The sequence below is a fragment of the Bacillus sp. SIMBA_026 genome, from assembly GCF_046535335.1.
In the GTDB taxonomy this organism is placed as follows: domain Bacteria; phylum Bacillota; class Bacilli; order Bacillales; family Bacillaceae; genus Bacillus; species Bacillus velezensis.
Window position 1 is genome coordinate 1 of the sequence record NZ_JAWRWX010000001.1, and the last position, 57,671, is coordinate 57,671.

General features: G+C 47.2%; 57 protein-coding genes, 17 tRNA genes, 1 rRNA gene and 1 riboswitch (1 of these 76 running past the window's edge). Of the genes, 65 read left to right on the forward strand and 10 right to left on the reverse strand.

Annotation, left to right across the window (positions count from 1 at the left end):
- Positions 1-163: 163 nt before the first annotated feature.
- The 20 genes from rrf to thiC all read left to right on the forward strand — a co-directional run bounded on the left by rrf (position 164) and on the right by thiC (position 6,533).
- A 5S ribosomal RNA gene (gene rrf / locus SB847_RS00005) occupies positions 164-279 on the forward strand.
- A 9-nt stretch (positions 280-288) separates the two neighbouring features.
- Positions 289-363 (forward strand) — tRNA-Asn (locus SB847_RS00010).
- A gap of 5 nt (positions 364-368) precedes the next feature.
- Positions 369-459 (forward strand) — tRNA-Ser (locus SB847_RS00015).
- Between the two features lie 36 nt (positions 460-495).
- Positions 496-567: transfer RNA gene (locus SB847_RS00020), tRNA-Glu, on the forward strand.
- Positions 568-577: 10 nt separating this feature from the next.
- Positions 578-653 (forward strand) — tRNA-Val (locus tag SB847_RS00025).
- A 7-nt stretch (positions 654-660) separates the two neighbouring features.
- A tRNA-Met gene (locus tag SB847_RS00030) sits at positions 661-737 on the forward strand.
- Positions 738-744: 7 nt separating this feature from the next.
- Positions 745-821: transfer RNA gene (locus SB847_RS00035), tRNA-Asp, on the forward strand.
- 10 nt (positions 822-831) lie between these two features.
- A tRNA-Phe gene (locus SB847_RS00040) sits at positions 832-907 on the forward strand.
- Between the two features lie 3 nt (positions 908-910).
- A tRNA-Thr gene (locus SB847_RS00045) sits at positions 911-983 on the forward strand.
- Between the two features lie 11 nt (positions 984-994).
- Positions 995-1,079: transfer RNA gene (locus SB847_RS00050), tRNA-Tyr, on the forward strand.
- Positions 1,080-1,089: 10 nt separating this feature from the next.
- Positions 1,090-1,163, forward strand: a tRNA-Trp gene (locus tag SB847_RS00055).
- Positions 1,164-1,192: 29 nt separating this feature from the next.
- Positions 1,193-1,268: transfer RNA gene (locus SB847_RS00060), tRNA-His, on the forward strand.
- Between the two features lie 9 nt (positions 1,269-1,277).
- Positions 1,278-1,349, forward strand: a tRNA-Gln gene (locus SB847_RS00065).
- Positions 1,350-1,402: 53 nt separating this feature from the next.
- A tRNA-Gly gene (locus SB847_RS00070) sits at positions 1,403-1,477 on the forward strand.
- Positions 1,478-1,483: 6 nt separating this feature from the next.
- Positions 1,484-1,554: transfer RNA gene (locus SB847_RS00075), tRNA-Cys, on the forward strand.
- A 7-nt stretch (positions 1,555-1,561) separates the two neighbouring features.
- Positions 1,562-1,650: transfer RNA gene (locus SB847_RS00080), tRNA-Leu, on the forward strand.
- A gap of 245 nt (positions 1,651-1,895) precedes the next feature.
- Positions 1,896-1,977, forward strand: a tRNA-Leu gene (locus SB847_RS00085).
- A gap of 147 nt (positions 1,978-2,124) precedes the next feature.
- The gene (locus SB847_RS00090) at positions 2,125-3,696 is read left to right on the forward strand and encodes a Na+/H+ antiporter NhaC family protein (RefSeq protein WP_410563119.1); all 1,572 of its coding nucleotides are present in this window, start codon (positions 2,125-2,127) and stop codon (positions 3,694-3,696) included.
- Positions 3,697-3,780: 84 nt separating this feature from the next.
- Complete coding sequence (locus tag SB847_RS00095; protein WP_101670207.1) at positions 3,781-4,479, forward strand: Type 1 glutamine amidotransferase-like domain-containing protein; 699 nt, start codon at positions 3,781-3,783, stop codon at positions 4,477-4,479.
- Between the two features lie 49 nt (positions 4,480-4,528).
- A riboswitch (TPP riboswitch) is annotated at positions 4,529-4,639 on the forward strand.
- Between the two features lie 121 nt (positions 4,640-4,760).
- Positions 4,761-6,533: a phosphomethylpyrimidine synthase ThiC gene (gene thiC, locus SB847_RS00100; protein WP_101670206.1), complete on the forward strand. Its 1,773-nt coding sequence runs from the start codon at positions 4,761-4,763 to the stop codon at positions 6,531-6,533.
- Between the two features lie 40 nt (positions 6,534-6,573).
- Here thiC and SB847_RS00105 read toward each other — a convergent pair whose 3' ends face one another.
- Positions 6,574-7,929: an FAD-binding oxidoreductase gene (locus SB847_RS00105; protein ID WP_038460670.1), complete on the reverse strand. Its 1,356-nt coding sequence runs from the start codon at positions 7,927-7,929 to the stop codon at positions 6,574-6,576.
- 259 nt (positions 7,930-8,188) lie between these two features.
- Here SB847_RS00105 and SB847_RS00110 point away from each other — a divergent pair, with 259 nt between their 5' ends.
- The 6 genes from SB847_RS00110 to SB847_RS00135 all read left to right on the forward strand — a co-directional run bounded on the left by SB847_RS00110 (position 8,189) and on the right by SB847_RS00135 (position 13,975).
- Positions 8,189-8,368 (forward strand): FbpB family small basic protein, encoded by a 180-nt coding sequence (locus tag SB847_RS00110; protein WP_007610206.1) that lies wholly within the window; start codon positions 8,189-8,191, stop codon positions 8,366-8,368.
- Positions 8,369-8,370: 2 nt separating this feature from the next.
- Complete coding sequence (locus SB847_RS00115) at positions 8,371-10,092, forward strand: ABC transporter substrate-binding protein (protein WP_410563114.1); 1,722 nt, start codon at positions 8,371-8,373, stop codon at positions 10,090-10,092.
- Positions 10,093-10,160: 68 nt separating this feature from the next.
- On the forward strand, positions 10,161-11,117 hold the full coding sequence (locus SB847_RS00120; RefSeq protein ID WP_007610211.1) for an ABC transporter permease: 957 nt from the start codon (positions 10,161-10,163) through the stop codon (positions 11,115-11,117).
- Positions 11,114-12,034, forward strand: coding sequence for an oligopeptide ABC transporter permease (gene opp4C / locus SB847_RS00125; protein ID WP_410577672.1), 921 nt, complete (start codon positions 11,114-11,116; stop codon positions 12,032-12,034). Before SB847_RS00120 ends, opp4C begins: the two co-directional genes overlap by 4 nt.
- On the forward strand, positions 12,031-13,017 hold the full coding sequence (locus SB847_RS00130) for an ABC transporter ATP-binding protein (RefSeq protein ID WP_410563108.1): 987 nt from the start codon (positions 12,031-12,033) through the stop codon (positions 13,015-13,017). The genes opp4C and SB847_RS00130 overlap by 4 nt, the downstream gene beginning before the upstream one ends.
- On the forward strand, positions 13,010-13,975 hold the full coding sequence (locus tag SB847_RS00135; RefSeq protein WP_130571239.1) for an ABC transporter ATP-binding protein: 966 nt from the start codon (positions 13,010-13,012) through the stop codon (positions 13,973-13,975). Before SB847_RS00130 ends, SB847_RS00135 begins: the two co-directional genes overlap by 8 nt.
- A 71-nt stretch (positions 13,976-14,046) precedes the next feature.
- Here the strand turns inward: SB847_RS00135 and katA are convergent, their stop codons facing one another.
- Positions 14,047-15,492 carry a catalase KatA gene (gene katA / locus SB847_RS00140; RefSeq protein ID WP_410563104.1) on the reverse strand — a complete coding sequence of 482 codons (1,446 nt, stop codon included), beginning with the start codon at positions 15,490-15,492 and terminating at the stop codon, positions 14,047-14,049.
- Positions 15,493-15,747: 255 nt separating this feature from the next.
- On the opposite strand from katA, the gene SB847_RS00145 reads away from it, so the two are divergent.
- The 6 genes from SB847_RS00145 (at position 15,748) to rpsN (ending at position 21,117) form a co-directional block, all read left to right on the forward strand.
- Positions 15,748-16,683, forward strand: coding sequence for an amidohydrolase family protein (locus SB847_RS00145; protein ID WP_410563101.1), 936 nt, complete (start codon positions 15,748-15,750; stop codon positions 16,681-16,683).
- Positions 16,684-16,906: 223 nt separating this feature from the next.
- Positions 16,907-17,674, forward strand: coding sequence for an ABC transporter ATP-binding protein (locus SB847_RS00150; RefSeq protein WP_043021596.1), 768 nt, complete (start codon positions 16,907-16,909; stop codon positions 17,672-17,674).
- A gap of 15 nt (positions 17,675-17,689) precedes the next feature.
- Positions 17,690-18,679, forward strand: a complete 990-nt coding sequence (locus SB847_RS00155; RefSeq protein WP_015239446.1) for an aliphatic sulfonate ABC transporter substrate-binding protein — start codon at positions 17,690-17,692, stop codon at positions 18,677-18,679.
- On the forward strand, positions 18,679-19,512 hold the full coding sequence (locus SB847_RS00160; RefSeq protein ID WP_410563098.1) for an ABC transporter permease: 834 nt from the start codon (positions 18,679-18,681) through the stop codon (positions 19,510-19,512). Before SB847_RS00155 ends, SB847_RS00160 begins: the two co-directional genes overlap by 1 nt.
- A gap of 24 nt (positions 19,513-19,536) precedes the next feature.
- Positions 19,537-20,673, forward strand: coding sequence for an FMNH2-dependent alkanesulfonate monooxygenase (gene ssuD / locus SB847_RS00165; protein WP_410563095.1), 1,137 nt, complete (start codon positions 19,537-19,539; stop codon positions 20,671-20,673).
- Between the two features lie 174 nt (positions 20,674-20,847).
- The gene (gene rpsN, locus SB847_RS00170) at positions 20,848-21,117 is read left to right on the forward strand and encodes a 30S ribosomal protein S14 (protein ID WP_014417259.1); all 270 of its coding nucleotides are present in this window, start codon (positions 20,848-20,850) and stop codon (positions 21,115-21,117) included.
- Positions 21,118-21,137: 20 nt separating this feature from the next.
- On the opposite strand, the gene SB847_RS00175 is transcribed toward rpsN, so the two are convergent.
- Together SB847_RS00175 and SB847_RS00180 are read right to left on the reverse strand one after the other, a co-directional pair.
- Entirely contained in the window at positions 21,138-21,605 is a 468-nt protein-coding gene (locus SB847_RS00175) for a hypothetical protein (RefSeq protein WP_082997751.1), read from the reverse strand.
- Positions 21,602-21,805 (reverse strand): helix-turn-helix transcriptional regulator, encoded by a 204-nt coding sequence (locus SB847_RS00180; protein WP_003155407.1) that lies wholly within the window; start codon positions 21,803-21,805, stop codon positions 21,602-21,604. Before SB847_RS00180 ends, SB847_RS00175 begins: the two co-directional genes overlap by 4 nt.
- 190 nt (positions 21,806-21,995) lie before the next feature.
- On the opposite strand from SB847_RS00180, the gene SB847_RS00185 reads away from it, so the two are divergent.
- Positions 21,996-22,069 (forward strand) — tRNA-Gly (locus SB847_RS00185).
- 90 nt (positions 22,070-22,159) lie between these two features.
- On the opposite strand, the gene SB847_RS00190 is transcribed toward SB847_RS00185, so the two are convergent.
- On the reverse strand, positions 22,160-22,783 hold the full coding sequence (locus tag SB847_RS00190) for a hypothetical protein (RefSeq protein WP_045207027.1): 624 nt from the start codon (positions 22,781-22,783) through the stop codon (positions 22,160-22,162).
- Between the two features lie 84 nt (positions 22,784-22,867).
- Between SB847_RS00190 and queG the strand changes: the two genes are divergently transcribed.
- From queG to SB847_RS00280, 18 genes are all read left to right on the forward strand, one after another.
- Positions 22,868-24,028: a tRNA epoxyqueuosine(34) reductase QueG gene (gene queG / locus SB847_RS00195; RefSeq protein WP_015239452.1), complete on the forward strand. Its 1,161-nt coding sequence runs from the start codon at positions 22,868-22,870 to the stop codon at positions 24,026-24,028.
- A 76-nt stretch (positions 24,029-24,104) separates the two neighbouring features.
- Positions 24,105-25,016 carry an amidase domain-containing protein gene (locus SB847_RS00200; protein WP_410577206.1) on the forward strand — a complete coding sequence of 304 codons (912 nt, stop codon included), beginning with the start codon at positions 24,105-24,107 and terminating at the stop codon, positions 25,014-25,016.
- A gap of 36 nt (positions 25,017-25,052) precedes the next feature.
- Entirely contained in the window at positions 25,053-25,535 is a 483-nt protein-coding gene (trmL, locus tag SB847_RS00205) for a tRNA (uridine(34)/cytosine(34)/5-carboxymethylaminomethyluridine(34)-2'-O)-methyltransferase TrmL (protein WP_410563087.1), read from the forward strand.
- 139 nt (positions 25,536-25,674) lie between these two features.
- A complete protein-coding gene (locus SB847_RS00210) occupies positions 25,675-26,307 on the forward strand; it encodes a YhbD family protein (protein WP_015417094.1) in 633 nt (210 codons plus the stop codon).
- Positions 26,298-27,011 (forward strand): polymer-forming cytoskeletal protein, encoded by a 714-nt coding sequence (locus SB847_RS00215; protein WP_410563085.1) that lies wholly within the window; start codon positions 26,298-26,300, stop codon positions 27,009-27,011. Before SB847_RS00210 ends, SB847_RS00215 begins: the two co-directional genes overlap by 10 nt.
- 11 nt (positions 27,012-27,022) lie before the next feature.
- Positions 27,023-27,733, forward strand: coding sequence for a hypothetical protein (locus SB847_RS00220; protein ID WP_375005112.1), 711 nt, complete (start codon positions 27,023-27,025; stop codon positions 27,731-27,733).
- A gap of 358 nt (positions 27,734-28,091) precedes the next feature.
- Positions 28,092-29,987, forward strand: coding sequence for a serine/threonine protein kinase PrkA (prkA, locus tag SB847_RS00225; protein ID WP_003155391.1), 1,896 nt, complete (start codon positions 28,092-28,094; stop codon positions 29,985-29,987).
- Between the two features lie 190 nt (positions 29,988-30,177).
- Positions 30,178-31,356, forward strand: coding sequence for a sporulation protein YhbH (yhbH, locus tag SB847_RS00230; RefSeq protein WP_017417325.1), 1,179 nt, complete (start codon positions 30,178-30,180; stop codon positions 31,354-31,356).
- 186 nt (positions 31,357-31,542) lie between these two features.
- Positions 31,543-32,007: a MarR family transcriptional regulator gene (locus SB847_RS00235; protein WP_003155389.1), complete on the forward strand. Its 465-nt coding sequence runs from the start codon at positions 31,543-31,545 to the stop codon at positions 32,005-32,007.
- Between the two features lie 36 nt (positions 32,008-32,043).
- The gene (locus tag SB847_RS00240) at positions 32,044-32,709 is read left to right on the forward strand and encodes an HlyD family secretion protein (RefSeq protein WP_007610259.1); all 666 of its coding nucleotides are present in this window, start codon (positions 32,044-32,046) and stop codon (positions 32,707-32,709) included.
- A gap of 40 nt (positions 32,710-32,749) precedes the next feature.
- On the forward strand, positions 32,750-34,345 hold the full coding sequence (locus SB847_RS00245; protein WP_003155387.1) for an MFS transporter: 1,596 nt from the start codon (positions 32,750-32,752) through the stop codon (positions 34,343-34,345).
- Between the two features lie 24 nt (positions 34,346-34,369).
- Complete coding sequence (locus SB847_RS00250) at positions 34,370-34,903, forward strand: NAD(P)H-dependent oxidoreductase (RefSeq protein WP_003155386.1); 534 nt, start codon at positions 34,370-34,372, stop codon at positions 34,901-34,903.
- A 12-nt stretch (positions 34,904-34,915) separates the two neighbouring features.
- Positions 34,916-35,287, forward strand: coding sequence for a hypothetical protein (locus SB847_RS00255; protein ID WP_025284468.1), 372 nt, complete (start codon positions 34,916-34,918; stop codon positions 35,285-35,287).
- Positions 35,288-35,406: 119 nt separating this feature from the next.
- Complete coding sequence (locus SB847_RS00260; RefSeq protein ID WP_088462369.1) at positions 35,407-36,174, forward strand: hypothetical protein; 768 nt, start codon at positions 35,407-35,409, stop codon at positions 36,172-36,174.
- Positions 36,175-36,176: 2 nt separating this feature from the next.
- Positions 36,177-36,554: a GntR family transcriptional regulator gene (locus tag SB847_RS00265; protein ID WP_044801699.1), complete on the forward strand. Its 378-nt coding sequence runs from the start codon at positions 36,177-36,179 to the stop codon at positions 36,552-36,554.
- Positions 36,544-37,260, forward strand: coding sequence for an ATP-binding cassette domain-containing protein (locus tag SB847_RS00270; RefSeq protein WP_044801698.1), 717 nt, complete (start codon positions 36,544-36,546; stop codon positions 37,258-37,260). The genes SB847_RS00265 and SB847_RS00270 overlap by 11 nt, the downstream gene beginning before the upstream one ends.
- Positions 37,261-38,178, forward strand: coding sequence for an ABC transporter ATP-binding protein (locus SB847_RS00275; RefSeq protein ID WP_044801697.1), 918 nt, complete (start codon positions 37,261-37,263; stop codon positions 38,176-38,178). It abuts the gene before it with no gap.
- Positions 38,171-39,118 carry an ABC transporter permease gene (locus SB847_RS00280; protein ID WP_410563075.1) on the forward strand — a complete coding sequence of 316 codons (948 nt, stop codon included), beginning with the start codon at positions 38,171-38,173 and terminating at the stop codon, positions 39,116-39,118. The genes SB847_RS00275 and SB847_RS00280 overlap by 8 nt, the downstream gene beginning before the upstream one ends.
- A 91-nt stretch (positions 39,119-39,209) precedes the next feature.
- On the opposite strand, the gene cspB is transcribed toward SB847_RS00280, so the two are convergent.
- The gene (gene cspB / locus SB847_RS00285) at positions 39,210-39,410 is read right to left on the reverse strand and encodes a cold shock-like protein CspB (protein ID WP_003155376.1); all 201 of its coding nucleotides are present in this window, start codon (positions 39,408-39,410) and stop codon (positions 39,210-39,212) included.
- Positions 39,411-39,792: 382 nt separating this feature from the next.
- Here cspB and SB847_RS00290 point away from each other — a divergent pair, with 382 nt between their 5' ends.
- The gene (locus SB847_RS00290) at positions 39,793-40,623 is read left to right on the forward strand and encodes a MetQ/NlpA family ABC transporter substrate-binding protein (RefSeq protein ID WP_410577207.1); all 831 of its coding nucleotides are present in this window, start codon (positions 39,793-39,795) and stop codon (positions 40,621-40,623) included.
- A 16-nt stretch (positions 40,624-40,639) separates the two neighbouring features.
- Here the strand turns inward: SB847_RS00290 and SB847_RS00295 are convergent, their stop codons facing one another.
- Positions 40,640-41,719: a GGDEF domain-containing protein gene (locus SB847_RS00295; RefSeq protein ID WP_038457408.1), complete on the reverse strand. Its 1,080-nt coding sequence runs from the start codon at positions 41,717-41,719 to the stop codon at positions 40,640-40,642.
- Between the two features lie 151 nt (positions 41,720-41,870).
- Between SB847_RS00295 and SB847_RS00300 the strand changes: the two genes are divergently transcribed.
- The gene (locus tag SB847_RS00300) at positions 41,871-43,262 is read left to right on the forward strand and encodes an L-cystine transporter (RefSeq protein ID WP_017417330.1); all 1,392 of its coding nucleotides are present in this window, start codon (positions 41,871-41,873) and stop codon (positions 43,260-43,262) included.
- Positions 43,263-43,366: 104 nt separating this feature from the next.
- Here the strand turns inward: SB847_RS00300 and SB847_RS00305 are convergent, their stop codons facing one another.
- Positions 43,367-43,852: a hypothetical protein gene (locus tag SB847_RS00305; protein ID WP_088462364.1), complete on the reverse strand. Its 486-nt coding sequence runs from the start codon at positions 43,850-43,852 to the stop codon at positions 43,367-43,369.
- A 144-nt stretch (positions 43,853-43,996) separates the two neighbouring features.
- Here SB847_RS00305 and SB847_RS00310 point away from each other — a divergent pair, with 144 nt between their 5' ends.
- Both SB847_RS00310 and SB847_RS00315 read left to right on the forward strand, forming a co-directional pair.
- Positions 43,997-44,536 carry a YhcN/YlaJ family sporulation lipoprotein gene (locus SB847_RS00310; protein WP_003155362.1) on the forward strand — a complete coding sequence of 180 codons (540 nt, stop codon included), beginning with the start codon at positions 43,997-43,999 and terminating at the stop codon, positions 44,534-44,536.
- Between the two features lie 120 nt (positions 44,537-44,656).
- Positions 44,657-45,559: a hypothetical protein gene (locus SB847_RS00315; protein WP_410563064.1), complete on the forward strand. Its 903-nt coding sequence runs from the start codon at positions 44,657-44,659 to the stop codon at positions 45,557-45,559.
- Here the strand turns inward: SB847_RS00315 and SB847_RS00320 are convergent, their stop codons facing one another.
- Entirely contained in the window at positions 45,560-46,225 is a 666-nt protein-coding gene (locus SB847_RS00320; protein WP_224181924.1) for a spore coat protein, read from the reverse strand.
- Between the two features lie 192 nt (positions 46,226-46,417).
- On the opposite strand from SB847_RS00320, the gene SB847_RS00325 reads away from it, so the two are divergent.
- Positions 46,418-48,472: a bifunctional metallophosphatase/5'-nucleotidase gene (locus SB847_RS00325; protein ID WP_410563060.1), complete on the forward strand. Its 2,055-nt coding sequence runs from the start codon at positions 46,418-46,420 to the stop codon at positions 48,470-48,472.
- On the forward strand, positions 48,469-49,065 hold the full coding sequence (locus tag SB847_RS00330) for a class D sortase (protein ID WP_032874231.1): 597 nt from the start codon (positions 48,469-48,471) through the stop codon (positions 49,063-49,065). The genes SB847_RS00325 and SB847_RS00330 overlap by 4 nt, the downstream gene beginning before the upstream one ends.
- Here the strand turns inward: SB847_RS00330 and SB847_RS00335 are convergent.
- The gene (locus SB847_RS00335; protein ID WP_038457420.1) at positions 49,062-49,970 is read right to left on the reverse strand and encodes an RluA family pseudouridine synthase; all 909 of its coding nucleotides are present in this window, start codon (positions 49,968-49,970) and stop codon (positions 49,062-49,064) included. The genes SB847_RS00330 and SB847_RS00335 overlap by 4 nt on opposite strands.
- Before the next feature lie 109 nt (positions 49,971-50,079).
- Here SB847_RS00335 and SB847_RS00340 point away from each other — a divergent pair, with 109 nt between their 5' ends.
- The 8 genes from SB847_RS00340 to glpK all read left to right on the forward strand — a co-directional run.
- Positions 50,080-50,475, forward strand: coding sequence for a DUF5365 family protein (locus SB847_RS00340; RefSeq protein WP_038457422.1), 396 nt, complete (start codon positions 50,080-50,082; stop codon positions 50,473-50,475).
- A 130-nt stretch (positions 50,476-50,605) separates the two neighbouring features.
- Positions 50,606-51,028 (forward strand): CBS domain-containing protein, encoded by a 423-nt coding sequence (locus SB847_RS00345; RefSeq protein ID WP_007408449.1) that lies wholly within the window; start codon positions 50,606-50,608, stop codon positions 51,026-51,028.
- A 127-nt stretch (positions 51,029-51,155) separates the two neighbouring features.
- On the forward strand, positions 51,156-51,845 hold the full coding sequence (locus SB847_RS00350; protein ID WP_003155347.1) for an HAD family hydrolase: 690 nt from the start codon (positions 51,156-51,158) through the stop codon (positions 51,843-51,845).
- Positions 51,838-53,376, forward strand: a complete 1,539-nt coding sequence (locus SB847_RS00355; protein WP_003155346.1) for a bifunctional GNAT family N-acetyltransferase/carbon-nitrogen hydrolase family protein — start codon at positions 51,838-51,840, stop codon at positions 53,374-53,376. Before SB847_RS00350 ends, SB847_RS00355 begins: the two co-directional genes overlap by 8 nt.
- A gap of 243 nt (positions 53,377-53,619) precedes the next feature.
- Positions 53,620-54,972, forward strand: a complete 1,353-nt coding sequence (locus tag SB847_RS00360) for an aspartate aminotransferase family protein (RefSeq protein ID WP_410577209.1) — start codon at positions 53,620-53,622, stop codon at positions 54,970-54,972.
- A 16-nt stretch (positions 54,973-54,988) separates the two neighbouring features.
- A complete protein-coding gene (locus SB847_RS00365) occupies positions 54,989-55,564 on the forward strand; it encodes a glycerol-3-phosphate responsive antiterminator (RefSeq protein WP_007610287.1) in 576 nt (191 codons plus the stop codon).
- Between the two features lie 172 nt (positions 55,565-55,736).
- Positions 55,737-56,564, forward strand: coding sequence for an MIP/aquaporin family protein (locus SB847_RS00370; protein ID WP_032874243.1), 828 nt, complete (start codon positions 55,737-55,739; stop codon positions 56,562-56,564).
- A 16-nt stretch (positions 56,565-56,580) separates the two neighbouring features.
- Positions 56,581-57,671: the 5' portion of a glycerol kinase GlpK gene (glpK, locus tag SB847_RS00375; protein WP_410563044.1), read on the forward strand. Its footprint extends 400 nt past the window's final position; only the first 1,091 of its 1,491 coding nucleotides appear in the window; the start codon lies at positions 56,581-56,583; its stop codon lies beyond the right edge, outside the window.

The following is a 57,671-nucleotide window of genomic DNA, read 5'->3' on the forward strand; positions in this document are numbered from 1 at the left end:
GAGGTGGAAGTGTGGCGACACATGGAGCTGACAGATACTAATCGATCGAGGACTTAACCAATTTGAATGTATGCTTATTGTTATCTAGTTTTGAGAGAATTTTTTCAAAAAAACTCTTGCTTTTTCTGAAATACATAGTATAATAATACATGTCACTAAAACGTCTGGTGATGATGGCGAAGAGGTCACACCCGTTCCCATGCCGAACACGGAAGTTAAGCTCTTCAGCGCCGATGGTAGTCGGGGGTTTCCCCCTGTGAGAGTAGGACATCGCCAGGCAGACTTCATTCCGCAGTAGCTCAGTGGTAGAGCTATCGGCTGTTAACCGATCGGTCGTAGGTTCGAATCCTACCTGCGGAGCCATTTATGGAGAGCTGTCCGAGTGGCCGAAGGAGCACGATTGGAAATCGTGTAGGCGGTAACCCCGTCTCAAGGGTTCGAATCCCTTGCTCTCCGCCACTAATTATCAATACATAACAAACGAAAAAATACCAGGGCCCGTTGGTCAAGCGGTTAAGACACCGCCCTTTCACGGCGGTAACACGGGTTCGAATCCCGTACGGGTCACTTATATGATGGAGGATTAGCTCAGCTGGGAGAGCATCTGCCTTACAAGCAGAGGGTCGGCGGTTCGAGCCCGTCATCCTCCACCATTATCATCGCGGGGTGGAGCAGTTCGGTAGCTCGTCGGGCTCATAACCCGAAGGTCGCAGGTTCAAATCCTGCCCCCGCAACCAAAAAAATGGTCCGGTAGTTCAGTTGGTTAGAATGCCTGCCTGTCACGCAGGAGGTCGCGGGTTCGAGTCCCGTCCGGACCGCCATTTATAAAAAGGCTCGGTAGCTCAGTTGGTAGAGCAACGGACTGAAAATCCGTGTGTCGGCGGTTCGATTCCGTCCCGAGCCACCATTTGCCGGTCTAGCTCAATTGGTAGAGCAACTGACTTGTAATCAGTAGGTTGGGGGTTCAAGTCCTCTGGCCGGCACTCTAAATGATGGAGGGGTAGCGAAGTGGCTAAACGCGGCGGACTGTAAATCCGCTCCCTCAGGGTTCGGCAGTTCGAATCTGCCCCCCTCCACCATTTTATAAATAGGGGCATAGTTTAACGGTAGAACAGAGGTCTCCAAAACCTCCGGTGTGGGTTCGATTCCTACTGCCCCTGCCACTATTTTATTTATTCATCTTCAGATTATGGCGGTTGTGGCGAAGTGGTTAACGCACCAGATTGTGGCTCTGGCACTCGTGGGTTCGATTCCCATCAATCGCCCCATTTTATCATTGGGCTATAGCCAAGCGGTAAGGCAACGGACTTTGACTCCGTCATGCGTTGGTTCGAATCCAGCTAGCCCAGTTGCATTTTTTTAAAAACAACAGCATAAGATGTATTAAGTTCTTTTACATGTTGCGGAAGTAGTTCAGTGGTAGAACATCACCTTGCCAAGGTGGGGGTCGCGGGTTCGAATCCCGTCTTCCGCTCCAAATTACGGCGGCATAGCCAAGTGGTAAGGCAGAGGTCTGCAAAACCTTTATCCCCGGTTCGAATCCGGGTGTCGCCTTTCTATTGCCGGGGTGGTGGAATTGGCAGACACACAGGACTTAAAATCCTGCGGTAGGTGACTACCGTGCCGGTTCAAGTCCGGCCCTCGGCACCAATTTAACTTTGAACGAACTATGTTAAATTGGTCATCAGTTTTCACATTATAAAACATATATGAGAGTGATTTGCATATTGCAGATCACTTTTTTTATATAATAAAAACGTAATGACTATCAATATAAGTTTCTTGCTTGTATCGTATATACTGCATTATCATTTAAAAAACTTTGCTAAAACCGTTGACGTTTTATGAAATACATGTTATATTTATATACGTCGGTTGAACACGACGCATTACATGCCGGTGTGGCGGAATTGGCAGACGCGCACGACTCAAAATCGTGTTCCTTCTGGAGTGCCGGTTCGACCCCGGCCACCGGTATACAAAGGCTTCTACAATATGTAGAAGCCTTTTTTGTTGTATGAAAATATCCTCCAAAGCTTGTGAAAACATGATACGCGTGCAGATTGTATAAATCCGCTTTTTTCAAAGATACTAACAGCAAGTTCTTTGAAAGAGGTGTTTTTTATGGAAGGGACTTGGGCTTGTCTTATCCCATTTATTCTGGTCATTCCCATTTCAATCATTACAAAGCAAGTGCAATCCGGTCTGTTTGTCGGTTTGCTGGTCGGAAGCTATCTTTTGCATCCCAGCTTACTTGGCGGGATTGAACATATGGTTCAATATATAATCAGTAATATTGTCGTCACCAATAATATTAGAATCATTGTGTTTCTATATTCATTTGCCGGTCTTGTAGGGATTATAAAGCTGACCGGCGGGATAAAAGGATTCGTCCATTTGATCAGTAAAAAAGTTAAAACCAAAAAAGGTGCGATGCTGCTTGCATGGCTGTCGACATTTGGCACGTTCAGTGAACCGGACTTTCGCATCGTCACAATTGCACCGATCATGAAAGCTTTAAGCAAGCGTCTGGACCTGTCGAAACAGAAAATTGCGTATGCCATTGAGTTTACGGCAAACCCTGTCATTGCCTTGATTCCGATAGCAACGGCATTTGTCGGCTACATGGTTTCTATTATCGGACAGGCCCTCAAAACGTCAGGAATAGATCAGCCGGCTTACACGGTGTATGTGAAAAGTATTCCCTTCAATTTTTTCTCCTTTGTGATTATAGTAGTCGGAATTTATTACTGCTTTTTTAAGAAACAAAAAGCGGACGAAAGCTTAGAAAAAACAGAAAAGAGCGGACAAACTTCTGCTCGCAAACATAACAAAAATACGGAACCGATTCCGCGGAACAGCGGTGTTTTGCTTTCAAAAGGCTCAGGTTCATTCAACATGGAAACAGGGACGATCTCAGATATTCACGATGAACATACGGGAATGTTCGAAAGGGATGAGCATGCTGACCAGCAGGAGGAGCTGGATTCGGCGCACCGTGCTTATATTAAGGAAACACCGATTCGGCCGTGGAATTTAATCATTCCGATCGGGCTGTTTTTGCTATTAACACTCTTTCTCAGCTGGTGGGACGGCCATTCAAAAGCACAAGGGTTTTTGAATGCTTTTATCAAAAGCGATATGCTTGGCGTCATGTTAACCGCATTATTGGCAGCGGTTATTGCAGCATTTGCTCTTTTTATGTTTCAGCGTTTTCATGCAGGCGAGCTTGTTACCCATTTTATTAAGGGCGGAAACGAATTGGTCAACGTTATTATTATGTTATCGCTGATTTGGGCCGTAACAGCAGTATCTGAAGACCTTGGATTCTCGAAATATGTTACTTCTCATTTAACGTCATGGATCCCTCATATGTTTATTGCGCCGTCTCTTTTTATACTGGGGGCTGTTATATCCTATTTTATCGGGTCATCCTGGGGGACTTGGGGGCTATTAATGCCGCTCGGCGTAACGCTGGCGGTTCAGTCACATACCAGCTTATTATTAGCGATCGGGGCTGTGTTTGCGAGCGGAACATTTGGAGCGTTTGCTTCTCCTCTCAGTGATAATACGGTGACAACCTGTACGGTGTTGGGGATCGATGTTGTGAAGTATGCCCGTTCGAAGCTTGTTCCGGCGCTTATTGCCGCAGGGATCTCCGTTGTGTTATACGGTGCGTTTTCATTTTTCAGATAACAAATACTTTTTGAAGGCGTTATCCGAAATTGGGATAACGCCTTTTTATGAGCTGTTATACTAGAGAAAAAAAGAGGTGATGACGTGAAGCAGATTATTGCAATGGGCGGCGGGGGGTTTTCCATGGAGCCGGATCATCTTGTGCTGGATCAGTATATTTTAGAGCAGTCGGCGCGGTCAACGCCGAAAGTTTGTTTTTTGCCGACGGCAAGCGGAGATTCGGAGAATTATATCGGCAGGTTTTATCAGGCCTTTCAAAAGCTGCGGTGTGAGCCGGATCACTTGTCGTTGTTTAAACCGCCGGGTTCTGATCTCAGATCCTTTCTCATGAAGAAAGATATTATATATGTCGGAGGCGGAAATACGCGCAATATGCTTGTCTTATGGAAAGAGTGGGGGCTTGACCTTATTCTTCGTGAGGCTTGGGAAAACGGCATCATGTTGGCGGGTCTCAGCGCCGGGGCGATTTGCTGGTATGAAGAAGGGTTGACGGATTCAGCTGGAGATTTGAGAGAGTTAAGAGCTTTAGGATTTTTGCCGGGCAGCTTTTGTCCGCACTATGACGGAGAAGCGGAGCGCCGGCCGGTGTATCACCGTCTGATTTCAGAAAAGAAACTCAGGGAGGGCTATGCCGCTGATGACGGCGTTGCGCTTCATTATAAAGACGGTCAGCTGTTCCGGGCTGTCTCTTCCCGGGAAACCGCAAAGGGTTATCGGGTTTTTAATACCGAAGAAGGCGTTCGGGAAACAGAGCTTATGACTGTCCCGTTATCTGAATTTTGATAATATGCTTTTTTTTGTACACAACTTGTGTTACGATGAGAGCGAAATCAATAGTTACTGGGGGTGCCCGTCTGAGCGGGCTGAGAGAGAAGCGGCGGCTTCTTAACCCTTTGGACCTGATCTGGTTCGTACCAGCGTGGGGAAGTAGAGGTTTTATTATTGTTGAGGACAATAATAATAGTTTCTTTCTGACTGCAAAACCGGGTTCTTCTTTGAACCCGGTTTTTTTGTGCTGGTGCTGAGCTTGGTTCTGTTATTCAAATGATAAAGGAGAGATTTGTATGCAAAATCAATCAGTACAGCAAGCGAACATTTCCATTATGTCGAGTTTTTCCGGCAGTAAAAAGGTTTATGCAGAAGGTTCTTCGCCCGATATACGAGTGCCGATGCGGGAAATCAGTCTGAGTGCGACTACGGGGGCATTCGGGGAAGAGGAGAATGCGCCGGTCCGTGTTTATGATACGAGCGGGCCGTATACAGACCCGGATGTACAGATTGATATTCTTAAAGGGCTGGGGGCGCTCCGCACAAAGTGGATTACCGGGCGCGGCGATGTAGAAGAATATAACGGACGGACCGTGAAGCCTGAAGACAACGGTTATAAAAAAGAAGATCATGCTGCCGAATACCCCGGCCTACAGCGGAAACCGCTTCGGGCCAAGCCGGGGAAAAATGTAACACAATTGCATTATGCGAGAAAAGGCATCATTACGCCGGAAATGGAGTTTATCGCAATACGTGAGCATGTGTCTCCCGAATTTGTCAGGGAAGAGGTGGCGAGCGGACGGGCGATTATTCCTTCTAACGTCAACCACCCGGAAAGCGAGCCGATGATTATCGGCCGGAATTTTCATGTGAAAATCAATGCAAATATCGGCAACTCGGCTGTTACATCTTCTATCGAAGAAGAAGTCGAAAAAATGACGTGGGCGATTCGCTGGGGCGCCGATACGATGATGGACTTATCCACGGGAAAAGACATTCATACGACGCGTGAATGGATTATCCGCAACTGCCCCGTGCCTGTGGGGACGGTGCCGATTTATCAGGCGCTTGAAAAAGTGAATGGCATTGCCGAGGATTTAACGTGGGACATTTATCGTGACACATTGATTGAGCAGGCGGAGCAGGGCGTGGATTATTTCACCATCCATGCCGGCGTATTGCTTCGTTATGTCCCGTTAACGGCCAAACGCACGACGGGAATCGTATCCCGCGGCGGGGCGATTATGGCGCAATGGTGCCTGGCTCATCATCAGGAAAGCTTTCTGTACACGCATTTTGAAGAAATTTGTGAAATCATGAAGACCTATGATATCGCTTTTTCACTTGGTGACGGGCTTCGCCCCGGTTCGATTGCGGATGCCAATGATGAAGCGCAGTTTGCGGAATTGGAGACTCTCGGAGAATTGACGGAGATTGCGTGGAAGCACGATGTGCAAGTGATGATCGAAGGACCGGGTCATGTGCCGATGCATAAAATTAAGGAAAACATGGACAAGCAGCTGGAAATTTGTAAAGAGGCGCCTTTTTACACGCTCGGGCCATTAACGACGGATATCGCTCCGGGTTATGACCACATTACTTCAGCAATCGGCGCGGCGATGATCGGCTGGTACGGGACGGCGATGCTTTGCTATGTCACGCCGAAGGAGCATTTGGGGCTGCCGAATCGTGATGATGTAAGAGAAGGCGTCATTACGTACAAAATCGCGGCACATGCCGCAGACCTTGCTAAAGGGCATCCGGGTGCACAGATCCGTGACGATGCTCTGTCTAAGGCGCGGTTTGAATTCCGATGGCGTGATCAATTTCATTTGTCGCTTGATCCTGAAAGAGCAATGGAATATCATGATGAAACGCTGCCGGCTGAAGGCGCAAAAACGGCTCACTTCTGTTCGATGTGCGGTCCGAAGTTCTGCAGCATGAGAATTTCTCAGGATATTCGTGATTATGCGAAGGAAAACGGACTTACTGAAGACGAGGCCGTCAACGAAGGGCTGAAAGAAAAAGCAAAAGAGTTTGCAGAAAAGGGAAACCGTTTATATCAATAAAAGAAAAGATGAAGATGGAGTTTGCCCATCTTCATCTTTTTTAGAAAAACGGTGAACGGCGAAGCGGCGGAATGCTCTGCTCAAAGCGGAATATATTTTCGGGATCATATTTCGTTTTGACTTGACGGAGGCGGTGAACATTTTCTCCGTAATATGTTTGCAGCCAGTTTCTGATTTCTCTATCAGGCCAATTCACGTAATCTCCCATCGTTTCTCTTGATAGGGACGTTCTCAATCCTTCGATCCAGCGGACATTTTGTCTTTCTTCTTCAGCAGATGTCCAAGTTGTAATATATTCTTGGGCAATGATTGCGTTACGATAGTAGAATGCCGTTTGGTCCGGAGCGATCCGTCCGGCCGCCCCGCCGAGAGATTGCTGCCAGACACTGGCGTTTTCGTTCGGAGCGTGCTCTAAATAGCGCTTTAAAGTGGAAATCGCGCGTGTTGATAATGGTTTTTCAATAAAGGATCCTGACCGCTTCATCTTTTGCGGCTGATTGCCTCCCGGGCTGTTAAAAAAGGCTGCCGCTTTAATAAATGGCACTGTCTTGACCATGCCGCTTGTCGGTTTTCCCGCTTTCATTAACGGAGCCAGCAGTTCTTTCAGCTCATCCTTTGTCCCGGTAAATTGACCGAGCGCTTCTATGCGGTTTACTTCTTTAGGCCAGAACTGAATTGATGAGGTAAGCCGGTTGTCTGTAAATGGAGCCCATCGCTGCCATGTGTTAAATACTTCCTCAAAATCATCCCAGCCCCAAGTGACAGAAAAAACAGACACGCACGAGATCGGCACGGCTTTAAACATCATGGATGTGACAATGCCGAAGTTGCCTCCCCCTCCTCCCTGAGACGCCCAAAATAGATCAGAGTGCTTTGAACGGTTGACTGTGATCAAGTCAGCACCCGCTTTTTCGTCTGCTATGATCATTTCGAGCTGGAGAAGACGATCGCAAGTAAGTCCGGCTGTCCTTGTTAAATATCCGATTCCTCCCCCGAGCGTCAGCCCCGTGATTCCCACATTCGCAATGGTTCCCGCAGGAAGGGTCAAGCCGTACCGCCAGAGTGTCCGGTAGACTTCCCCCAATTCGGCTCCCGCTTCAATCGAGACCAGCCGCTTATCCTCATTTACTCTTATTTTCTTCATTTCACTGAGATCAATGACTAGTCCGTCATTTAACAGGGAAAAATTTTCGTAGCTGTGTCTTCCGCCTCTGATACGGAAAGGCACATTGTTCTCACGTGCCCATCTCAGCGCATTGAGGGCGTCATGTTTATTTTGACAAAACACAATGATGTCTGGATATCTTTGCAGGCTTAAATTGATATTGGTTCTCGCAGCATTATAGTCCGGGTCATCTTTTTTGACGATGCGACCGGTCAATGTTGTCTTTTCCACATTCTCACTCACTTTCACTTGTAATCTGCTATGTTTTCTAGCATATGCGGAAAAATGAGAGAGTGTATGAGGAAAACCCCCGGAAGGAAACGATATTTTAAATTATAGTTGACAGGTAGGGATTATATGAATTAACATAATCATTACATATTTCCAAACGATGGCTGATCGGATCACCGAAGGCTCTTATCTTTTAAACAGATAAGGGCCTTTTTTGCGTGAAAGTCATTGAATGAAATGAAAAGCGGAGGGATGAAAAGTGGCGTTAAAAAAGGTATCACATGTGCGCAAAAAGAGCAAAAAACGAAAAAAGTACAGAAAACGCACATTGAATTTCGAACTGCTTGTAGAGAAAAACAAACGGGAGATTATGAGAAATGAGAAACAGATGGAGCAGATTTATATAAAGATAGATGAAAAGCATGCGGGGGTTCGATAAAGATGAAGGAGAGAAAATGGAGGGTAAAAACAACGGTACTCGCGCTGTCGGTATCCATCATGTTATCAGGGTGCGCGTTAGGGAGTGCCGGAGAAGAACCGTCATCTGCGGCGGATAAAAAGGAAGAAACACGTATCGCCCATGTCAAGACAAAGGAATTTAAAGCTTCTCATCCGGCGGCGATTCCCGCTAAATCGAAAGCCAGAACTGACACTTTTGTTGCTGGGATTTCCGCGCCGGGCGGCGTTTTTCTGCCGTACTTTTACGAAAACGGCTGGGACGGAAATGCGACAGAACCTATTTTTGAACCGTTAGTCAAACTGGATAAAACGGGGAAGCCTGCCCCGGCTCTTGCGGAAAGCTGGAAAATTTCCAAAGATCAGCTTACCTACACGTTCCGTTTAAGAAAAAATCTCGTTTTCAGCGACGGTTCACCGCTGACCGCAAAGGATGCCGCATTCACTTTAACATTGCTGCATGATCCTGCATACGCGGGCTATGAAGATATCACCACGGCCTATATTAAAGGCGGCAAGGCTTACAAAGAACGAAAGGCAAAGACGATAGAAGGCATTCGCGTCCTTGATGACAGAACCATTCAAATCACGACTGAGAAAGTCAGTGCGAAGTCGCTGCTTCTTTTAGGCGGGCAGGTGCTGTCAGAAGCTTACTACGGAAAGAATTATCGATTCGGCAAACTGGACTATTTAAAAGAGCTTTATGCCAAACCGCTCGGAGCGGGGCCTTACCAATTTACAGAATATCTTCCGGGACAGGAAATACGCTATCAGGCTAATGAACACTATTATGCCGGAAAACCGAAAACGGAAAAGCTGATTTATAAAATTATCGATCCGTCAACTTCCCTTCAGCTGTTTGAAACGGGTGACCTTGATTACGCTTCTTTCTCACCTGATGATGATACGGTTCAGCACTTAAAAAGTCTCGGTTTTGCCAATATAAGCGTATCTGTCGTGAATGATTACGGGCTTGTGTACGTCAATCACAAGCGTCCGCCTTTTCAAGATAAGAAAGTGTCCCAGGCGCTTATTTACGGACTTGACCGTCAAAAAATCGTCGATGTCCGCTTTAAACGCTACGGAGAGGTCGCGAATGTGCCGGTGTCTCCGGTTTCGTGGGCTTATGATGACAAAGGTGTCAATCGGTACGCGTTTAACCCTGAAAAAGCCAAAAAGCTTCTCGATGAAGCAGGCTGGAAAACGGGCAAAGACGGTGTACGTGAAAAAAACGGCAAAAAGCTTGAAATCAGCTATTACACGTCTAAAGCGGATGATGATTTCATCCCGATCGCGAAAGAAAATTACGCGGACATCGGAATCGCATTAAAACCGGAAGTGATGGATTTTAATACGGAAGTAGCGAAAATAAATGACAAACAATATGACCTTGCCGCCGTTTCCACCTCGCAGATTCTTGATCCGAATGACACGGTGGAAAAGCTGGCTTCCGGCCATCCCAATAATGTAACGGGATATTCCAATCCGAAAGCGGACCGGCTGATAGAGAAAGGAGCCGGCACGCTTGATATCAGCAAAAGAAAAGAGATTTATCACCAGCTGTACCGGGAGCTCGGGGAAAACCCGCCTTACATTCTGATTCATTACCGTCAGAGCGCAAGGGCGGTCAGCGGAAAAATAAAAGGGCTTGAGCCTGACAATTATTCTGGAATCAGTTCAAGTCTCTCAAATGTCTCAATTCAATAAAACGGTTGGGCAAAATACCCGGTGCATCCTGGGGATTTTGCCCTTTCAGCGGAAAGGAGGGGCTTTTTATGAAACGGTATGCCGCAGAACGATTCATTCAAATGCTTGTAATCTTATTCGGTACGTCCTTTATTATTTTTTTCTTATTCGCCATGCTGCCGGGCGACTATATTGATTCCAATGTCAATCTGACTCCGGAAAGAGCGAAGGAGTTAAAAGCGCTTTACGGGCTGGATCAGCCGATTTGGCAGCGCTATGTGACGTGGCTCGGAAATGTGCTTAGCGGAGATTTTGGGTTTTCTTTGAAATATCAGGAGAACGTCCTGTCACTGCTTCGGAAATATGTCTGGAATTCGTTTTTTGTCGCGTTTTTGGCGTTGCTTGTCACATGGTCAGCCGCGATGATAACGGGTGTCATATCCGCTGTCAGGAAATACTCATGGTTTGACGGGATCGTGACGTTTCTTGTTTTTGCTTCCATGGCGTTCCCGTCTTTTTTTATCAGCCTTCTGTTTATTAAGTGGTTTGGGGTGGATTTGAAAATATTGCCCGTCGGCGGGATGATTGATACCGGAAGCACGAGTACAGGTTTTTCGTACGTGCTTGAAGCCGCCAGACATATGATTCTTCCGGTCGTGATTTTATCTATGCTCGGCATCGGCTCGCTGACAAGGTATTTCCGCTCCGGCATGCTGGACGTGATCAGACAGGATTATATCAGAACAGCGAGAGCGAAGGGATTGAAAGAGCGCACCGTCATCTGGAAACATGCGTTGAAAAACGCGCTCATTCCGGCCATCACCCTGCTTGCTTTTGAACTGCCGGGACTGTTTTCCGGAGCCATCATTATTGAACAGATTTTCGGGTGGCCGGGTGTCGGACGTATTCAGCTGGAATCTGTGCATTATCGTGATTATCCGGTTTTGATGGCGTTTACCTTGTTTTTGTCTTGTTTAACGATTGTGGGGAACTTCTTGGCGGATATCGCTTATGCCGCGGTTGATCCGCGGGTCAGGCTGAAATAGGGGGTGTTCGGAATGAAAAAAAAAAAGGGGTGCCGCCTTCTCTTTGGAAGCAGACGTACCGCCGCCTGCTGCAGCATAAGCTGACGGTCATCAGTCTTCTTTTCTTATGTTTTATGTTTTTATTGTGCTTTATCGGGCCGTCTTTTTCTCCGTACATAACAGATCGGACGGATATTTCAAATGCCAATCAGCAGCCGGGAATCCATCATTGGCTGGGAACCGACCAGTACGGGAGAGATGTGCTGACGAGGCTGATGCTGGCGGGGCAGATTTCTCTGACTGTGGGGCTTGCTTCAATGGTGCTGTCGCTTGTCATCGGTTCTTTACTCGGGGCTGCGGCCGGATTTTATCGGGGAGCCGCTGATATGATCATTATGCGCATCGCTGATATGCTCATGTCCATCCCGGGCCTGCCGCTGCTTTTGATTTTGGCTACGGTGATGTCGGAGTGGAAAGTGCCTTCTGAATACAGAATGTACCTGATTATGATGATGTTAAGCCTGATCGGATGGCCCAGTTTGGCGCGGCTTGTACGCGGACAGATTTTGTCGCTGAAGGAGCAGCCGTTTATGATGGCCGCGGAAGTTTTGGGGCTTAGTGATAAACGGAAAATCCTCTATCATTTGCTTCCCAATACATTGCCGTTATTACTGGTAGCGGCGACTTTGCATGTGGCGGGAGCGATGCTGAGTGAATCGGCGCTGAGTTTTCTCGGGCTTGGCGTTGCTCCGCCGACACCTTCTTGGGGAAACATGATGGAAGCGGCGAATCATTTTATGGATTTTACACTCCGCCCGTGGCTGTGGATTCCGCCGGGAACGGCCATTTTTCTGACCGTTGTGGCGATTCATCTGCTTGGAGACGGTTTAAGAGACGCTTTTGATCCTAAGGTAAAACGGCAGGTGAAAATGAAATGAAAAAACCGCTTTTAGAAGTAAGGCATTTGGAAACGGCTTTTTATACAGAGGAGGGGGCGGTAAGGGCCGTGGACGATGTCAGCTTTACGATACATGAGGAGGAAACGGTTTGTATTGTAGGGGAGTCCGGCTGCGGGAAAAGCATGGCGTCATTGTCCATTATGCAGCTTCTTCCCGAGACGGGGAGAATCGAACGGGGAGCGGTGCATTTTTCCGGACGGAAACTGTTGGAATTGAAACCAAAAGTCATGCAGAAAATCCGCGGCAGCGAAATCGGGATGATATTTCAGGAACCGATGACATCTTTGAATCCGGTGTTTACGATCGGTGAGCAGCTGACCGAACCGATTCGCGAACATTTGTTGCTGAGTAAGAAAGAAGCATGGCGGAAGGCCGTTGAACTGATCACGTTAGTGGGGATCCCGCATGCCGAGCAGGTTATGCACCAATATCCTCATGAGCTGAGCGGCGGCATGCTGCAGCGCATCATGACGGCTGTCGCGCTAAGCTGCGAACCGAAATTGATCATTGCCGACGAGCCGACGACAGCGCTTGACGTAACCATTCAGGCGCAGATATTGGATTTATTGCGGGATATGAAAAAGCAATTTCGCACGTCTATTTTATTCATTACTCATGACCTTGGCGTGGTTGCTGAAATGGCTGATTATGTGATTGTCATGTATGCGGGAAAAATTGTGGAGGAAGGACCGGTTGCAAAGCTGTTTTCTGATCCGAAGCATCCGTATACGAAAGGGCTGCTCGCGGCCAAGCCGGTTATCGGTCAAAGAAGGGAGATGCTGTACACCATTCCGGGGCAGGTCCCCGAGCTTGCGGACCTGTCGGGATCGTCTTGTTATTTTGCGGACCGATGTGAACACAGCACGGAAATATGCCGGAAATCGAGCCCGCATTTTACTGAATTCGGGAAGGGGCATCAGGCGGCGTGCTGGCTTTACAGAGAGGAGAAAGCAGATGAGTGATGTGTTGCTGGAGGTCAAGGGGCTGAAAAAATATTACGAGGAGCATGGGGGGATGAGAAAGACCCGCAAAAATCCCGTAAAAGCAGTTGACGGTGTCAGTTTTACGATAGGAAAGGGAGAAGTGTTCGGCTTAGCGGGAGAATCGGGCAGCGGAAAGTCATCAATCGGCAAAACCATTTTGAGGCTTCATGAAAAAACAGAGGGAGAGGTGTTTTTTCAGGGGCGTGATGTGTTTCGGATGAGCCGGCGCGAGCTCAAAACTTTCAGATCGGAAGCGCAGCTCATTTTTCAAGATCCGTTCAGTTCTTTAAATCCCCGGCGCCGGATCGGAGAAGCCATCGGTGAAGCGATGATCGAGCATCAATTGGCGGTGAAGCGGAACGCGCGTGATAAAGCGGCGGAAGTTCTTGAAGCCTGCGGACTTTCCGCAAACTTTATCGATCGATATCCGCATGAATTTTCCGGAGGGCAGCGGCAGCGGATCGTGATTGCAAGAGCGATGGCGCTCAAGCCGCAATTTATCATTATGGATGAACCCGTGGCGGCGTTAGATGTCTCCATCCAGGCGCAGATGATCAATTTGTTCAGCAGCCTTCAAAAACAGCACGGGCTGTCATATTTGTTCATTTCTCATGATTTAAGCGTGGTGGAGCACTTATGTACGAAGGTCGCCGTTATGTATTTAGGGACGATTGTGGAATACGCGTCAAAAGAGGAGCTCTTTTCACGGCCGCTTCACCCTTATACGAAAGCGCTGTTATCAGCCGTGCCTGTTCCTGATCCCGGAGCGAAAAGGGAGCGGATAATTTTAAAGGGTGATATACCGAGCCCCTCTGATCCGCCTTCAGGCTGTAAATTCCGAACGAGATGCCCGGCAGCCAAGAAGATATGTGCTGAGAAAAGTCCGGCGCTGTCAGAAAAAGGGCTTCATCATTTTGCGGCATGCCACTTCGTGTAATTGAGAAAAAAACGGTTTTATTGATAATAAACAGGAAAAACCTGCCGGGCAGACCGGCAGGTTTTTTGATGTTATTTTGGTGATGGCAGTCCGAGTCCTTCGGCAACGCGTCTGCCGTACTCAGGATCAGCCTTGTAGAAGTGGCCGATCTGGCGCAGCTTAATTTCTTCTTTTTTCACAGGTTTCATCGCACTGACGATATTGGCGACAAGGCGCGCGCGCTCTTCCTCGCTCATCAGGCGGTACAGGTCGCCGGCTTGTGTGTAATGATCATGATGATTATAGCTTACACTGTCAGCGAAACCTGATACAGGATATGCCGCCTGTTTATCTTCAGGTGACTCTTTCGGGCCGCCGAAGCTGTTAGGCTCGTAATAGACGGAGCGGCCGCCGTTATCATCAAAACGCATTTGTCCGTCACGCTGATAGTTTTTCACTTCATTGCGGGAACGGTTGATCGGCAGCGCCTGATGGTTCGCGCCGACACGGTAGCGATGCGCGTCATGGTATGCGAACAACCGGCCTTGAAGCATTTTGTCAGGTGAGACGTCGACGCCGGGGACTAATGTGCCGGGAGAGAACGTCGCCTGTTCTACTTCCGCAAAGTAATTTTCCGGATTGCGGTTCAGAACCATGCGGCCGACTTCAATGAGCGGATAGTCTTTTTGAGACCATACTTTTGTGACGTCAAACGGATCAAAGCGATATGTGTTTGCGTCTTCTAACGGCATGATTTGAACATATAATTTCCATGCGGGGAAATCGCCGTTTTCAATCGCATTGAACAAATCTTCCGTATGGTAATCGGGATTTTCGCCCGCGATTTTTGCGGCTGTATTAACATCAAGGTTTTTCACGCCTTGCTCTGTTTTAAAGTGATATTTAATCCAGACGCCTTCGCCTTTATCATTTGTCCATTTAAATGTATGGCTTCCGAATCCGTGCATATGGCGAAGAGTCGCCGGAATGCCCCGGTCTGACATCAGAATGGTTACCTGGTGCAGGGATTCCGGCGACAGAGACCAGAAATCCCAAACGGCCGTCGGATTTTTCAGATGTGTTCTCGGATCTCTTTTTTGTGTATGGATAAAGTCAGGGAACTTGATGGCATCGCGGATGAAGAACACGGGTGTATTGTTTCCGACGATGTCGTAGTTTCCTTCTTCTGTATAAAACTTAACGGCAAATCCGCGCGGGTCGCGCACTGTGTCACTAGAGCCCAGTTCGCCCGCAACGGTTGAGAAACGGATGAAGAGCGGCGTGCGTTTACCGACTTCTGACAGAAATGCGGCTTTCGTATATTTTGTAACGTCATTTGTGACTTCAAAATAACCGTGTGCGCCCGCGCCTTTTGCGTGAACGACACGCTCGGGAACGCGTTCTCTGTTAAAGTGCGCCAATTTCTCAAGCAGATGGACGTCTTGTATTAAAGCAGGACCGCGATCGCCGGCCGTCATTGAGTTTTGGTTATCTCCGACAGGAGCGCCCCAGCTGGTTGTCAATTTATTTGAACTCATGTGATCACCTCTTTAGATTTATAAAAATATAATATCACCTATCAGTAAAAAGTCAATATTATTTTATAATGATTATAAAATAATTATTTTTATTATCGAAAAAAGAGTCTGGTTTTGAAAACCTACTTGACTGACGGGAATAATGAGTTTAAGATGAGAAAAAATAGAAACCGCTGACTTGGACACAAGAGGCTCTTATTCTTCACTGGATAAGGGCCTTTTTTATTGTCAGGCGGTAAGGGAGGCGGCGATTGTATGCTTTTCCGGCAGCATTTTAAACCTGTCGATATTCACGGTCATCTGCCGTACAGCCTTTATTTCGGCAAAAACGATAAGACATTTTCCGATTATAACCGGGAGCGGTCAGAAAGAATGAATCTGACTTGGGACTTTCCTGATCCGCATGATGTTGATGGCGATGAGGGCGAAATCGCTTTGGTGACAAGATGGGAGAATGAATTAGATAAGTACGGCATTGACGTGCTGAATTTTTTAACAGCAGAGAGCAATGACCGGATGGCGGCGTTTATTCAAGCCAATCCCGCGAGATTTACCGGATTTGCATATCATCCTTTGGAGCGGGAGGATGCGTATGAAGAGCTGAAAAGAGCGGTAGAAGAGCTCGGTCTGAAAGGATATAAACTGTTCGGGCCGCTGACAGACATCGATTTTCATGATCCGTCGCTGAAAAAGCTGTGGACGTATCTGGCTGACAAAAGGCTGCCTGTATTAATTCACTTCGGGCTTTTAGGAAGAGCGGGGGGCATTGTCAGCCATCGCAACATCAACCCGCTCTCCATCTATCGTGTCGCGAGAGAGTATGCTGATATACCGTTCATCATTCCGCATTTCGGCGCCGGATATTATCAGGAATTGCTGCAGCTGTGCTGGAGCTGCCCGAATGTGTATATTGACACGTCCGGCTCAAATCAGTGGATGAGGTGGATGCCGTACCCGCTTGATTTGGAAATTCTGTTTCGAAAGACATTTGAATTAATCGGTGCTGAACGGATCATCTTCGGGACGGATTCGAACGGATTTCCGAGAGGATATGTATACAGATATCTTCAGGAGCAGGTGAGGACCTGCCGGGAAATCAATATGCGGGAAGAAGATATAGAAAACATTTTCGGCAACAACGCGCGGACATTATTGAAAATCGCCCGCCAAGAAAAGGAAGTGAATACGTGATACAGCCGATGCGCTCTCTGGCAGGGTTATGCCGGAGGGCGTATTTTAATCCTTATAAAAAACAGTTGACAAGTCGGAATAATTTGAATTAACATGATATTCAAATTTAAAAACAAACGGGTTGCCGATCGGACCGCCGAAGGCTCCCATCTCTGCAAGCAATCGGAGATGGGGGCCTTTTTGTTTTTCGATCGCACGCGGCAAAAAGAGAGGGGGAAGACAGATGGCTGTAACCATCAGCATACAAGAAAAAGCTTTTGAGCATGAAGGCCGGAAAACGCCGGTGCTGAATGATATTGAGCTGTCAATTGCATCGGGAGAATTTTTGACTGTCATCGGTCCGAGCGGATGCGGCAAAAGCACGCTTTTAAAATTGATTGCCGGTCTTGATACCGATTATAAAGGCTTTGTCACAATAAACGGCCGCAATGTGTCGGGACCGGGCATCCGGCAGGGATTTATCTTTCAGGAGCACCGGCTGTTTCCCTGGCTGACGGTAAAACAAAACATCGCTGCCGATCTCAATATGAACGACCCGGCCGTTCGGAAAAAAGTGGATGATCTGATTGAGGTTGTCAGGCTGCAGGGAGCGGAGAACGCTTATCCGCGCGAATTATCCGGCGGCATGTCGCAGCGGGTTGCCATCGCCAGAGCTCTTTTACGTGAGCCGGAGGTGCTGCTTTTAGATGAACCGTTCGGGGCGCTTGACGCTTTTACGAGAAAACATTTGCAGGATGTGCTGCTTGATATATGGCGCGAGAAAAAAACGACGATGATTCTGGTCACGCATGATATTGATGAATCCGTCTATTTAGGCGATAAGCTGGCGATTCTCAGGGCAAAGCCCGGCCGGCTGCACAGCCTGATGCCGATTCAGCTTCCGCATCCGCGCAATCGGACGTCAGCGGATTTTCAGGCCGTCCGGCAGAAGGTGCTTTCTGAGTTTGAGAAAACGGAAGACCTCCGGTTTGCGGATGGGTCCGGGATATAGAAGGGACGAAGCGAAGTGAAAAAAATCATCATTCTTTTAGCCGCAGCAGTCATGATGTCAGCCGGATGCAGTGCAGACGGGACAGGAGGGAGCGGGAAAACGGTGAAAGAAATCCGGATCGGCATCCAGCAGAGTTTAAGCCCGCTTCTCATTGCCAAGGAAAAAGGCTGGTTTGAAGAGGCCTTCAAAAAAGACGGAATAAAAGTAAAATGGGTCGAATTCCAAAGCGGTCCTCCGCAATTTGAAGGTCTTGCCGCCGATAAGCTTGATTTTTCCCAGGTCGGCAATTCACCGGTCATTTCCGGTCAGGCGGCAGGAATTGATTTTAAAGAGATCGGGCTGTCTCAGGACGGGTTAAAGGCAAACGGCATTCTCGTAAACAAGGGCAGCGGGATTCAGAGCCTGAAAGAATTGAAAGGTAAAAAAATCGCCGTAGCCAAAGGCAGCAGCGGCTTTGATTTTCTCTATAAAGCTTTAGATAAAGCGGGTCTTTCCGCCGATGACGTCACCATCATCCAGCTTCAGCCTGATGAGGCGGTTTCCGCTTTTGAAAACAAATCAGTTGACGCATGGTCCATTTGGGAGCCGTATTTGTCGATTGAAACGCTGCAGCACGGGGCGGAAATATTGGCGAACGGAGAAAGCACAGATTTATATTCTCCCGGTTTCACGTTAGTCAGAACGGGATTTTCCAAAGAACACCCGGATGAGGTGGTCCGTTTTCTGAAAGTGTTCAATAAAGCAGTTACATGGCAAAAGGAACACAAAGATGAAGCTGTCTCCTTATATGCGAAAATCAAACATCTTGATCCGAAAGTCGTCAGAAACGTGCTTAACAATACTGAGCCTCTCAATGAACCGATCAATGATGATATTGTCAAAGCCCAGCAGGAAACCGCTGATTTTCAATATCAAACAAAAGCGATTCATAAGAAAATTCATGTAAAAGACGTTGTTGACAATTCATTTATTAAAAAAGCGCTTGAAACGGGGGATGGCAAGTAATGAAAGCAGAAGCATCAACGGCTGCCGGCGCAATAAGCCAATCAGAAAAGAAAGCTCTGGCAAGATCCCGGAAGTATTCATACCAATGGATGAAGGGGGTTGTACTCCCGGCTGCGGTCATCGCAGTATGGCAGTTTATCGCAAGTCTGGGCATGGTCTCGGCCACGGTGCTCCCGTCGCCTGTCGTCATCTTGCAGACGTTTCAGGAACTTCTTCTTTCTGGTGAGCTCTGGGGTCATTTAGAGATCAGCTTATACCGGGCGGCTGCCGGATTTCTGCTTGGCGCAGGCCTCGGGCTTGTTTTCGGGCTGCTGGTCGGTTTTTCAAAGCGGACGGAAGCATATCTTGATCCGTCTCTGCAAATGCTCAGAACGGTTCCGCACTTGGCCGTGACTCCTCTGTTCATTTTGTGGTTCGGATTTGATGAGACATCAAAAATTCTGCTGATCGCATTGGGGGCTTTTTTCCCCGTGTACATTAATACGTTTCTCGGAATCCGCAGTGTGGACGCGAAGCTGTTTGACGTCGCGCGGGTGCTGGGATTTAACTGGTATCAGCAGATGACAAAATTAATTCTTCCGGCATCTCTGCCGAATATCCTGCTCGGCATCAGGCTCTCTCTGGGCATTGCGTGGCTCGGTCTCGTGGTGGCGGAACTGATGGGATCGAGCGAGGGCGTCGGTTATATGATTATGGATGCCAGACAATTTTCACAGACAAATAAGGTGTTTGCCGGCATTATCATTTTTGCGGCTGTCGGCAAGCTGACAGATGCATTGGTCAGAATGCTCGAACGGAAACTATTAAAATGGCGGAACAGTTATGAAGGGTAACCTATTAAAAAAGGAGAGATTCATATGGAGATTCTTTGGTTTATTCCGACGCATGGTGACGGCCGGTATTTAGGGACGCAAACGGGAGGGAGGACGGCGGATCATCTTTATTTTAAACAAGTGGCACAGGCGGCGGACAGACTCGGGTATACGGGGGTTCTGCTGCCGACGGGGAGATCATGTGAAGACCCATGGCTGACGGCTGCCGCTTTAGCGGGGGAAACGAGTGACTTGAAATTTTTAGTGGCGGTCCGTCCGGGACTGATGCAGCCGTCTGTCGCCGCGAGAATGGCGTCGACAATGGATCGGCTGTCAGACGGCCGTTTGCTCGTAAATGTCGTAGCGGGCGGAGATCCTTATGAACTGGCGGGAGACGGCATGTTTATCAGCCACGATGAACGTTATAAGGCGACTGAAGAATTTTTAACCGTCTGGCGCGGACTCATGCGGGGCGAAACGGTGACATATGAAGGGGACCATATCAAAGTGGAAAACAGCAATCTGCTGTTTCCTCCAAAACAATCTCCGCATCCGCCATTATATTTCGGCGGTTCATCACAGGCGGGAATTGAGGCTGCGGCGAAACATACAGATGTCTATTTAACATGGGGAGAGCCGCCGGAGCAGGTAAAAGAAAAGATTGAAACCGTTAAAAAACAGGCTGCCAAGGAAGGAAGGACGATGCGTTTTGGCATCAGACTTCACGTGATTGTCCGGGAGACTGAGGAAGAGGCATGGGAAGCGGCTGAACGATTAATCAGCCACTTAGACGAAGAGACGATTGCGAAAGCGCAGGCTGCGCTCCGGCGCGCTGATTCTTCGGGACAAAAACGGATGGCCGCTCTCCATAACGGTGACCGCTCGAAGCTTGAGATCAGCCCGAATCTCTGGGCTGGCATCGGACTGGTCAGAGGCGGAGCGGGCACGGCGCTTGTCGGTAATCCGCAGACCGTCGCTGCTCGAATTTTAGAGTATCAGGCACTCGGCATTGAGTCGTTTATCTTTTCAGGCTACCCGCATCTGGAAGAAGCTTATTATCTGGCTGAACTCGTGTTTCCGCTTCTGCCGTTTCAGAATGAGCGGACTAAAAAGCTTGAGCGCAGACTGGGTGAAGCAATGGGCAACGACCATTTTGCAAGAGGAAATAAAGCGACAGTCTGATGACGTCGCAAGGCGGATAATTGACGGCGGGCGCTTTCTGCGGTTTCATTTCCGGGGAAATTCCGGCAGTGAAGGCGGGTATTCACCCGCCTTTTTAAGCGCTTAGCTTGCACGATACTCATATAGATGATATGATACAAAACGTAATTATTACGATTTGTTAGGAGTGCTGAAATGGCAAAAAAATCAAAAGTGATCAAAGAGCTCAAGCGGCAGAAGCTTGTTGAACAATATGCGGACATCCGAAGAGAATTAAAGGCAAAAGGAGACTGGGAAGCGTTGAGCAAACTGCCGCGTGATTCTGCTCCGGCCAGGCTTCATAACCGCTGTACGGTGACGGGGCGGCCCCGCGGATATATGAGAAAATTTAAACTGTCCAGAATCGCATTCAGGGAACTAGCCCATAAAGGCCGGGTTCCCGGGGTGAAAAAAGCGAGCTGGTAATGTAAAAAACTCCGGAACTGTCATGAACCGGAGTTTTTGCCGTGCTTATGAAAAGTGAAAACATAAGCCAAATGCTGAATCATCATCAGAATGAAAATCAAAAGAATTGGAAAAAAGGGTAGATGCGGCTGAATCAGCGGATAAAACAAAAGCAGAACGGCTGCGGCCGGCAATGAGAAGTAAACGGCGATATACGAGGAACGGCAAGCTTTAGCCGTCATCATTCGTTCTCTTTCATCCTGTTCCTCAAATTCATCGGGCACAAGCCTGTGCTTTTTGCCGTTTCGTTTTTTCTTTTCGGCATAGATATACAATGCGGCACAAACGGTAAACAGCAGAAACGGAGTGATATTCAGCTCAAATGAACCGCTCCCCTTCGTTTGGAAAAACTGAGCGATCCGCGGCGCCGCTTCCATTAAGGAAATAAGCGTCCAGCAGGCCAATCCGTAGAGTGCAAGGTGAAAACACGCTTTTATTTTCAAACTCATTTTTTCTCCTCCTCCAGCCAGAAAACTTCCTCCATCGGCAGGGAGAAAGCCCGGCAGATGTTAAGCGCCAATAAAAGTGAAGGCACATAATCTCCTTTTTCAATCGCTGCAATCGTCTGTCTGGTGGCTCCGGCTTCTTTTCCGAGCGTTTCCTGAGAATAGCCGAATCTGGCTCTCAGCTCTTTTACTTTATTTTTCATCATCAGGCGTACCTCAAGTTTTCTTCTTTTTCATATTGTATGAGATATTTAACAAAATGTAAACCTAACTTAACATGTGGACAAAAAAAGAATTTTTTTCGACAAATTTTTTAACATTCCCTTGACGAAAAAAAAATATACATGTAATATTAGAAACATCAAATCGCTACTGACAAAAAAGAATTTTGATGCGGGTGTAGTTTAGTGGTAAAACCTCAGCCTTCCAAGCTGATGTCGTGAGTTCGATTCTCATCACCCGCTCCATACATACGTTATTAACGCAGTGTTTCGTTTCTCTGATAAACGAAGTATTGCGTTTTTTTATGTGAAAAAAGACACGAAAGGCGTGTCTTTTTATGAAAGCCAAGAGACGGTATGCGTGCCTCCGTGAATTTGTTCAAACATTTTTGTTAAGGATGATAGCAGCTCATCCGCCGCGTCGGCATGAAATGAAGGCGGGAAAAAGATCAGCTGCAGCATTTTCTTTGTGCCGGGCGTGACAGGGCGGGTATTGATATGTCCGGTGAAGTCGCCGAAAACGCCGTCCGGGCCGGAGAAGGACAGTACGCTTTCTTTTTCTCCGATCGTAATTGAAATTGGTTCATCTATTTCTGCGGCATCATACGCCATGATAGGCAATGAATATTTCAAGGAGAAAAAAAGTATGGTATCATGGGCTGAATTCACACTTTCAATGAATCGTTCCCGGGAAATATCGCCGAGCATAAGCTCCATCGGCGTTTTTTGTCCTGAAAAGGCGGGACTGAGCTGTTCCATCAAACGCGCCCACTCTTTTACAAAAGGCTGCTCATCTATACCGCCGTCAGCATAATCAAAGTAAAGAGATTCTTGAAATAAACGGAGGCGGCCTTTCAGCATTTGCGGAGCAGGCCCGACTTCGATCTGTTCATATAAGATGGCTGCCGCTTTGATCCCCGGCACCCGTTCAGCAATAAGTGGATCTAAACTGATGTTCAAGTGTGTTCACTCCATTTCGGGATGATAAAACTCTATTATACCTGTGCGGGAGCCTGATCACAAAGAAAGGAGGCTGTGCAAAAAATGAATATTCATAAACTGAAAGAGGAATTAATCGAATACGCCAAAAGCATCGGAGTCGACAAAATCGGGTTTACGACGGCTGATACGTTCGACAGTCTGCGGGACCGGCTGATTCTTCAGGAATCACTCGGCTATTTATCCGGTTTTGAAGAGCCGGATATTGAAAAACGGGTCACTCCGTCTTTGCTTCTGCCGAAAGCCAAATCGATCGTCGCCATCGCCCTTGCTTATCCTTCCAAAATGAAAGATGCGCCGAGGAGCACAAGGGACGGCCGGCGCGGCATTTTTTGCAGAGCTTCCTGGGGGAAGGATTATCATGACGTGCTGCGGGAAAAGCTTGATCTGCTGGAGAATTTTCTCCAAAGCAAACATGAGGATATCCGCACAAAGTCAATGGTGGATACAGGGGAATTGTCTGACAGGGCCGTGGCTGAACGGGCGGGAATCGGCTTCAGCGCCAAAAACTGCATGATCACCACGCCTGAATACGGTTCTTACGTCTATCTGGCTGAAATGATCACCAATCTGCCCTTTGAACCGGATGTGCCGATTGAAGATATGTGCGGTACGTGCACAAAATGTTTAGACGCGTGTCCGACCGGCGCACTCGTCAATCCCGGACAGCTTAACGCCCAGCGCTGTATTTCGTTCCTGACCCAGACAAAGGGATTTTTGCCGGATGAGTTCCGCACGAAAATCGGAAACCGTCTGTATGGCTGTGACACGTGCCAGACGGTCTGTCCGATTAATAAGGGGAAAGATTTTCATCTTCATCCGCAGATGGAGCCTGATCCGGAGATCGCAAAGCCGCTGTTAAAGCCGCTTTTGACCATAAGCAATCGCGAATTCAAAGAAAAATTCGGACATGTATCGGGATCATGGCGCGGCAAGAAGCCGATACAGCGGAATGCGATTTTAGCTTTGGCTCATTTTAAAGATGCCTCGTCTCTTCCGGAATTAACGGCCTTGATGCACCAAGATCCGCGTCCCGTCATCAGGGGGACGGCCGCCTGGGCCATCGGGAAAATCGGTGACCCAGATTATGCGGGGGAATTAGAAAAAGCGCTTCAAAAGGAGCAGGATGAGGAAGCCATACGGGAAATTGAAAAGGGACTGGAGCTGTTATCGGTTTCTGATAAGACTAAAACCGGCCGGTCCTGACATATGTATAGAGAAAAAGCACTTGGCCGGAGTTCAAGTGTTTTTTCTTTATAAAACAGTATGGTGGGTGGAGCGCTTGAAGCATATTATTGAAGATTTAGCGGAGGCCCGGCTTCATTATTTAATCAACGGAACCGAGATGAGGCACAATGGGCAGCCCGGCGATCTTGAGGTCCTGACGAGAAAAAAAGAGCTGTTTAAAAAACGGAAAGTTGACATCGTGAAAGCGAAGGCAAAAGCCGTCATTGTCAAAAGCAGCCTTGAGGACGACGGCACGTTATGCGTCATGTACACGATTCATTTCGAATATTTGTGCAAGGAGCATGACGGACACCTTTACTTAGAAGAGCAGATTGAGGAACGGACTGCATTTCTCTATGATCAGCTGTTGATTAAAGACCGGGAAGTAAAGAAAAAACCGGCGGGATTTTCTGACGGGAACAGCGTAATTGAATATGAGCGGAGTGAACGGGAAGATTTCGGGCGGGCGTTTCAATACGACCGTCTGGCTGCCGTGCAGTACGCGGAGAAGTTTTGGAATAAACGAAATCCCGCTTATAAAAATTTCAGCGATAATTGCACCAATTTTATTTCCCAATGTTTACATGCCGGAAAAGCACCGATGCGGGGGCATCCGAACAGAGGCTCAGGCTGGTGGATGAAGGCAAGCTCGTGGAGCTACAGCTGGACGGTCGCGCATTCGATGAAGATGTACCTGGCCCAATCCAAGGCCGGGCTCCGCGCGGTGCAAGTATCAAGAGCTGAAGAACTGATGCCCGGAGATATCATTTGCTATGATTTTGAAGGAGACGGCCGTTTTAATCATACGGCGATCGTGGTCGCGAAAGATAACAGCAATATGCCGCTTGTCAATGCCCAAACGTATGACAGCAGAATGAGATATTGGTCATATGAGGATTCAACGGCGTATACTCCTTCCATCAGATATGCGTTTTTTCATATTACGGATGATACGACAAAAGAGTAATTAATGATATAATGGTGGGCGGAATAAAAAACAGAGGTGAACATCGTGGCATTACATGTCGTTTTATATCAACCCGAAATCCCGGCCAATACGGGAAATATCGCACGTACTTGTGCGGCAACAGACACAACGCTTCATTTGATCCGCCCGCTCGGATTCTCAACCGATGATAAAATGCTGAAGCGCGCCGGACTCGATTATTGGGAGTTCGTCAACGTCGTATATCATGATTCATTGGAAGAGTTATTTGAGGCATATGAGAACGGAAAGTTTTTCTTCATTACAAAATTCGGTCAAAAGCCGCACACATTATTTGATTACTCAAATACGGAGGAAGACTTTTTCTTCGTATTCGGCAGAGAAACGAGCGGACTTCCGAAAGAATTGATCGAAAACAATATGGACCGCTGCCTGCGTCTGCCGATGACCGAGCATGTGAGATCATTAAACCTGTCCAACACGGCCGCGATTCTTGTATATGAAGCGCTGCGCCAGCAAAATTACAGAGATTTGACGTGAGAAAAAACGCCCGCATCCGGGCGTTTTTTTTTATTGAATAAAAAAGACGGACAGCAGCGGTTCACGGCATTTTTATATTTCCAGGCTTAACAACGTAACAGTGTTATGTTACAATACATTCATCGAAGGAGCTGGATTCATGGAGGAACAACTGATTTCTAAAAAAGAATTGCTGGAAGAAACATCAATTTCATACGGACAGCTGTACCGCTGGAAACGGAAAAATTTAATTCCTGAAGAATGGTTTATCCGAAAATCAACATTTACAGGCCAGGAAACATTTTTTCCGAGAGCGGAAATATTAAAACGCATCTCAAAAATACAGAAAATGAAAGAAAACCTGTCTTTGGATGAAATGAGAGAAATGCTGTCTCCGCAAATGACTGATGTCAATATAACGTCTGCGGAGCTGCTTCAAAAGGGACTGATTTCAAAGGCTGCGCTGCAAGTTTATGGAGAAGACGGCGTGACATTCACGTCCCGCGCGCTGCTGTCTTTATATGTGCTTGAAGGACTTTTGCAATCGGGCAATATCAGCCTTGAGGAAGGAAAGTTGGCGGCAGGGGTGCTGAAAACGTATGAGGCTTCCGAACTGAAAGCGAATACGGAGCTTGTCATGCTCCGAAAGCTTGGCGTAACGACGTGCTTCATCGCAGACGCGGAACATATTTTATTTGAACCGACTGTCAAAGTGGTTGAACGTGTGGCGCTTGCTGCGGCATCGGAAGAATTAAAAACGAAATGGATGCAGGAGGACCATCAATGGAAGTAACAGATAAATTAATCATCAACGGTTCAGGAAGTTCAAAAGGAGGCCGTTTTCATACAGTGGAGATCAACGGAAGCGGCACGGTGTCAGGTGATGTGGAGTGCGCGAGCTTTTTGTTTAACGGCAGCGGAAAAACAGACGGACATGTCAAGACGCAAACGCTGACGATCAGCGGTTCGGGGAAAATTTCCGGCAGTGCCGAAGCTGAATCCATCCGTATCAACGGAACGGGTGTCATTAAAGGTGATGTCAAAACGGAGCGGCTGAACGTCGCGGGCTTTTCATCTTTCGGCGGCGGTGTGAAAGCTGATGATATTTTCATATCCGGGAAAGCCGGGATTGAAGGCGATTGCGAGACAGAGACGTTCCGTTCGGAAGGCAAATGCAAGATCGGCGGCCTGCTGAATGCCGATGAAGTCAATATTAAGCTGGCGGCGGGAGAAAGCCATGTGAGAGAGATCGGCTGCCGCCATTTGAAAGTGATGAGCAGAAAGAGCGTGCTTACGCGTTTTAAGCTGATGCCGGCCCCGGTGCTGACAGCGGAGCTGATTGAAGGTGACATCATTGAATTGGCGGACACGAACGCGAAGACAGTCCGCGGAAATCATGTGCGGATCGGCGCAGGCTGCACCATTGGGACTGTGGAATACAGCGGCGATTTTACATGTGACCCTTCCGCTTTGGTTAACAAAGTCGTGAAACGATAGGAGGAACTGCGATGGAAACGACAAAAAAATTGAGTCATTTAAAAATGTACGGAGCCGGACACGCCTCCGGCGGGTCCTACCAAAATGTAAGCATTAAAGGGGAAGGAACTGTCGGCGAAGGACTTCAAAGCGAACGCTGCCGGATATTCGGTACGGGACTTTTTCTCGGAGATGCCGAGATCAACAGGTTGAAAATTTTCGGAGAGCATGAAGTTGCAGGAGATTTATCAGCACGTTCAGCAAATGTGATGGGCACATTGAAAGTCGGCGGCTCCATGCGTTTCGCCGCGATGAGGCTGAAAGGACTTGCTGAAATTGGCGGCGGGGCCGCGGGAGAGCGGTGTCATTTAAAAGGAAGTCTCACCGTCGGCGGCGATTGCGAGACGGAGCTGCTTCATGTAACAGGATGTATCAATGTGGCGGGATTGTTAAACGCGGGGGACGTAAACATCCATTTGCGTTATGACCGAAGCCGCGTGAAAGAAATCGGCGGCACATCGATCACCGTCAGACGGAAACCCGGTTTTCTTAAACGGAAAGCCGGCACGCTTTCTGCTGAATTGATCGAAGGAGACGCAATTTACCTCGAATACACGGAAGCGGACATCGTCAGAGGAAAGCATGTGGAAATCGGCCCGGGCTGCAAAATCGGAAAAATCGAGTATCAAACAAGCTGCAAATCTCATGAAAAATCAACTGTCCAAGAACATATTCGAATATGAAACATTGTTATGTTGTACAGGAAAGGGTGCTCTTTATGAAGAGCACCCTTTTGCCGTTATTTGTTTTCAGGTTTGCTGTCGTAACCCGCCGTAAAAATGGATACTAAAAAAGTGAGAATGACCCCAAGTAAAATGATCGTTTTCATCATTTCTCCTCCTCTTTGCTTTTCCATTTGATGTCCGAGTCTGGATGAAACTGTATTTCTTTCATTATGAACGGTGCACCGGACCCTTGTCAATGACGGCCTTATAACGTCTTTATTTTTAAGAAACGAAAAGCATGTATTATCACGTCACCGCATAGATTGTAACAAAGTACCTTATTTCTAGTGCATTAACCATGATAGAGGAGGTTCTTATGGATATATTAAAGAAAATTGAAAAGTACAGAGAGGAAGAGCAGCGTCTCAAATGGGAAGGGACGTTCGCTGATTATTTGGAGATCATAAAAGAAAATCCATTGGTCGCGCAGTCTGCTCATTCTCGCGTTTTTAATATGATAAAAGACAGCGGAATCGAGGAGGATGACGGTAAAAAGACATACAGCTTTTTCTCGAGGGAGCTGTTCGGCCTTGAGGAATCTCTGGAACGGCTCGTGGAGGAATACTTTCACCCGGCTGCCAAGCGGCTCGATGTAAGAAAACGGATTTTACTATTGATGGGACCCGTCAGCGGCGGAAAGTCAACTCTTGTCACCATGCTGAAAAAAGGGCTTGAAGCCTACTCATTGACAGACAACGGCGCTGTTTACGCCATTAAAGGCTGCCCGATGCATGAAGATCCTCTCCATCTCATTCCCCATCATCTGCGCGACGACTTCTACAGAGAATACGGCATCAGAATTGAGGGCAGCCTTTCTCCGCTTAATGTCATGCGGCTTGAAGAAGAATACGGCGGCAGAATTGAGGATGTAAAGGTTGAACGTATATTCTTCTCGGAGGATAAACGTACCGGAATCGGAACCTTCAGCCCGTCTGATCCGAAATCACAGGATATCGCCGACTTGACGGGGAGTATTGATTTTTCAACAATTGCCGAATACGGCTCAGAATCAGATCCGCGCGCTTATCGGTTTGACGGTGAATTAAATAAAGCGAACCGCGGAATGATGGAGTTTCAGGAAATGCTGAAATGCGATGAAAAATTTCTGTGGCACCTTCTGTCACTCACGCAGGAAGGGAATTTCAAAGCCGGACGGTTTGCGCTCATCTCAGCCGACGAATTGGTTGTTGCGCATACGAACGAAACGGAGTACCGCTCGTTTATTGCCAATAAGAAAAATGAAGCCCTTCACTCCAGGATCATCGTGATGCCTGTTCCTTATAATTTAAAGGTGTCAGAGGAAGAACGGATTTATGAAAAAATGATTTCTGAAAGTGATGTTTCTGACGTACACATCGCCCCCCATACATTAAAAGTGGCCGCGATGTTTTCTATTTTGACCAGGCTGAAGGAACCGAACCGTTCTGATATTGATCTTGTCAAAAAAATGAGGCTCTATGACGGAGAAAGCGTTGAAGGTTACAATTCCGTTGATCTGGAGGATATGAAGAAGGAATTCCACGATGAAGGAATGAGCGGAATTGACCCGCGCTATGTCATCAACCGCATTTCCTCAACGATTATCCGAAAAAATATGGAATCGATCAATTCGCTTGACGTGCTGCGTTCCTTAAAAGAAGGACTTGACCAGCATCCGTCGATCTCCGCCGAGGACAAAGAGCGGTATATGAATTTTATTTCCGCCGCCAGGAAAGAGTACGATGACATCGCTAAAAAAGAAGTGCAGAAGGCGTTCGTCTATTCATATGAAGAATCCGCGAAAACTCTCATGGACAATTATTTAGATAATGTGGAAGCGTACTGCAATAAAAATAAGCTCCGCGATCCGCTGACGGGAGAAGAAATGAATCCTGACGAAAAACTGATGAGATCCATTGAAGAGCAGATCGGCATTTCAGAAAACGCGAAAAAAGCGTTCCGCGAAGAAATCTTAATCCGCATATCCGCCTATGCAAGAAAAGGAAAACGCTTTGACTATAATTCGCACGAAAGACTCCGCGAAGCGATTCAGAAAAAGCTGTTCGCAGACTTAAAAGATGTGGTGAAAATTACGACCTCAACCAAAACGCCGGATGAACAGCAGCTTAAAAAGGTCAATGAAGTTGTTGCAAGGTTAATAGATGAACACGGTTATAATTCGACTAGCGCTAATGAACTGCTGAAGTATGTCGGAAGCTTGTTAAACCGCTGATGTTTGATTTCATTGAGAGGCCCGTCTGTATAAGGACGGGTTCTTTTGGCTGTTTTTCGCAATTGTTTGTCAATTGGAGAGTCCGTCCGGCATAAGATGAAAATAAATCTTTTCGCCGGACTTGTTTCATAAACAGGACCAAGCCGGAATACACATGTAAAACGACCATAACGGTTAAGGAGGGGAATTCATGTCCCGTAATGACAGCGGAAATTTTTTGATTTCAGAGGAAGACTGGTCCCTCCATCGCAAAGGCTTTGACGACCAGCAGCGCCACCAAAAGAAAGTACAGGAAGCGATAAAAAACAACCTTCCGGATCTTGTCACTGAGGAAAGCATTATTATGTCCAACGGAAAAGATGTCGTGAAAATCCCCATTCGTTCGCTTGATGAATATAAAATCCGTTATAACTATGATAAAAATAAACATGTCGGCCAAGGCGACGGCGACAGCGAAGTCGGCGATGTCGTCGCAAGAGACGGCGCAGATAAAAAGCAGGGTGCCGGAAAAGGCCAGGGAGCCGGCGATCAGGCAGGCGAGGATTATTATGAAGCGGAAGTTTCATTGATGGATCTGGAAGAAGCGCTGTTTCAGGAATTAGAGCTGCCGAATCTGCAGCAAAAGGAAAGGGACAATATCGTCCATACCGATATCGAGTTCAATGATATCCGGAAAACCGGGCTGACAGGGAATATCGATAAGAAAAGGACGATGCTGTCGGCCTATAAACGAAACGCTATGACAGGCAAGCCGTCGTTTTACCCTATTTATCCGGAAGATCTGAAATACAAAACATGGAATGATGTGACGAAGCCGGAATCGAAAGCTGTCGTTTTAGCCATGATGGATACAAGCGGTTCGATGGGCGTATGGGAAAAGTATATGGCGAGGAGCTTCTTTTTTTGGATGACACGATTTTTACGGACAAAGTATGAAACGGTTGATATCGAATTTATCGCCCACCATACGGAAGCGAAGGTCGTGTCCGAAGAAGATTTTTTTTCGAAAGGCGAGAGCGGGGGCACCATCTGTTCCTCCGTTTACCGGAAGTCTCTTGAATTAATTGATGAAAAATATGACCCCGCCCGCTACAACATCTATCCGTTTCATTTTTCAGACGGAGATAACCTGACTTCGGATAACGCCCGGTGCGTAAAGCTCGTCAATGACATCATGAAAAAATCGAATCTGTTCTGTTACGGTGAGGTCAATCAATATAACAGGCATTCCACCCTCATGTCCGCCTATAAAAATGTCAAAGATGATAAATTTAAATACTACATCCTGAAACAGAAATCAGACGTATTTCAAGCGCTGAAAAGCTTTTTTAAAAATGAGGAAGCCGGTGTAAGCAAAGCATCGTATTAAATATAAAGCCGAGTGAAGAATCGTGCGGCCGCGGTTCTCCGCCCGGCTTTTTTAAATTAAAAATAAAGAGAAAAAACGGCATAAAAAAAATCCTTAAAAAATGAAACTTTTCTCTTTACAAACCTTCTTTCATTTATTAATATTTTATCTTGTGAACTATTATTAAGGGAATGAGGTGAAAATACGGTGATTGAATCAGAGCTCGCTTTGCTCAGTTTTGAACAACTGTTTGATACTTCCAGATCGATTTACAAAAAGCAGAAAATGATTCTGGAGACAGTGCTTGAACCTTTTGATATTACAGTGCTGCAGTATCTGCTGATGTTCAAAATACATAAGAGCAAAAGCACGCAGCTTTCAAGGCTGGCTTTGTCGCTTGATCTGAAACCGGCGTCTGTCACGAGAATGACCGATATTCTGTATAAGCGCCGCCTAATGGTTCGGAGCGACTATCACGACGACCGGCGTGTTGTTATGATTCAGTTAACCGAAGAGGGGGAAGAACTTCTAAAGAAAGCTGCTGTTCAATATGCCGAAAAAGCGGCGGTCTTATACCGGCAGCTCAATACCGCTGAACTGCAGTACCTGCGCAAGCTTGCGGAAAGTTTAACGAAGCTTGCAAACGGCTGTGCAGTGAAAAACGGAAAATAAAAAAATCCCCACATATTTTTATCATCATTCCACAAAATGATAGAGGAAGAAACGAAAGGAGAAAACAAAATGAACAGAGGACGTTTAATTCTGACCAACATTATCGGTTTGATTGTTGTTCTTGCAATTATAGGCGGAGGTGCTTACTACTATTATCAAAGCACACACTATGTAAAAACCGATGAAGCAAAAGTTGCCGGCGACATGGCTGCTATCACAGCTCCTGCTGCGGGTAAAGTAACTGACTGGAACCTTGATGAGGGGAAAGAAGTAAGCAAAAACGACGTTGTTGCAAAAATCAAAGGACAGCAAAATGCTGACGTAAAAGCCATCATGGATGGAACAATCGTGAAAAACGAAGTGAAAAACGGCCAAATGGTGCAAGCCGGTACGACAATTGCCCAGGAAATTGACATGAAACACCTTTACATCACTGCAAACATTAAAGAAACAGACATTAGAGACATTGAAGTAGGAAACAAAGTAGACGTAATTGTTGACGGCGACCCTAATACTACATTTGACGGAACAGTAGAAGAAATCGGTTATGCGACAAATTCAACATTTGATATGCTGCCTTCTTCAAACTCAAGCGGCAACTACACAAAAGTAACGCAAAAAGTTCCTGTTAAAATTTCACTCAGCAACCCATCTGACAAGGTGCTTCCTGGTATGAACGCATCTGTAAAAATCTCTGAATAATACAGATCAGTCATCAAACCATGAAGGGAGGTTGTCTTAGGTGGCTAAATCAGATAATCAAGTAAAAAGTCCTAAAACATTGCTTATTGTGCTTATGGCCGGGTTATTCCTGGCGATCTTGAACCAAACGCTTCTTAACGTGGCGATGCCGCACTTAATGACCGAGTTCGGTGTGAGTGCGACGACGATTCAGTGGCTTACGACCGGATACATGCTGGTCAACGGTGTTTTGATTCCGTTATCTGCGTTCTTAATTACCCGGTTCGGACAGAGAAGCCTCTTTCTCGTAGCCATGTTCTGTTTTACAGCGGGAACGTTAGTCTGCGGAATCGCGCCTAACTTCTCAACCATGCTGATCGGCCGGTTAATTCAGGCGGTCGGCGGCGGTATCCTGCAGCCGCTGGTCATGACAACCATTCTGCTTATCTTCCCGCCTGAAAGCAGGGGGAAAGGAATGGGGATTTTCGGTCTTGCGATGATGTTTGCTCCGGCGGTCGGACCGACTCTTTCCGGCTGGATCATCGAGCATTACACATGGCGCATTATGTTCTACGGCCTTGTTCCGATCGGGGCAATCGTTATTATCATAGCGTTTTTCCTCTTTAAGAACTTGGTGGAACCGCAAAAAATCAAACTCGACAGCTTGGGTGCGATTCTATCCATTGTCGGATTTGCCTCATTGCTCTACGGAGTCAGTGAAGCGGGCAGCGACGGCTGGGGAGATCCGATCGTGCTGTCTACCGTCATCGTCGGTGTCATCGCGATTGCCGCGTTTGTCATTCAGCAATTGCGCTCTGAAAAACCGATGCTCGACTTCCGGGTATTTAAATATGATATTTTCTCACTTTCCAGTGTGATTAACATCATTATTACCGTTGCGCTTTACACAGGAATGTTCCTGCTTCCGATTTACCTGCAGAACTTAGTCGGCTTTACGGCGCTGCAATCGGGTCTCTTGCTATTGCCGGGCGCGATTGTCATGCTGATCATGTCGCCGATTTCCGGTATTCTGTTTGACAAAATCGGTCCGAGACCGCTTGCGATTATCGGGCTGGTGATCACGGTCGCAACGACATTCCAGTACACAAAATTGACAATTGACACACCTTATACGCACATTATGCTTGTCTATGCCATCCGCGCATTCGGTATGTCACTGTTAATGATGCCTGTTATGACAGCCGGAATGAACCAGCTTCCGGCACGGTTGAACAGCCACGGCACGGCGATGAGCAACACGCTCCGCCAGATCAGCGGTTCAATCGGAACAAGTTTGATCACAACGATTTATACGAACCGTACGACAATGCACTATTCGCAGATTGCGGATAAAACGAGCACGGCTGATCCGAGCTTCATGCAGTCGTTCCAAAGCGCGGTTTCGAATTTAATGGTCAACATGAACATGTCGCTTGATGCGGCGAAACAAACCGTTTATTCATATCTCTACAAAACAGCTTCACTTAATTCCAACGTTATGGGGATTAATGACGCGTTTATGTGGGCGACGATCTTTGCGGTTATCGGCGTAGTCCTGAGCCTGTTCTTGCGCGACGTACGGAAAGACAAACAGCGGGCGAAGAAAAAAGAGGAGCTGTCATTGCTTCCGGCCCCTAAAGAAGTGAAGGAATCTTAATCATCTGAATGGGAGGTTTCCTGAATGAAAATTTACGTAGTGTACGATAGTGAAGGCGAACATACAAAACACCTTGCTGAAGCCATTGCCGAAGGAGCACGAGAAAACGCTGAGGCTGAAGTCCTGATCGACCATGTCGATCAAGCAGACATCCGCAAGCTGAAAGACATGGATGCCATTATCTGGGGATGCCCGGGACACTTTGGCACCATCAGTTCAGGCTTAAAAGCGTGGATCGACAGACTCGGCTATCTGTGGGCTGAAGGCGAGCTGATTGATAAAGTCGGCGCCGTATTCTGTACGACGGCGACAACACATGGCGGATTAGAAATGACAATGCACAATCTGATCACTCCTATGTTTCACCAAGGTATGATTGTTGTCGGACTTCCCGGCAACGTTCCTGAAAACGCGCTGTACGGCTCTTACTACGGCGCGGGCGTCACATGCCCGGTTGACAGCGATGTGCTGATGACGGAAGAAGGCCTTCAATTAGGCCGTGCGCTTGGCAGACGTGTCAGCCAAGTCACAGGTAATCTAACTGCCGGACGACAGTAAGGAGAGGGTTATATGGCCATTATTATAGCGGTTATTGCTGCTGTCATTGTGATTGCACTTCTTATCACATTCAATGTCCGCAGCACTTCTGCAGGACAGAATGTCAAAGAAGAAAAGAGAGAAGCGATCGGCACTACAGCCGAACAGCCGGAAAAGCATGATCCGGCCGAGGAGCGCTCAGCCGAGCATGCTCCCGTCGTTGTAAAATCTGAATCTCCCCGTGAGAAAAAGAATACAATGGGCGATGATGTGTACCGTCAGGCGCTTCAGAAGTTTAAGACTTCTGAGACGGATCAGGAACCAAACGATCCTGATAGCGGCGGCAAAATGCAGGATAGCAGCTATCGTGATGCGCTGCTCTCCTTAAAAAACAAAAAGAAGTAATTGAAAAGGCAAATCTGTGTAATAGCGGATTTGTCTTTTTTTTATTGAAGATATTGTAATACATGATGATCTAGTGTACTATGTTACTCATACACTTGATCCGAATGGAGAGAGCAAGAATGACATCGTTTTTAGGTTTGCTGAAAAAAGATGCGAAGGTTTCATGGATTTGGCTCGCGGTGTGGCTTTGCGGCATGATTTGCTGGGCGTTTGCAGCCCACGTCATCGCTGCCCGTCAGAAAGAACCGCTCGTCATTTTCGGCTTTTTTGCGGCAATGGGGTTTTTTCAATTTCTTGTAGCGCCGCTGTTTATGTACTATCACCTTCATAAAGAAGGAAAAAACCAGCTGTGGCTTTACAATCCGAATGGAGGATTTTATCTGCTGGCTTCCAAGCTGACGGCCTCACTGCTGTATCAGTTGATCGGGCAGCTGGCGCTGACCGGCTACGGCATTTGGATGTACCGGATGCTTTCTGCAAAAGGAGCGCTGGAACACACCATTCCCCTGGCCGGCACATTAACCGGACTGAATGCTTACCTGCTGATCAGTTCAGCGTACTTATCTGTGATCGTGGCCGTATTTTGGACTGTTTTTCACTCATTAAAACATGTTCCCGTCCTCCGTTGGGTGATCTGCATCGTGCTTGCGTTTGTCTGGACCTATATTGACGATAAAATCATTACGCCTTTCACTTCATCTCAATATGATATATGGCCGGTAAAAGTGTATGTGAATTCTCATTTTCATTATACAAAATTGACTGGATGGACGATGGAGCTGAAAGCCGTCCACATTTCGCTTTTCAGCTTCCTGGCAGTGATCGTGCTTGCGGCGCTCTGTCTCGCGCTGGCCTCTATGCTGCTGAATCGAAAGGTTGAGGTGTAATGATGGAGAATGAATTTCAGTCATCCAAGCCGATTTATCTGCAGATTGCCGATCGTGTATATTACCGGCTGATCCGAAGTGAGCTTTCACCGGGGGACAAACTGCCGTCCGTAAGGGAGATGGCCGTACAGATGAAAGTGAATCCGAACACGATACAAAGAACGTACAGTGAAATGGAAAGGCTGGGGATCGTGGAGACGAGAAGAGGACAGGGAACCTTTATAGCGGAAAGATCCGATCTGAAAGCGGAGCTGAAAGACAGGCTGACAAAAGACGTTTTCAAACGCTTTATTCAGGAAATGGCGGAGCTGGGGTTATCTCCTGAGGAAATGCTCGACGGGATCAAACGATATGCGGAGGAAGCAAACGATGAAGCTTGATTTTGAACGCGTAACAAAAAAATACGGCCGCAGGCTCGCGGTCAGCGATGTATCATTTTCATTGTCTCCGGGTAAAATCTACGGAATTTTAGGGCCGAACGGAAGCGGTAAATCAACAACGCTTAAAATGCTTGCCGGGCTTGCGTTCCCGACATCGGGCGCCGTCCGGATGGGAGACTGCGCAGTAAGCAGGAACATGCTGTTTCGTACGGCTTATTTAACCGAACATGATATGTTTTCCGCCCGGACGACCGTCGGTGATATGCTCACATTTTATCATTCGCAATTCCCGGATTTTCAGCTGGAAAAAGCACATAACCTATTAACGGAAATGAATCTTTCAGCGAAGCAGAAGATAAAAGAGCTGTCCAAAGGCAGCCGGGGCAGGCTGAAAATCGTTTTGGCCCTGTCGAGAAAAGCATCCGTCATTCTGCTGGATGAGCCGTTTTCAGGTCTTGATCCGGCGGTCAGAGAGTCGATTGTCAACAGTCTCGTATCTTATATTGATTTTGACAGCCAGATCGTCGTCATCGCCACACATGAGATCGGCGAGATTGAGACGCTGTTAGACGAAGTGATGGTTTTCATAAAAGGGGAAATCGCTGAACGGCGCGAGGTCGAAGAAATTCGGGAACAGGAAGGAATGTCCGTCCTGCAATGGTACAGAAGCGTCATGCAGGCGCACGAAATAGAAGGGGGATTCTAATTGGAAACGGTATTAGAACTGCAACAGGTAAAGAAAACGATAAAAGGACGAACGATTATTCATGATCTGAGCTTCTCCGTCCGGGCGGGCGAAGTGTTTGGGTTTTTAGGGCCGAACGGAGCGGGGAAAACCACTACGATCAGAATGATGGTCGGATTAATGAAACTGTCTCAGGGAGACATCGTAATCTGCGGAGAATCCATTACGAAAAACTATGCAAAAGCGGTCAGGCACGTCGGGGCCATCGTGGAAAACCCGGAGTTGTACAAATTCCTGAGCGGCTATAAAAATTTACAGCAGTACGCAAGGATGGTAAAAGGCGTTACGAAAGAAAAAATAGATGAGGTCATCGAGCTCGTCGGGTTGCAGGACAGAATACATGACAAAGTAAAAACCTACTCTCTCGGAATGAGACAGCGTCTCGGCCTCGCCCAAAGCCTGCTGCATAATCCTAAGGTGCTGATTCTGGATGAACCGACAAACGGCCTTGATCCCGCGGGCATCAGGGAAATCAGGGACCATCTGAAAAAGCTGACACGTGAAAAAGGAATGGCTGTCATCGTCTCAAGCCATCTGCTGTCAGAAATGGAGTTAATGTGCGACCGAATCGGCATTCTGCAAAAAGGGGAGCTTGTCGATATTCAAAAAGTAAGGGTTGAAGGAAAAGAGGATAAAGATACATACTTCTTCCATATTGAACAAAGAGAAGAGGCTCTTGCCGTTCTGAGTCAGTTTGACTGTGTGAAGAAGACAGACGGCATTGAGATCAAGCTGTCAAAACAGGAAGTGCCTGATGTGATATCACTGCTCGTCCGTGAAAACATCCGCTTATATGAAGTGAAAATCATGACAAAATCTTTGGAAGACCGTTTCTTGGAGATTACCGGCGGGACGAAAGAGGAGGTTCAATATGTTTAAGCTGATCTATAATGAATGGATAAAAATTTTCAGCCGCGTCGGCACGTGGGCTATGATTGTGATTTTAGGCGTTTCGATGATCGGTTTTGCGCTTCTGTCAAACCATTTCACCTCCAGCGAAGCCAATCCGAATTGGAAACAGGAGCTCCAGGCTGAAAACAAAGAAATGAAACAGCAGATGAAGGAAACCGGAAATCAGACGCTCATTGATAACCTGAAACAGAATGTCGCGATAAATCAATACCGTATGGATCATAACATCCCCGAGGATACAGGGTACACAGTGTGGTCATACGTAGCTGATTCTTCGATGATGACTGTTTTGACCGGGCTGTTTACGATTATCATTGCCGCAGGAATCGTGGCGAATGAGTTCAACTGGGGGACGATCAAGCTGCTGGCTATCCGTCCGCTCAGCCGTTTTCAGATTTTGTTATCTAAATATATGACGGTGCTGCTGTTCGGACTGCTGATGCTTATGATTTTATTTGCCGGCTCCGCTCTGCTGGGATTGGTCTTTTTCGGGACAGGCGGAGATACTGCGGCTGATGTTCATCTCGTATACAAAGACGGCCATGTTTTTGAGCAAAATATCATCGCTTTCCTCGCTAAAACATATGTCTATGAATCTGTCTCCGCTTTTATGCTTGCGACGATGGCGTTTATGCTGTCTGCGGTATTCCGGAACAGCTCATTAGCGGTCGGATTTTCTATTTTTCTATTGGTTATGGGGAACACGGCGACGGTATTTCTTGCTGCGAAATTTGAATGGACCAAATATATTTTATTTGCGAACACGGATTTGTCGCAATATATGAACGGGACTCCTTTAGTAGAGGGGATGACGATGACATTTTCGGTTGTGATGCTTGTGATTTACTTCGTTATTTTTCTGGCGCTCGCATTCGGCGTCTTCTTAAAACGCGATATTGCCACCTGATATAAAAAAGCTGTTTTGCCTTTGCAAAACAGCTTTTCGTTTTAGATGAAAAAAAACCTGCCGGCATACACCGGCAGGTTTTTTAAACAATTTATGCTTTTGTTACGTTAGCAGCTTGTGGTCCGCGGTTTCCTTCAACGATTTCGAAAGAAACAGATTGGCCTTCTTCTAAAGTTTTGAAGCCTTCGCCTTGAATAGCAGAGAAGTGAACGAATACATCGTCTTGACCTTCTACTTCGATGAATCCGAATCCTTTTTCAGAGTTGAACCATTTTACTTTACCTTCTAACATGAAATTTCCTCCTAAAGCGACATAACGCTTAAATTCACTATTCTTGCTCTAAAACAAACTTCCAAGACGAAAACTCTTACAAAACTTTCTTCTTAAAGATAGTTCGAACAAAAATAATTACCTTTACTCTACCAGTAATTCGAAGAAAAAACAACTGCTAAATGTAACTTTTTTCGAAATAACATGTTTTAAGAGGAGAACGCTCTGATACGGAAATCTGATTTGAGACTAGAACAGCCCATTTTCAGCTGATAAAAACAGCTTTGCAGCCTCTTAAGGAAGCAATTGACAACCCTTTTTTAAATCGGTATTGTATGTAATCATGAGCCCGAATATCATGGTGCAGCCTCTGTACATAAAAATAGATAGGGAGTAGGTCAACTTGAACCTGCGGCTTATAAACAGTCTGTTTCTTTTCATTTTGATCATATCACTTACTTCATGCCATTATCCTGACGGGAACCGGACAATTACTATCGGAATCAATGAATCTGATCAATCGATCTGGGAGTTTGTCGCGAAAAAAGCCGGTGAGGAAGGATTGCAGCTTTCTTTGGTAACGTTTTCGGATTATGCCGAGGCCGATTTGGCGCTTGCCGGCGGGGATCTCGACGCCAATGCGTTTCAATCCGTTTCTTATTTTCAATCTTTGCCGCCTCATGTGAAAAAGAAGCTGGCTCCTTTAGGAACGACATATGCGGCATCGCTGGGGGTGTATTCCAAGCAACATAAACGGCTGAAGGATATACCGGACGGAGCGGTCATTGCCGTGCCTGATGAAGCGGCGGCCTTCGGCAGGGCGCTTTTTCTCATGCAGGAGGCCGGACTGATGACATTGAAAAAGGGATTCAGCGGTACGGGGTCAACTGATATGATCAAGGACAACCCGAAGCATCTGACCTTAAAAACGGAAACAAAAAAGAACGCCTATCAGGCGGCGGAACATGCTGACGCAGCAGTTCTCAGTCAAAGCGAGGCGAAAAAAGCAGGATTTCATGCGGAGAAGGACGCGCTGATCCGATCGGCGCAAATGAAGGAAGCGTATATTCATCTGATCGCCGTCAGGGCTGAGGATAAAGATGATGAACGGATGCAAAAACTCCTGTCTTTGTATCAATCAGATGATACCGCGGCGTTTATTGAAAAAGAATATGAGGGCAGCCTGATTCCTGTTATCCTGAAAGGCGGCTTTCTCACTGAAAAGAAAGAATGATTTCCTCTTCGGGCGATCATTCTTTTTTTTCAGTGCTGCACACTTGATTGCGCCCTGATGTTTTCGCTTTGTAAAGCATCCGGTCCGCGATCAGGGGCAATGTCTGAGGATCCGATGTATTTGTCGGATAATGCGCGATGCCGAGGGAAACGGTCACGGGAATTGTATCTCCGCTCGTCAGCAGAATCGGGTTCGCGTCAATCGTGTGCCTGATTTCTTCTGCGAGGTGAAGCCCTTTTGTATACGTGCAATTGGGCATAAGCACGGCAAATTCTTCGCCGCCGATGCGGGCTGACGGGTCAGAACTGCTGAGTAAGAACCTCAGACGCGTCCCCAGTTCTTTCAGTACTCGATCCCCTTCATAATGGCCGTATTGATCATTGATCTGCTTAAAGTGATCAATATCCAAATAAATAAGCGCGAGCTGAGACGAGGGGGATTGAGACGCCCGATCGTACAGAACGCGCGAGACTTCCTCGAATTTTCTCTTATTAAAAATCCCCGTCAGAAAATCATAATTCGCTTGAAACTTGTATTGCTTGAACAAAAGGCGGGCATCGGCTTCGTGTTTGATGATATACAGCGACAGCATTCCGCCCAAGGTGGAAATAAGCCAATAATAAACGAGGGCCCCGGCAGGCTGTTCAGGCATAAGAAACAGCAGCGTCAGGGTGAAAATAACATTTGAAAAAAGCAGCATAACGAACGCCATTTTGTGATCCGGCTTTTTTCCTCTGAGGACGGCCGCAGAAAGTATCGCAATAACCCCGACGGCGGCGATGGAAAAAATGGCGCTTGTATTGAAATTGATCAAGATACGGCCTGCGACGATAATCGCAAAGGCGGCTGCCGTAGACACCCAGCCTCCGTAAAGAGCGGCGATGATAATGGGGATATTTCTGAGATCAATGATGGAATCGGAGTAAGAAAAGCCGAAAGCAATCAGAAAAACCCCTAAAAGCCCGCAGACCGTCCCCTTCAGTAATTGAAAGATCAGACGGTCTTCTTTATACGAAAGCGACTCTTTAAAAAGAAGGGTGAAGAGATAATTAAATGTAATTAAAATCGTTAAATTAAGAAACAGTTCCTTCAGCATAACAATCACCCTTATATAAGTTACTAGAGAAAGGGTGGAAAGAAAAGAGAAAAGTCTATAAAAATACATATTTTGTCAATTCTTACTTGACCGATCGGAATTCATATAATATAGTGTTAAAGGATAATGAGCAAGGGAGTGTTTACCTGTTTTGGAGAATTTATTTATAGTCTTACATGTTTTCATTATGCTTTTGCTTATAGCAGGTCTGTTTGTCATGCAAAAGAAACACGTTTCCTTTTCTAAACGTGTCTTTACCGCGCTCGGACTAGGCATTGTATTCGGTTTTGCACTGCAATTGATTTACGGGCCGGCTTCACATATCGTGACACAAACGGCCGATTGGTTTAATATTGCCGGCGGCGGTTATGTCAAATTGCTTCAGATGATCGTCATGCCGCTAGTCTTTATTTCTATTCTCGGCGCATTTACGAAGCTGAAACTGACCCATAACATCGGGAAAATCAGCGGACTGATCATCGGAATTTTGATCGCTACGACAGCAATTGCTGCGGCAGTCGGAATTGCTTCGGCGCTATCCTTTGATCTGAAAGCCGTTCATATCGACCAGGGAAGCACCGAGTTATCAAGAGGCCAGGAGCTGCAGCAAAAATCTGAGGATATGACGGCCAAAACGCTGCCTCAGCAAATCGTTGAGCTTCTGCCGGGAAATCCGTTTCTTGATTTCACGGGGGCCAGACCGACTTCCACCATCGGAGTCGTAATTTTCGCCGCTTTCCTCGGCATCGCTTTTCTGGGCGTGAAACGGAAACAGCCGGAGCACGCTGCGACTTTCAGCGGAATTGTCGATGCGGTATACGCGATTATTATGCGCGTCGTGACATTAATTTTAAGACTGACGCCTTACGGGGTATTGGCGATTATGACAAAGACGATCGCGACAAGCGACATCGACAGCATTGCGAAACTGGGGATGTTTGTGATCGCTTCATACGCCGCGCTTATCGTCATGTTTATCATTCACTTGCTGCTGATTACGTTCAGCGGTTTAAATCCGATCACATACGTGAAAAAAGCATTTCCTGTCATGGTGTTTGCGTTTACGTCCCGTTCAAGCGCAGGGGCTTTGCCGCTCAATATTAAAACACAAAAAAGCATGGGCGTCCCGGAAGGAATTGCGAACTTCGCCGGTTCATTCGGCTTATCGATCGGTCAAAACGGCTGTGCCGGTATTTACCCGGCGATGCTCGCGATGATGATTGCGCCGACAGTAGGGCAAAACCCGTTTGAACCGGGATTTATCATCTCCGTCATCGCCATCGTGGCAATCAGTTCATTCGGTGTAGCAGGCGTGGGAGGCGGCGCGACATTTGCGGCTCTGCTCGTCCTATCCGCTTTGAACATGCCTGTCGCGCTTGCCGGGCTGCTCATTTCAATTGAGCCGTTAATTGACATGGGGCGCACCGCCTTAAATGTCAGCGGCAGTATGACCGCAGGGCTGTTAACAAGTAAAATGACGAAGGAAACCGATACCGCGGTGTACAATGATTCCTCAATCGTCATTGAAGCTGAAGAAGCTTAACAAAAAAGCAGATCAATGGTTCATTCTCTTATAGAAAAATATGAGATAGAGCGTTAAAACGAAAAAATCCTTCATCGTTGAACGAATGAAGGATTTTTTCGTTTCTAATGATTTCCGGGTTCAATTTCTTCCAGCATATTCATCACGGTGCTGTCATTTAAAACATTTACCGCGCTTTCTTCGAAGTGAATCGGCTCGGTATAGTGAGGCTTCGGCGAAGTTTCTTTACTGCGGCTGCGGTCTGCCTGTCCGTCCGTATGGGATGAGCCGGAGTGATTGCGGGAAGTCTGCTCATGCTGCTGTCCGCCGGATTCCCCGCCGAAAGCCTGTTTGATCAGCTCGGCAGGCTGCGTAGAGCCGGTTTGTGAATGCCGGGCTTTGTCCGTGTGCTGCTGTCCGCCGGATTCCCCGCCGAACGCCTGTTGAATCAGGTCAGCAGGCTGCATGGAGTGTGTACCATCTTTATGCTGCATTCGGCCTGAAACCATTCCGGAGATTTTCCGGCGGATTTCGGGTGATAAAGCTGCAATCAGAATCGATGATCCGATCAGCAGCGCTGTCGGGCTGACGCCGCTTTTTTTTCTGAACAAGTTAAATCCCTCCTCATTCAATTGATTACGCTTACCTTTCCCTTTCCTTCTGATATTTATCCAAACCGCTCAGAATGCAAACGGCGTGCATAAATCCCGCCGAATAGAAAAACCTATACGTAAAGTGAGAAAGGAGGAATTCACATGATAAAAAAGCAAGCAGTTATCTCTGCCCTTCTTCTGCCGATGCTGATTACCGCAGGGTGCAGTATGGGGAACCAGGGAGAAGGAAAACGAAATGACAACCGCACCCAGAATGTAAATTACCGCAACACGCCTAACGACGGTGCGACAAATATGAATACAGTGAACCGTCATAACCAAAACACCGATCACAATGACAATCGTAACCTGAGAGTGGCTGATAAAGCCGCCGACAAGGTGACTGATTTAAAAGAGGTTAAAAATGCGACTGTGATCGTTGCCGGAAACAGCGCTTATGTAGCCGTTGTTCTGACAAACGGACAAAAAGGCGCCATCGCCAACCATTTAAAAAATAAGATTACCGATAAGGTGAAATCGGCCGATAAACATGTCCGGACTGTATATGTATCAGCGAACCCGGACTTCGTTGAACGTATGCAAGGCTACGGAAAACGAATCCAAAACGGACATCCTGTATCCGGTCTGTTTGATGAATTCGGTCAAATGGTGCAGCGTGTATTCCCAAACCCCAATAAATAAATGAATGGAAAAGCCGCATTTGATGCGGCTTTTTTATTTTATCTGCCGTCACGACCCAGCGCTCCTGAGCATAAAGTAAAGAATGAGATGAAAATTGAAGGATCGGGGAGGGGAGCTTGTTTGCGTGACGGCATGGGGAAACGGGCGGCATTCACTCTGATCCTGTGCGGAGTCCTTGTCATATTGGCTGTCAGTTCAGCCGTTTCAGTAAGTATGATGTACGTCCTGTCAGGCCAAAACAGCCGCTCTGTTCCGACGAAGGAACAAGTGACTGAACACATGAATAAAGAAATTTACAAACATACTGCGATTTACTATACGGCGGATGAAAAACCGCTCTTGGATCTGACCAAGCTTACGCTGGACCACGCAAAACGTATCAATCAAATCATTGTCGGCTATAAAGGTGCAGCGCCACTTGAACTCATTTTCTTTTCGGATGAAGCTGAAATGGAGCAATATTCAGGATTGAAAAATGTAGTCGGTTTTTATTCAGAACAGGAGCAGATGATGGGGCTTTTGCCTGAAGAGAAAAAACAGCTTTTGAAAAAAGATGAGCTGGCCGTTTTCATGTATAAGCAATTGATTATACATGAATATACACACTACGCGTTTCATCAAAAAACGCGGCAATTGGAGACGGATACGTCTGTATTTCCGCTTTGGTTTCATGAGGGGCTGAGCGAGTGGGTCGCGCATTATGATGTAGTCATTGATCCGATTGCATTTTCCGTCGTGCCGTTTGATCAATTAACGACCGACCGAAAATGGCAGAAATCGCGTATGGAATATGAAACAGATGTCTATTTGCAAAGCTTCTATATGATAAAGGACTTAACCGAAACATTCGGAGAAGGCATTATCTTAACCATTATCAACAAAACCGCCGAAACACAGGATTTTGAAAAAGGCTTTGAAGCGGCTACGAAAGAAAGCCTGAAACGATTTGAACATGATTTCACAAAAGCATATGAAAAAAAGAAAACGGCATTGGAGAGTCAGGTTTCCAACGCCGTTTTTTAATCAATGGAGGTTTTGCTGCTGCTGTCCCATTTGTCCTTTAATCGGAGGCATTTGCGGCTGTCCCTGGGCCGGTGCAAATGAATTCAGCATGGTCTGCATATCTTGTGCATTGAGCTGAGGAACCTGATAATAACCGTGTTTATTTTGGTATAAGAAGATTTCAAACGCCATTTCGACATATTGCTGAATTTGGGCGGAGAGCACTCTTCTTGTGACGGGATTGGTCATTTCAAGCGAGCTCATCGTCAAGAGAGAAGCTTGAGCTTTAATCAGTCCGAGCATATGGCCGCTGATCCCGAGATCTTTGACATCATTTAATGATTGATTCGGTTTTTTCGGCTGAGTCGGTTTTATACCGTAGACGGCCTGGTTCTGTTCCTCCATCATATATGTCGACGTTTCCTGAGAAGGCTTTTGGCCGGTCTTAAAGCATTCTGCCGTCAGATTATAGAGTCCGAGAATGAATTGATACTGGCGGTCAAGGATGTCGGCCAGCTGCTGATCCTGTATAAACTGTCTGAGCATCATAAATTGATCCAAAACACCGACTGTTCCGGCCAGCACTTCATGCATATCGAAAAGCTCATGTCCTCCGTGATTCACTTGCGGTGAACCCGGGATCCCCTGATTTACTGGCGGCTGCTGCTGATTCTGCTGCTGTTCCACTGGTTGTTTTCCTCCTTCATGTCAAATCATCATTAAGATGTGAAAAAAGCCGATCCGTTATACATCAAGACCTGTTTCGTTACGTGGGGATTATTTACTATTTTGCGCCAGCGAAGACAATCTTTACAAAAAAGTGATGTGATTTTTAAGAAAATAAGCTAACGTATTTCTTAGAAGACAGGGGGGAAATGAATGAAGAAAATAAGGGGTATGCGTCTTTCGTGCTGTCTGCTGACGGTTTGTTTTATGATGTTCAGCGTGAAAGATGCGGAAGCAATCGGACAAGCAGGATCACTGAATGAAGCTGGAACGGATAAAGCGTATAAAGAACGGCAGACTGAAGACTCCGGCCGTGTCCCGCTCAGAATCATCAGCATGAATGATCTGCACGGAAAAATTGATCAGCAATATGAGCTTGACCTTAACGGAGACGGTAAACCGGATGGCACTTTCGGGCGGATGGACTACGCCGCAGCGTACATTAAAAAGGCGAAAGCCGAGAAAGAACACGCCCTCGTGGTACATGCGGGCGATATGATCGGGGGCAGCTCTCCCGTGTCAGCCCTTTTTCAGGATGAACCGACAGTAGAACTGATGGAAGACATCGGTTTTGATGTCGGAACTGTCGGCAATCACGAATTCGATGAAGGAACGAATGAGCTTAAACGGATCATCAATGGAGGAGATCATCCGGACGGTAAGGGGACAAGCGATTATGACGGCCAAAATTTCCCGCTCGTCTGCGCCAACTGTAAACTGAAGTCAGGGGAGTCCTTTCTGCCGCCGTATGAAATCAAATACGTTTCGGGAATTCCGGTCGCATTTATCGGGGTTGTAACCAGATCGGCGGCAGGCATGGTCATCCCGGACGGAATTAAAAATATTACGTTTACGGATGAGGTAAAGGCTGTCAATGACGCCGCCGCTGACCTGAAGAAAAAAGGAATTAAAGCAATCGCCGTGCTCGCCCATATGTCTGCTGAACAAAATGGCTCAGCCATCACGGGAGAATCCGCAAAGCTTGCAAGCGGAACAGACTCAGAGATTGATGTGATTTTCGCCGCGCACAATCATAAAGTCGTAAACGGAGAAATCGACGGCAAGCTGATCGTGCAGGCATTTGAATACGGAAAAGCAATCGGAATCGCCGATCTTGAACTTGATAAAGAGTCGAAGGATATCGTGAAAAAATCAGCGGAAATCCAATATATCGATCAAAGTAAAATCAAGCCTGACCCGGCTGCGGCAGGCATATTAAGCAAATATGAAGAGAAAGTGAAACCGATTATCAGCGAAACGGTCGGGGAAGCGGCCCATGATATAACGGGCGGATATTCAAATGACGGCGACACGGCGCTCGGAAATCTGATTGCCGACGGTATGAAAGCGAAGATGAAATCCGATTTTGCGCTTATGAATGGAGGAGGCATCCGGGACGGCTTAAAAAAAGGGCCGATCACATGGGGAGACCTTTATAATGTACAGCCGTTCGGCAATGTGCTGACGAAGCTTGAAATCAAAGGAAAAGATTTGCGGGAGATCATTAACGCGCAAATTTCTCCGGTGTACGGACCGGATTACAGCATCAGCGGATTTTCCTATACATGGAACCCGGAAACCGGACAAGCGGTTGATATGAAAATGGCGGACGGTACAGACATACAGCCCGAAAAAGGATATACAGTAACAGTCAATCAATTTATGGCGACGGCAGCGGGGGCAAAATACGGTCCGATCGGGAAACTCGGCAAGAATCCGGTGACGGGGCCTGAGGATTTGGAAGCGACAGCAGACTATGTCAAAAGCTTTTCCGCACCGATTTCTTATCAGACCGACGGCCGCATCCGCAAGGCATCAGCCGCCGAAACACCTGATGACACCGGCAATCAGCCGGGAAGCGGGGAAACACCGGGCGGCACCAGGCCTGATAAAGGAGAAAAACCTCAAGCGGAAAAACCCGCTAAAAAACCGGATGCAGCAGAACAGCCTGATCAAACCAAAAAACCTAAACGTCCTGTCGTAAAAGAAACAGCATCTGATACAGTGCAGCCAATTCCCGAATCCCGTCCGGCGTCTGCCGCAAATTCGAAACAAAGCACAGAACAGACTGAAAGCGGCACACAAAAAGGCCGCCCATTGCCTGATACTTTAGCGGGCAGCCATCAGACGGCATTGGCCGGACTGGTGATCACGGATGCCGGCGTATATTGGCTTTTCAGAAAGAAAAGGGGAACCCGCACACGATGAACAAACTGAAACATATTCCGCTTCTCGTCATCATCGTCGGTATCATCATCACATGTTACGGAAGCTGGAAGATCATTGATTCACATATGAAAACGAACCAATCGCTTGAAGAAGCAAAAAAAGCAACAGAACCTGTCTTGGAAAAGAAAAAAACAAAAAGCGCTGTGCTGACACAGCGCAAAAAAGAATTTCACCCCGAAACGGGTGAGGCAAGCGGCATTTTAGAAATCCCTGAAATCGACGCTGAGCTCCCGATCGTCGAAGGGACTGACGCAGATGATTTAGCAAAAGGCGTCGGACATTATAAGGACAGCTATTATCCGGGCGATCACGGCCAAATTGTGTTATCCGGCCACAGGGACACGGTGTTCCGCCGGACCGGCGAACTGAAAAAAGGAGACAGACTGAACGTGATTTTGTCTTACGGCACGTTTTCTTATAAAATCAGCCGTACAAAAATCGTCAGCCGGGATGATACATCTGTCATCACCCTTCAGCACAAGCGGGAGGAACTGATCCTGACCACTTGCTATCCGTTTTCTTACATTGGAAATGCGCCGAAACGATATATTATATATGCCGACCCGGTTTAAGAAAAATACGTTTCGGTAAAATGAGCCAGATCAGCCGGCATCGGCGCCTCGGCAACGATTTCTTCTCCTGAGATCGGATGGACGACACTGACTTTTTTGGCGTGAAGCGCCTGCCTGTGAAACAGCGTCCTGCTTCCGCCGTACAGCTCATCGCCCGCCAACGGATGGCCGATGCTTGCCATATGCACCCTGATTTGATGTGTTCTCCCGGTTTCCAGTTCAAGCTCTGCCAATGTAAGCTGCGCACCGGGATGATAGCCTTTCACTTTGTAATGGGTGACGGCGGCTTGTCCGCCGGGTGAGACGCGCCGTCTGACGGAATGTGACCTGTCGCGGCCGATCGGCGAGTCAACCTTGCCTTTTTTAGGCGTCACTTTTCCTTCCGCCGCGGCGATATAGGTGCGTTTTAATGTTTTGGTTTCGAGCTGACGGTCAAGGATTGCATGGGCCAGGCGGTGTTTCGCGAAAACGACCGCGCCTGACGTGTCACGGTCAAGACGGTGAACGTGGCGCACTTTCGCCTGCTCGCCGTTGATTTGAAAATGGTAAGCGATCAGGTTGCTGAGGGTGCCGGTCTGACCCTCTTCATTTGGATGAGTCGGCATTCCCGCCGGCTTATTTGCAATCAGCATATGATTGTCCTCAAATAAAATGTCCGGCTCTCCGTATTCAGGAGTCACCGAAGAACCCGTTTTTTCCTGAAGATCAATGAATAAGCGATCTCCGGTCTTCAGTATGATATTGTTTTTCGGAGATGTCCGATTGACCTGAATGCTTTCTTGGTTCATCCATTCCGTAATTACGGGTTTTGACGCCTGGAATTCAGATTTCAGGACTGAAAACAGCCATTGTCCGGCGTGCTTTTCCGTAATCAGGAGTTCCAGACCGCGGTCATTTTGTTTCATTTCATAAAGCTCCTTTTCAAGCGGAAAGCGGCTGTTTCAATAGGAAACACTTACCTTAGCTTTCGCGTTTTTTTCTATGCTATTCTTGATAAAGATTAAGGATATTCACATGGCAAGAAAGGTGATTGATGTGAGAATTGTGAACGCAGCGACTGACGGACAAGAAAGCGCGATACAAGAGCTTTCCTCTGAATTGTTTCAAAATGTCTTTCCTCTTTATTTCTCCGAACTGGAAATTCAGCGCTTTAAAAAAAGGGGCGTATTATCATTACAAAACCAACGTTACCAAGGAACTTTAAAAGAAGCGTTTCAAATTATGGCTTGTCTGCAAACGGTACATATCATGCTGTCAAAGCCGCACCCGGTATATGACGTCAAAGAGCGGGCGCTGTTTGATAAAAATTGCACTTTGCTGAACGAATGCGGAATGAATTTTCCGTTTACCTATGATGATTTCGAGACAGGTGCCGGATCAGAAGCCTGCGGTCGCAGAAGGCTGATCTGACGGGTGTAAAGAGCCTTTTTACAGGCTCTTTTTTGCTTCTTTGACATGATACCACAATTTCTTTCCTCTAACTCCCTTTATATTGAGACAAATCCCCGAGCATAATAAATGTCGAAAGGGGTGCTTTACAATGAGTTCAATCAAACAATCAATGACTACCCACGTGGCTACCGTTTCTCCCAATCAAACGATCCAGGAAGCGGCTGCGCTGATGCACCAGCATAATGTCGGAGCAATTCCCGTCGTTGACGGAGGGGAATTAAAAGGAATGCTGACAGACCGTGATATCGCATTGAGAACAACGGCTCAAGGCCGCGACGGCCAAACACCTGTTTCACACGTGATGTCTTCTGCAGTTGTATCCGGAAACCCGGAAATGAGTCTTGAAGAGGCGTCACATCTGATGGCCCAACACCAAATCCGCCGCCTTCCCATTGTCGATCAAAATCATCTGGTCGGGATCGTTGCGCTTGGAGACTTAGCGGTCGATCAGCGTTCAAATGAGTCTGCGGGAGCAGCTCTTTCCAATATTTCCAGTCAAAACACACAGTAACGGATGAAGAGAGCTTGCACTCATGCAGGCTCTTCTTTCCGTGAGAATGTTACATTTTGAACGCGAAAGAAATTCACGGTATAGTGTATACATAGGTCAGTACGTTTAGCTAAAGGAGCTGTAACCATTGATAAAAGCATTAATCTTTGATTTTGACGGGTTAATTTTAGATACAGAAACCCATGAATATGAAGTGCTGCAGGAAATGTTTGAAGAACACGGTTCAACATTGCCTTTATCCGTCTGGGGAAAGGTGATCGGAACCGCCGCGGGGTTTAAGCCGTTCGCATATTTAGAGGAGCAGCTGGGAAGAAAGCTCGATCATGATGAACTGACGGCGATCAGGCGCGGGCGCTTCGAACAGCGGATGAAGACGGAAACGGCGCGTCCCGGGGTGGAGGCTTATTTAGCCGCGGCAAAAGAATTAGGATTGAAGGTGGGGCTCGCTTCCAGCTCAGATTTTAAATGGGTGTCGGGCCATCTGAAGGAATTAGGCCTGTTTGATGAATTTGAAGTGATTCAGACGGCTGACGACGTAGAAGAAGTGAAGCCGAATCCGGAGCTCTATCTGAAAGCTGCGGAACATTTAGGCGTTGAACCATCTGAATGTCTGGCCTTTGAGGATTCGGTCAACGGCTCAATCGCAGCCAAACGGGCCGGCATGAAATGTGTCATCGTCCCGAATAAGGTAACAAGCGCCCTGTTGTTTGAAGAATACGATCACAGACTGGAATCGATGGCTGAAATGGAACTTGAATTACTCTTACAGCGATTGAACGATCAAAACGAACCGGCAGGGGGAAGCAGCATTGTCTGAGAAACTTGATCTGACCCGTTTTGAAAAGAAAATGGTCATACGGAATATGGAAGAGAAAGATATCAACAAAATTATTGAGCTGCAAAAGGATTGTTTTCCGGGGATGGAGCCGTGGGAGCCTGAGCATTTAATCAGCCATCTCGCGCACTTTCCGGAAGGTCAGTTTTGCGCCGAGTATGAAGGGGAAATTATCGGTTCATGCTCAAGCCTGATCATCAATTTCGATGAATATGATGACCGCCACACGTGGCAGGACATTACAGACGACGGTTATATCACGAACCACAACCCGGACGGATTGAATCTGTACGGGATTGAGGTAATGGTTCACCCGGAATACAGACGGATGAAAATCGGACACCGGCTGTATGAGGCGAGAAAAGACTTGGCGAGACGATTGAATCTGAAAAGCATCATTATCGGCGGGCGGATTCCGAATTATCATAAGTATGCGGAAGAAATGACGGCGAGAGCCTATGTCGAACAGGTGACGCGCCATCAGATTTATGATCCGGTGCTTTCTTTCCAGCTGATGAACGGATTTACGCTCATGCGGATCAATCCGAATTATCTCCCGGATGACACCGCGTCCATTAAATATGCGACATTAATGGAATGGAACAATGTCGATTACCTGCCGCAGTCGAAGCGTTATTACAAATCGGCATTTCCGGTGCGCATCTGCGTCATTCAATATGAAATGAAAAAGATTTACTCCTTCGAGGAATTTGCCAATCAGGTTGAATATTATGTCGATGTGGCTTCCGATGCGAGATCTGATTTCGCGGTGTTCCCGGAGATTTTCACGACGCAGCTCATGTCATTTCTCGAGGAGCGTTCTCCGAGTCTGGCCATTCAGAGGATTACCGAATATACCGAGGACTATATCAGCCTCTTTACAGATCTCGCGGTGAAATATAATGTCAACATCATCGGCGGCTCTCACTTCGTTGAAGAAGAGGGGAAAATTTATAACATCGCCTACTTATTCAGACGTGACGGCACGATTGAAAAACAATATAAGCTTCACATTACGCCGAATGAGCGGAAATGGTGGGGCATCAGCGCCGGAGACAGGGTGCGCGTATTTGATACGGACTGCGGAAAGATCGCCATTCAGATCTGTTACGATATCGAATTTCCGGAGCTTGCGAGAATTGCCGCGGATCAAGGGGCAAAAATTATCTTTACGCCGTTCTGCACTGAAGACCGCCAAGGCTACTTGCGCGTAAGGTACTGCTCTCAGGCGCGAGCGGTTGAAAACCAAATTTACACCGTCATCTCAGGTACGGTCGGAAACCTGCCGCAAACAGAAAATATGGATATTCAATACGCGCAGTCAGCCATTTTTGCTCCGTCGGATTTTGAATTTGCCAGAGACGGAATCGTCGGTGAAACGAATCCGAATATCGAAATGGTCGTGATCGGGGACGTGGACCTTGAAATCTTAAGAAGGCAGCGTGAAAACGGAACCGTGCGCCAGCTGAAAGACCGGCGCAAAGATATTTACCGGATTACGCACCTGAAATAAAAAAACGCCCGCTCCGCTTAAGGGGCGGGTTTTTTTATAAAAACACTTGCACCGGCCCCGGTTTCGGGATATGCTCTTGTAGCCCTTTCGCTTTCTGGGAGAAAGCGTTTTTTTAATTGCCGCCGCTTTATTGACTCGCCCATGCCGCGCCTTTATATTCTTATTAAGAGGAAAACTTCACCAAGAGAATCGGCGTCAGAAGCCGGGCAGCTTTCGATACAGTGCAATGATATTGAAAGGGAGATGAGCGGTGTGGAACATGTACAAAAAAATCAGTCACTTAAACAAAAGGATAAAGAGCTGATTTGGCACGCGATGAAAGGGGCGGAGCCGGATGATAGCATAATCGTCCAAAAAGGGGAAGGCGCCTGGGTTACGGATATTGACGGCAGACGGTATTTGGACGGCATGTCAGGACTGTGGTGCGTCAATATCGGATACGGGAGAAAGGAGCTTGCCGATGCGGCTTACAGCCAATTGAAGGAGCTTCCTTATTATCCGCTGACCCAAAGCCATCAACCCGCGATTGAGCTTGCGGAAAAACTGAATGAATGGCTCGGCGGCGATTATGTGATCTTCTTTTCCAACAGCGGATCGGAAGCAAATGAAACCGCGTTCAAAATTGCCCGCCAATACCACATTGAAAACGGCGATCACAGCCGCTTCAAATTCATCTCCCGGTACAGAGGCTATCACGGCAATACGATGGGGGCGCTCGCCGCTACCGGCCAGGCGCAGAGAAAATATAAATATGAGCCGCTCTCACAAGGTTTTTTGCACGCGGCGCCGCCTGATCTTTATCGGAATCCTGGCGATGCCCTCACATTGGAAAGCGCGCATGAAATCGACCGGATCATGACGTGGGAATTAAGCGAAACGATTGCCGGCGTGATTATGGAACCGATTATTACAGGCGGAGGGATACTGATGCCCCCGGACGGGTATATGGCAAAGGTAGAGGACATTTGCCGCCGCCACGGCGCGCTTCTGATCAGTGATGAAGTCATTTGCGGTTTCGGCCGCACGGGAGAGCCGTTCGGATTTCAGCATTACGGCGTTTCACCGGACATCGTCACAATGGCAAAAGGCATTACGAGCGCTTATCTGCCGCTGTCGGCAACGGCAGTAAAACGGGAGATTTTTGAGGCGTATTCGGGCGGTGAGCCGTACGGCCGCTTCCGGCACGTGAATACATTCGGAGGCAATCCGGCAGCCTGCGCCCTGGCTTTGAAAAACCTGCAATTGATGGAGGACGAAAATCTGATCGCCCGCTCCCGTGAGCTTGGAGAAAGGCTGCTCCGTGAGCTTGAGCCGCTCAGAGAACATCCGGCGGTCGGAGATGTACGAGGCAAGGGCCTTCTTACCGGCATTGAGCTCGTCAAGGACAAAATCACGAAGGAACCTGCTGATGCCGCCCTTGTGCAGCACGTCATCACCGCGTGCAGAGAAAAAGGCCTGCTTGTCGGGAAAAATGGTGATACTGTAGCGGGATATAATAATGTCATTCAGCTGTCTCCGCCTTTTTGCCTGTCGGACGAGGAGCTCTCTTTCATCATTTCGACCGTCAAGGAAAGCGTGATGAGCATTGATTTTTAATGTAAAGGAGTAAAACATGAGTTTTCACAACCAGCAGATTCTACCGGCTATCCGGAACATGAAGCAATTCGATGCATTTTTAGAGAGTCCGTTCTTATACGGCGTCATTTTAGATATCCACCTTGGTCAATTAAAAGGTGTCGTAAATGAAGCAAAAAAACACGGAAAACTTCTGATGGTTCACGTCGATTTAATTCACGGCATTAAGCATGACGAATACGGTGCGGAGTTTATTTGTCAGGATATCCGGCCCGCGGGTATCATTTCGACGAGATCATCAGTCATTGTCAAAGCGAAACAAAAGAAAATATACGCGATCCAGCGTCTGTTTCTCTTGGATACGAGCGCCATGGAGAAAAGCATGGAATTCGTCGGAAAGCATAAACCTGACTTTATCGAGGTTCTCCCAGGCATTGTTCCGACTTTAATCAGAGAAATTAAAGAAATGACGGGGATTCCTATTTTTGCCGGCGGCTTCATCCGCACGGAGCAGGACGTTGAAAACGCCTTGCAGGCAGGAGCCACGGCCGTGACGACTTCAGACACCGAACTATGGGCTAAATATGAACATTCTATGACAAAAAAAGATTGACACCGCTTACACCCATTGTTACAATAGACCTAGGTTAATACTATGTGATGGAGATCCGGAGACCCACAACAGCTCTTTACGGAAGCAATAAAGCGTAAAGCGGTTTGTTGTGGGTTTTTTATTCTCTATAACTCTGTCAAACCTGCTATTTTGTCATTTAGGAGGAATGATGATGACAGCATTTTGGGGAGAAGTAATCGGTACAATGCTGCTTGTTATTTTCGGCGGCGGCGTTTGTGCGGGAGTCAATTTAAAGAAATCGCTTTCATACCAATCCGGATGGATTGTTATTGTATTCGGCTGGGGATTGGGAGTAGCCATGGCGGCATATGCCGTCGGCAGCATCAGCGGCGCCCACTTGAATCCGGCTTTAACGATAGGCCTTGCGCTTGAAGGCAGCTTTCCTTGGAAAGAGGTCCCTGTTTATATTGCAGGACAGATGATCGGAGCAATGATCGGTGCGGTTGTTGTGTTCCTTCATTATCTGCCGCATTGGAAGGCGACGGATGATCCGGCCGCCAAACTGGGCGTTTTCTCGACCGGTCCGAGTATTCCTCATACATTTGGGAATATGATAAGTGAAGTCATTGGTACGTTTGTGCTTGTGCTCGGCATTTTGGCAATCGGAGCGAATGAATTTACAAAAGGGCTGAACCCGCTGATTGTCGGATTCCTCATCGTTGCCATCGGGATTTCTCTTGGAGGGACGACCGGATATGCGATCAACCCTGCGCGGGATTTGGGGCCGAGAATCGCTCACGCCTTTTTGCCGATTCCGAAAAAAGGGCCGTCAAATTGGAAATATGCCTGGATTCCCGTAGTCGGTCCGATCATGGGCGGTGCGTTCGGCGGCGTATTTTACAATGCCGCGTTTAAAGGAAATGTGACACCTAGCTTTTGGTTTGTAAGCGTTATAATGGTTGTAGTACTTTTCATACTCTATATTTATACCAAGAAATCTCAATCACAGAAAACATTATCAAATTCTGAATATATTTAAAAAGGAGAGCGGCATCATGGAGACCTATATTTTATCAATTGACCAAGGCACAACAAGTTCAAGAGCGATTCTTTTTAATAAAGAAGGAAAAATCGTGCATTCCGCTCAAAAGGAATTCACACAGCATTTCCCTCAGCCGGGCTGGGTGGAGCACAATGCGAACGAAATCTGGGGATCGGTGCTCGCCGTTATCGCGACTGTGATCTCCGAGTCCGGAATCAGCGCTGATCAAATTGCCGGCATCGGCATCACGAACCAAAGGGAAACGACGGTCGTATGGGATAAAGATACCGGAAAGCCGGTATACAATGCGATTGTGTGGCAATCGAGACAAACATCCGGCATTTGCGAAGAGCTTCGTGAAAAAGGATATAATGATACATTCAGAGAAAAAACGGGACTTTTGATCGACCCTTATTTCTCAGGAACGAAAGTCAAATGGATTCTTGACAATGTAGAAGGCGCGCGGGAAAAAGCGGAAAACGGAAATCTTCTGTTCGGAACGATTGATTCATGGCTCATCTGGAAAATGTCCGGAGGGGCGGCGCACGTAACGGATTATTCCAACGCTTCAAGAACGCTGATGTTTAATATACATGAATTAAAATGGGATGACGAGCTGCTTGATATTTTAGGCGTACCGAAATCAATGCTGCCGGAAGTGAAACCGTCTTCTCATGTGTACGCGAAAACGGTTGATTATCATTTCTTCGGTAAAAACATTCCGATTGCGGGAGCGGCCGGAGACCAGCAGTCTGCGCTGTTCGGTCAGGCGTGCTTTGAAGAAGGCATGGGGAAAAACACATACGGCACAGGCTGCTTTATGCTGATGAATACCGGAGAAAAAGCCATCACTTCTGATCACGGCCTTCTGACGACAATCGCCTGGGGATTAGACGGAAAAGTCGAGTATGCACTGGAAGGAAGCATCTTTGTCGCAGGTTCTGCCATCCAATGGCTGAGAGACGGCATGCGGATGTTCCAGGATTCAAAAGAAAGCGAGACATACGCAGAGCGTGTGGATTCCGCTGACGGTGTTTATGTCGTGCCCGCTTTCGTCGGATTAGGCACACCGTACTGGGACAGTGACGTGCGCGGCTCAGTTTT

Bases quoted from the DNA above. Each gene is read 5' to 3' on its own strand.
- SB847_RS00090 (WP_410563119.1), top strand. From the start codon at position 2,125: ATGGAAGGGACTTGGGCTTGTCTTATCCCATTTATTCTGGTCATTCCC.
- thiC (WP_101670206.1), top strand. From the start codon at position 4,761: ATGCAAAATCAATCAGTACAGCAAGCGAACATTTCCATTATGTCGAGT.
- SB847_RS00115 (WP_410563114.1), top strand. From the start codon at position 8,371: ATGAAGGAGAGAAAATGGAGGGTAAAAACAACGGTACTCGCGCTGTCG.
- SB847_RS00120 (WP_007610211.1), top strand. From the start codon at position 10,161: ATGAAACGGTATGCCGCAGAACGATTCATTCAAATGCTTGTAATCTTA.
- SB847_RS00130 (WP_410563108.1), top strand. From the start codon at position 12,031: ATGAAAAAACCGCTTTTAGAAGTAAGGCATTTGGAAACGGCTTTTTAT.
- SB847_RS00135 (WP_130571239.1), top strand. From the start codon at position 13,010: ATGAGTGATGTGTTGCTGGAGGTCAAGGGGCTGAAAAAATATTACGAG.
- katA (WP_410563104.1), bottom strand. From the start codon at position 15,492: ATGAGTTCAAATAAATTGACAACCAGCTGGGGCGCTCCTGTCGGAGAT.
- SB847_RS00145 (WP_410563101.1), top strand. From the start codon at position 15,748: ATGCTTTTCCGGCAGCATTTTAAACCTGTCGATATTCACGGTCATCTG.
- SB847_RS00150 (WP_043021596.1), top strand. From the start codon at position 16,907: ATGGCTGTAACCATCAGCATACAAGAAAAAGCTTTTGAGCATGAAGGC.
- SB847_RS00160 (WP_410563098.1), top strand. From the start codon at position 18,679: ATGAAAGCAGAAGCATCAACGGCTGCCGGCGCAATAAGCCAATCAGAA.
- ssuD (WP_410563095.1), top strand. From the start codon at position 19,537: ATGGAGATTCTTTGGTTTATTCCGACGCATGGTGACGGCCGGTATTTA.
- rpsN (WP_014417259.1), top strand. From the start codon at position 20,848: ATGGCAAAAAAATCAAAAGTGATCAAAGAGCTCAAGCGGCAGAAGCTT.
- SB847_RS00175 (WP_082997751.1), bottom strand. From the start codon at position 21,605: ATGAGTTTGAAAATAAAAGCGTGTTTTCACCTTGCACTCTACGGATTG.
- SB847_RS00180 (WP_003155407.1), bottom strand. From the start codon at position 21,805: ATGAAAAATAAAGTAAAAGAGCTGAGAGCCAGATTCGGCTATTCTCAG.
- queG (WP_015239452.1), top strand. From the start codon at position 22,868: ATGAATATTCATAAACTGAAAGAGGAATTAATCGAATACGCCAAAAGC.
- SB847_RS00210 (WP_015417094.1), top strand. From the start codon at position 25,675: ATGGAGGAACAACTGATTTCTAAAAAAGAATTGCTGGAAGAAACATCA.
- SB847_RS00215 (WP_410563085.1), top strand. From the start codon at position 26,298: ATGGAAGTAACAGATAAATTAATCATCAACGGTTCAGGAAGTTCAAAA.
- SB847_RS00220 (WP_375005112.1), top strand. From the start codon at position 27,023: ATGGAAACGACAAAAAAATTGAGTCATTTAAAAATGTACGGAGCCGGA.
- prkA (WP_003155391.1), top strand. From the start codon at position 28,092: ATGGATATATTAAAGAAAATTGAAAAGTACAGAGAGGAAGAGCAGCGT.
- yhbH (WP_017417325.1), top strand. From the start codon at position 30,178: ATGTCCCGTAATGACAGCGGAAATTTTTTGATTTCAGAGGAAGACTGG.
- SB847_RS00240 (WP_007610259.1), top strand. From the start codon at position 32,044: ATGATAGAGGAAGAAACGAAAGGAGAAAACAAAATGAACAGAGGACGT.
- SB847_RS00250 (WP_003155386.1), top strand. From the start codon at position 34,370: ATGAAAATTTACGTAGTGTACGATAGTGAAGGCGAACATACAAAACAC.
- SB847_RS00255 (WP_025284468.1), top strand. From the start codon at position 34,916: ATGGCCATTATTATAGCGGTTATTGCTGCTGTCATTGTGATTGCACTT.
- SB847_RS00260 (WP_088462369.1), top strand. From the start codon at position 35,407: ATGACATCGTTTTTAGGTTTGCTGAAAAAAGATGCGAAGGTTTCATGG.
- SB847_RS00265 (WP_044801699.1), top strand. From the start codon at position 36,177: ATGGAGAATGAATTTCAGTCATCCAAGCCGATTTATCTGCAGATTGCC.
- SB847_RS00270 (WP_044801698.1), top strand. From the start codon at position 36,544: ATGAAGCTTGATTTTGAACGCGTAACAAAAAAATACGGCCGCAGGCTC.
- SB847_RS00280 (WP_410563075.1), top strand. From the start codon at position 38,171: ATGTTTAAGCTGATCTATAATGAATGGATAAAAATTTTCAGCCGCGTC.
- cspB (WP_003155376.1), bottom strand. From the start codon at position 39,410: ATGTTAGAAGGTAAAGTAAAATGGTTCAACTCTGAAAAAGGATTCGGA.
- SB847_RS00295 (WP_038457408.1), bottom strand. From the start codon at position 41,719: ATGCTGAAGGAACTGTTTCTTAATTTAACGATTTTAATTACATTTAAT.
- SB847_RS00310 (WP_003155362.1), top strand. From the start codon at position 43,997: ATGATAAAAAAGCAAGCAGTTATCTCTGCCCTTCTTCTGCCGATGCTG.
- SB847_RS00325 (WP_410563060.1), top strand. From the start codon at position 46,418: ATGAAGAAAATAAGGGGTATGCGTCTTTCGTGCTGTCTGCTGACGGTT.
- SB847_RS00330 (WP_032874231.1), top strand. From the start codon at position 48,469: ATGAACAAACTGAAACATATTCCGCTTCTCGTCATCATCGTCGGTATC.
- SB847_RS00335 (WP_038457420.1), bottom strand. From the start codon at position 49,970: ATGAAACAAAATGACCGCGGTCTGGAACTCCTGATTACGGAAAAGCAC.
- SB847_RS00340 (WP_038457422.1), top strand. From the start codon at position 50,080: ATGGCAAGAAAGGTGATTGATGTGAGAATTGTGAACGCAGCGACTGAC.
- SB847_RS00345 (WP_007408449.1), top strand. From the start codon at position 50,606: ATGAGTTCAATCAAACAATCAATGACTACCCACGTGGCTACCGTTTCT.
- SB847_RS00360 (WP_410577209.1), top strand. From the start codon at position 53,620: ATGAGCGGTGTGGAACATGTACAAAAAAATCAGTCACTTAAACAAAAG.
- SB847_RS00365 (WP_007610287.1), top strand. From the start codon at position 54,989: ATGAGTTTTCACAACCAGCAGATTCTACCGGCTATCCGGAACATGAAG.
- SB847_RS00370 (WP_032874243.1), top strand. From the start codon at position 55,737: ATGACAGCATTTTGGGGAGAAGTAATCGGTACAATGCTGCTTGTTATT.